Here is a 57,671-nt window from a genome sequence, read left to right on the forward strand (position 1 = left end):
CAAGATACGCATCAAGGGATCTCCGGTCATGTCTTTCGGTGCATCCATTCTACGAGAATTCCGACAGCAAGTTCAACAGCGATGGCAGTCGCGCCGGAAAAGGCGGCCCTTTGTTCGGGGCCGGCCGGCCCCAGTCCGGCCGCGACGTTACGTTCTTCCGAACTCATCGACGATGCGGATGATGTCGTCCTCGCCGAGATAGGAGCCCGTCTGCACCTCGATCAGTTCGAGGACGATCTTGCCGGGATTGGCGAGGCGATGGACTTCGCCGAGCGGAATATAGACGCTTTCGTTCTCGCGCAGCATCCGCACGGTCTCACCGACCGTCACCTCGGCCGTTCCCTTGACGACGACCCAGTGTTCGGAGCGATGGTGGTGTTTCTGCAGCGAAAGCTTCTTGCCGGGGGTCACGAAGATGCGCTTCACCTGGAAACGGTCGCCGTTGAAGATCGAGGTGTAACCACCCCAGGGACGGTAGGATGTCGGATGGGTTTCGGTGAATTTCGCCGTCGCCGAAGAAGAGGCCAGCATCTTGACCAATTGCCCGACATTCTGGCTGTCCTTGAGCGGCCCGACATAGACGGCGTCTTCGCTGGCGATGACGGCGACATCCTCCATGCCCTGAACGGCAAGATGCACGCCATGGGTCATGACCAGCGAGTTGCGGGTATTGACGACGGTCGTGTTTGCGGCGGCGACATTGCCGTTGTCGTCGCGGGCGCCTGATTTCCAGACAGAGTCCCAGCTTCCCATATCAGACCATCTGAACGGCGAGGGGACGACGGCGGCCTTGGAGGTCTTTTCCATGATCGCGTAGTCGATGGAGATATCGGGGCTCTTGGCGAAATGGTCGGCGTCGAGGCGGGTAAAGTCGAGGTCCCGGCTTGCCTTGGAAACGGCCTTGCTCGCCGCCTTCAGCACATCCGGCGCATATTCCTGCAGTTCGGCTATGAGCTCCGCCACCGGGAACATGAAGATGCCGGAGTTCCAGTAGAAGCCGCCGTCGGCGAGCATTTTCTCGGCCTTTTCCAATGCCGGCTTTTCCACAAAACGGCTGACCTTATGGGCGCCGCTTTCGAGCGCATCGCCGATTTCGATATAGCCGTAACCGGTTGCCGGCTCGGTGGGGCTGATGCCGAAAGTGACGAGCTTGCCGTCAGCTGCGGCATTCCGGGCGATGCGGATGCAATCGAAATAGCTCGTGTCGGCGAGGATCTCGTGATCCGAGGCAAGCATCTGGATGATGGTGTCCTTGCCGAAAAGCTCGGAAGCAAGCGTGGCGGCGGCGGCCACTGCAGCGGCGGTGTTGCGGGCGACCGGCTCGAGCAGTACGGCGGCGAGCGGGACGGCCAGCGCGCGGGCCTGCTCGGCGACCAGGAAGCGAAATTCCTCATTGGTGACGACGATCGGGGCTTCATAGAGCTCCGGGTTGGAAACGCGTTCGAGCGTCTCCTGAAACAGCGTCTTGTTGCCGACGAACTGGATGAACTGTTTCGGGGCGGTGGCGCGGGAAAGCGGCCAGAGCCGCGTGCCTTTGCCGCCGGCCATGATCACGGGAACGATTTTCTGCGTCATAGGCGGGTTCCTTGAAAAAAGCTTGTTCGTGGCATGGTTAGCGGGCATCGGCCCAGTTTGTTATTCGGGTGAGCCCTGTCTTCAGCAGATCGAGGGCCGCGGTTTCGCTTCCGGCTTCGACGTAGCAACGCATCTCCGGCGCATTGCCGGAGGGGCGGAAATGAATGATTCTGCCGTCTTTCAGCGTTACGCGAAGTCCGTCGATGTCGGATTTCGCCGCCACTTCGCCGACCGGCTGCAGGAAAGCGGCAAGATTTTCATCGGAGGCGCGCAGATGCTCCATCAGCCCGGCACTCGTCTCCACCGGAAAATTTTCCAGGCGATCGGCGGCGGCAAAGGGCAGATGATAGGAGGTGGCAACGGCCGAAAGCGGCTGCCTGCGAATGGCGGCCAGCGACAGGATCGCAAGCATCGGGAGAAAACAATCGCGCGTCGGCAAGGCGCGCACGGATCCGCCGTTGATATCGAAAGGGGTTGCCGTCAGCAGCCCGCCATTGGCCTCAAAGCCCATGACGTGATCCTTGCCGGCCGCCACCGCCTCTTCCATGGCTGCGATGACGAAGGGCGAGCCGACGCGGGTGCGCTTGACGGCGAAAGAGCCTGCGGCCTCGATGCCGGAATTGGAGGTAACCGGTGTCACCACCGTGCCGGCGCCGAGAAAATTGGCTGCGACCAGGCCAAGAAGGTCGCCGCGCAGCGGCGTGCCGGTTTCGTCCGCGACCAGCGGGCGGTCGCCGTCGCCATCGGTCGAGACGATCGCATCGAATTTGTGCTCGGACACCCAGCGCTTCATCAGCGCGACCGTCTCGTCGGAAACGGCTTCGGTGTCGACGGGAATGAAACTCTCCGAACGGCCGAGAGCGGTGATCTCGGCGCCATAATGGGCGAGAACGTCAACCAGCAGGTCGCGGGCGACGGTGCTGTGCTGGTAGACGCCGATCTTGAGGCCGGATAGCGCGCCCTGCGGCAGCAGAGCGGCATTGCGTTGGAAAAAGAGCTGACGGCAGATCGCCTCATGATCTTCGGTCTGGGCCGGAGCCTCTGCAACAGGCTCGCCCGTTCGCTCGATCTCGGCCGCCAATGCGGTGATCTCAGCCTCGTCCGATTTGTCGATCTCGCCATCCGGGCGATAGAACTTGATGCCGTTGCGGTCTGCCGGAATATGCGAGCCCGTCACCATCAGGCATGCCGCGTTGCTCTCCAGGCCATAAAGGGCAAGGGCGGGCGTCGGGACATTGCCGCAGTCCAATACCCGGAAGCCGAGCGCAGCGAGCGCGCCGGCGCAATTTCCCGAGATATCGGGGCTCGAATCGCGAAAATCGCGGCCGATCAGAATGGCATCGCCGAGCTGTGCCTTGCCGGTCCGCAGCAGATATTTGCCGAACGCCGTCGCATAAAGCGCAGAGGCGCGTCCCCTGAGATCCACTGAAAGTCCGCGAAGGCCGCTCGTGCCGAATTTCATCTGAAGACATGTCCCCGGTTTATCATCAAGGTTCTACTCAGGCCGCCTGCCGGCGTAAATACCGAAGCCGTCATATAGTTAAACACGGACGACTGTGCCTCGGAAGCCTCTCGCAATCCTCTCTCGCCTATCTCAAAGGCGTAGACCCATTGCCGAGCCGGCAGGCATTGCAGCGTGGATCGATTTTGTTAGAACCATGTGTCCGTTGTTTCGTCATATGCGAAGGGTTTGCTCGATGAACGATACATCAATCAGTCTCGAGGAGAGCTGGAAGGCCGCCTTGGCGGCGGAGTTCTCAAGCCCCTATATGCAGCAGCTTAAATCCTTTCTGGTTGCGCAGAAGCAGATCGGCAAGCGGATTTTCCCCCGGGGCAGCGAATATTTCCGTGCCCTCGACCTGACGCCGATCTCCAGCGTCAAGGTCGTCATTCTCGGTCAGGACCCCTATCACGGGCTGGGACAGGCCCACGGGCTGTGCTTCAGCGTACGGCCGGGCGTGCGGATCCCGCCCTCCCTCGTCAATATCTACAAGGAGATGCAGACGGATCTCGGCATAGCGCCGGCGCGTCACGGTTTTCTCGAACATTGGGCAAGACAGGGCGTGCTGCTGCTGAATAGCGTGCTGACCGTCGAGGAAGGGCAGGCGGCTGCGCATCAGGGCAAGGGGTGGGAGCGCTTCACCGACGCGGTCATCCGCAACGTCAACGACGAGTGCGAATCCGTCGTCTTCATGCTCTGGGGCTCCTATGCCCAGCGCAAGGCGGCCTTTGTCGATGCGACACGGCATCTCGTGCTCAAGGCGCCGCATCCCTCGCCGCTTTCGGCCCATAACGGATTTTTCGGCTGCGGGCATTTTTCCAAGGCGAATGATTTCCTGCAGTCGCGCGGGCGCGCGCCGATCGACTGGCAATTGCCGGCCGATCCCGAAGACGTCAAGGTGTGAACGCCAGCTGGTGTTCGTTCACTAAAAGAAGACAATGCGTTTTGGTCTGGGGGTCTGTTCCCATGGAGTTTCAGCGCGCATCTTAGCCCCATCGAAAGCCTGCGAATTGCGGGCAAGAAAGGGGTCTCACATGCTCGATCAGATCAAGGGTCTGCACCACGTCACGTCGATGGCGGAGGACGCCCGAACCAACAATCAGTTCTTCACCAATGCGCTTGGCCTGCGCCGCGTCAAGAAGACGGTGAACTTCGACGCGCCCGATGTCTATCACCTCTATTATGGTGACGAGACCGGTGCGCCCGGCACGGTCATGACCTATTTCCCGTTCCCGAAGATGGCGCAGGGCCGTCCCGGCACCGGGGAGGTCGGCACGACGGTGTTCTCGGTTCCGCAAGGCTCGCTCGGCTTCTGGAGCGATCGTTTCAGCGCGTTGAATATCGGCGGGTTGAAGGCCGAGGAAAGTTTCGGCGAGAAGCGCCTGAATTTTTCCGGCCCCGACGGTGACGGCTTTGCGCTCGTCGAGGTCAAGGACGATGCCCGCCAGGCCTGGACGCATGGTGGCATCCGCGAGGACCACGCCATTCGCGGCTTCCATTCCGTCGCCATGCGCCTGCGGGATGAAGGCGCTACCGCCGAACTCCTGAAGTTCATGGGCTACGAGGTCGCCGAAGAACGGGACGGCGTCAAGCGGCTGATCAAGCCTGACGGCAACGGCGCGCATCTCATCGATCTCGAGACCATGCCGAACATTGCCCGCGCGCTTCCCGGCGCCGGCTCCGTCCATCACGTCGCCTTTGCAGTCGAAAACCGCGAGAAGCAGCTCGAAGTGCGCAAGGCGCTGATGGACACCGGCTATCAGGTGACGCCGGTGATCGACCGCGATTATTTCTGGGCGATCTATTTCCGCACGCCGGGCGGCGTGCTGTTCGAGGTCGCGACCAATGAGCCGGGCTTCAACCGCGACGAGGACACGGCCCATCTCGGTGAAGCCCTGAAGCTGCCGCAGCAGCACGCTCATCTTCGCGCACTGCTCGAGCAGCACCTGCAGCCGCTTGAAGCGTAAGGAGAGGCGATATGACCGAAGCTGGATATGTGCACCGGCTGCATGCCGGTGCACCCGATAAACCCATCCTGCTGGTGCTGCACGGGACCGGCGGCGACGAGAACCAGTTCTTCGATTTCGGCCGGCGCCTGCTGCCCGAAGCGACGGTCCTCTCGCCGCGCGGCGACGTTTCCGAACGTGGCGCGGCGCGGTTCTTCCGGCGCACCGGGGAGGGGGTCTACGACATGACCGATCTTTCACGGGCGACGGAGAAGATGGCCGCCTATGTCAAGGCATTGGCTGACGAGCACGAGGCTTCCCAGGTTCTCGGCCTGGGTTTTTCAAATGGCGCAAACATTCTTGCCAATGTGCTGATCGAGAAGGGGATCTTCGATGCCGCTGTTTTGATGCACCCGCTCATTCCGTTTCAGCCTGAAGCCCAGGCCACTCTGGCGGGGAGAAAGGTGCTGGTGACGGCCGGGCAGCGGGACCCCATCGCTCCCGTCCCGGTGACCGAGGCGCTGGCGGAGCATCTGAAAGATCGCGGCGCTGATGTCAGGACGGTCTGGCATCCCGGCGGCCATGAGATTGCGCCGCTCGAGATCAATGCAGTTCGCGATTTCTTCAGTGGCTATTGATGGAACGTGACGTCGGTCGATGGTGCCGATTTGCGGGCCGGTGAATGCCGGTCCCGCATTTTGGCTGAAATAGCAGATCATCAGGGGCGGGGAGGATATTTGCCTCTGATTGCCGTCATGTAAAAATTCCCCGGGGATTCCGCCATCGTCAAGCCGACAACGACGCCCTTGGGGACGCCCTCATATTCTCGCCGCTGACCGTTTGTCAGATAGACCCGTAGATAGCGGCTGTCTTCGTCGTAGGTGATCGCCTCGATAAGTTTCGAATCAACCGCAGTTTCCACTTTGCACCCCGCAGTTTTGGATCTGAGATTTCCGGTGAAGAATGTCATTCACGCTCGCAATGCGCCATCATCATGCGCCGCCGCAGTAGCGTCAAGCATGATAATCTTAAGCGTTTATTTTTTTCTCTTGGCTCTCTCTATAGTTGATATTTACAGCTTTTTCGGATGTGTCGCCTGTGGAAATTCGATGGCCGCAAATTCTCCAGCCCGCAGAACTGGCGGCTGACACAGCCGCTGATCGAACGAATAATACGGCTTAACGCTGAATTAACCCTCATCTACCAAAATACAGCGCAATATTATCCGTGATGCGCTTCCGAAATGACCGAATACAAATTGCCGTTTCTAGCAATCGTAATTTGGCCGTCGCGGGTACGTTGCATTGAAAACTCCTTGCACGCGATGAGGATCAGGTGATTCGATGCCGAGCTGCAACGTCCCGTGGGAGGAGACCGTTCCGGCAGCTATCGACGACGCCGGAAACGGGCTGTCGGTTCACAGCGACGCCTGTACAGGCTCTTCACGCCGGGGGCCGGTTACAATTTCGATAAGGCCGTGATCAGGCCAACTTCTTTTTGAACACTGCGGCTCATGCCCATGCAGGGATGGGCAGGAAATGGAGCTTTTCCGACAACCTCGCGTGCTGTCGGATCTCATAAATGGGTTACATGTTTAACTATCTCGGGTCGTGGCGACAACAGATACCGATACTGGCCGGTAACCGCAAAGGACGCGCTCGGCTGACGTTTGCCGAAGGCGAATTTGCTGCGGTCTATGCAATGAGCGATGTTCACGGATGTTACAATGAGCTTGTCGAGGCGCATCGCCGCATCGAGGAGGATGCCGCGCGCATTCCGGGGCCGAAACTTATCGTCATGCTCGGCGACTATGTCGACCGCGGGCCCGATTCGAGCGCGGTGCTGGAGTTCCTGAGCAAGAGCCCGCCGCCGGGATTTCAGCGTTTCGCCCTCTGCGGCAATCACGACGCGGAATTGGTGAAGCTCTACCGCAAACCGGCGCACATTCTTGAATGGCTCGGCTTTGCCGGGACGGAGACGCTGCACTCATACGGTATCGATATCGAGCATCTGCTGCAGTCTGCGGCTGGAAGTGAAATGATTGCCCGCGTCATTCGCAACATGATCCCCGAGCGGCATATCCAATTCCTGGAATCGCTGCCGATCATGCTGCGGATGGGTAGGGTGGTCTTTGTCCATGCCGGCATCAAACCGGGCATCGACCTCAAGAAGCAGAAGGACAGCGACCTGATGTGGATCCGCCAACCCTTCCTGGATGAAGGGCCGCAGCTTCCCGTCCTCGTGATCCACGGACATACCCCGGCGCGGACCCCGACATTCGGCCCGCAACGGATCGGCATCGATACCGCGGTTTCGGCGACGGGCCGGCTGACCGTGCTAACGATAAAAGGAACGCGCGTCGGGCTCCTCAATTAAATCTGAAGGCGTAATGCCGCCCGAAACCGTTCAGGCTTTTCGGCGCGGTGCGCCAAAAACAAAACGCCGCGGAATTTTGCTCCGCGGCGTCAGGACGATTACCGGCTCACCGGAACCTATCAGGCGTTTGTCGATTCATGATAGAGATTGGTGCCGATGCCGGTATAGGCAAAGCCGTGTTTGCGGACCTCGTCGCTGCGGTAAATATTGCGCAGGTCGACCAGGACCGGGGCGCGCATCGACTGCTTCAGGCGATTGAAATCGAGCGCGCGGAACTGATTCCATTCGGTGACGATGACAAGCGCATCCGCACCGGCGGCCGCTTCATAGGGGCCGCTCGCATATTCGATATTCTCGATCACCTTGCGGGCATTCTCCATGCCTTCGGGATCGTAGCCGACCACCAGGGCGCCGGCGTCCTGCAGGGTCTGGATGACGGCAATCGCCGGGCTGTCGCGCATGTCGTCGGTGTTCGGCTTGAAGGTCAGGCCGAGAATCGCGATCTTCTTGCCGCGAATGTCGCCACCGACGGCCGAGATGACTTTGCGTCCCATCGCCCGCTTGCGGTTGTCGTTGATCGAGATCGTCGTCTCGATAAGCCGGACCGGCGCGTCGTAATCCTGCGCCGTCTTGGCAAGGGCAAGCGTATCCTTGGGGAAGCACGAGCCGCCGTAACCCGGACCGGCATGCAGGAACTTGGCGCCGATACGGCCATCGAGACCGATGCCGCGCGAAACGTCCTGGACGTTTGCGTCGACCCGCTCGCAGAGATCGGCGATCTCGTTGATGAAGGTGATCTTCATCGCGAGGAATGCATTGGCAGCATATTTGATCAGTTCCGAGGTGCGGCGGGTGGTGAAGACCAGGGGTGCCTGGTTGAGGTAAAGCGGGCGGTAGACCTCGGTCATGGCTTCGCGCGCCCGGTCGTCATTCAACCCGACGACGATACGGTCGGGACGCTTGAAATCTTCGATCGCCGCACCTTCGCGCAGGAATTCCGGATTGGAAACGACGGCGACATCCGCAGCAGGATTGGTTTCGCGCATGATGCGCTCGACTTCGTCGCCGGTGCCGACCGGTACCGTCGACTTGGTGACGATCACGGTGAAGCCTTCCACATAGGTGGCAATCTCGCGCGCCGCCGCATAGACATAGGAGAGGTCTGCGTGGCCATCGCCGCGCCGGGATGGCGTGCCGACCGCGATGAACACGACGTCGGCGCTACGGACGCTTTCGCCGACATCGGTCGAAAACGACAGCCGGCCGGTGCTGGTATTTTCGGCGACCAGTTGCTCCAGACCCGGCTCGTAGATCGGAATACGGCCTTCGCGAAGGGCTTCGATCTTACTCAGATCCTTGTCGACGCAGATGACGTCGTGGCCGAAATCCGCGAAGCAAACGCCTGAAACGAGGCCGACATAGCCTGATCCAATCATCGTGATGCGCATATTTCCCTCAAATCATTGGAGTAGAACGTCATGCTGCGTCGCAGCATGGCGTTGGTCATACTGAATCTGGGCGAAAAGACAATATCGAAGATCGCTTGATACCCACATCGAAAATCGAACGAGGGGCACGACAATTCGTTGCCGGCACCCCTTCGACAGCAAGAAACATAGGTTTGTGTGGGCAATGTGACAAGTCGAGCCGCTCGTCAGAGGCGGCTCGACTTTCATTTCCAGACGGTTCTTCCGCAGCCCGAACTTCTACAGCCGGTACCAGACATAGGGGTCTGTCCCCGATTGAATCTTGTCCCAGCGCAGATCGGTGTCCCGCCAGTTCTTGATGCTGCTTTTCCTGTTGTCGAGCACGAGGTCGCCCTTATCAGTCCTGACCACCAGGACGGCATGTCCTTCACCGGAAGGTGTATATGCCGTTGCGATTCGTAAAGCGCGCGACGACCAGCCCATCGCGATCAGCCGGCTGCGCTTGGTCAAGGCGAAATCTTCGCAGTCGCCGCTGCGAACATTCACCTTCCAGACATCGCCGTTCAATTCGTTGCGGGAATCGTTCCGGCCGATCATCGTGCGATTGACGGTGTTGTTCACGTTTTTCAGCTGCAGCATTTGCTCATCGGTGAGCGCAACGACCGAGAGACCGTTGTTGTCACGGCATTCGGCCGGGTTCTGGGCGCAGAACAATACCTGCGCGAAGGGCGGAATGATCTTGTCTTTTTCAGAGATATAGCTGACCGCCGAACTGCCGTTCAGGCCGCGGGCAAAACCTGCGGGACCGGCGGCAAATGCCGAGCAGGCATTCCCTGCTGTAAAGGCCAGCGCCAGAAGTGTAACGAATGTTTTCTTCATCTGTTAAATCCCCGTTCAGGGCAACCGATTGAGATCAGGCTTGCCTTTTTTCTCGGTCAATGGCATGGCGATTTAGTGATCTGCCAAGTATTGGCCGCAGAACGTCTGTCCCGTTCCTGCTGCTTGACGGAGCATAGCCGGGGCTTGTCTCGATTGGCTTAAGTCTTTCGCGACAATTTTAAACGATGTGAAATTCTGTTGCACTTTAACACGCAAGCCATTGATATGCAACTTATGTTAGTGCGTGCATATTAACCGCTCGGGTTGTAATTCTGCCATTGCCGCTCGCTGGCGAAGAGATCGAATGTTATCCAACCTCATCAACAGGCAGGCCTTGCGCGAGGCTCTTCTCTTTGCCTTTACCGGCCTCGTTATACTGACGCTTCTTCCGTTCGGGAGCGTCACGCCCTTTCCCTTCGCCTTTGCAGCGATCGGAATGTTTACCCTCGGCGCCATTTCGGCACTGCTGTTCGGAGAGCCGAGGCAAAGCAGAGGGGTTTTCAGTATCGCTCTGTTGATGCTCATCGTGGTGACGGGCTGGACGTTCATCCAGACCATCGAACTGCCTTCCAACTGGCTGGCAAACCCGGCCTGGCGTGCCGCGCGTGACCTGGCAGGTGTCGACTACGCGGCAATCTCGGTCGAACCGGCCGACACGCTGGCGTCGATCCTCTCGGTGGGGCTGCCCTTCGTCACGTTCCTGACCGGGCTTCTCTTATGCGATACCGATCAGCGCGCGAGGAAAGTGCTGACCCTCCTCGGGCTTTCGGCGGGCATCATCGCTGTGTTCGGCCTGCTGCAGTTTTCACTGTTTCCCAACATCCTGATCGTCGTGGAGAAGCGCGCCTACCTCGACAGCCTGACCGCAGTCTTCGTCAATCGCAATACCGCGGCGACCTTCCTCGGGCTTGGAACGCTGCTGATGCTGACCCTCGTCAGAGATATCGCCCGTTCCCATTCGAACCATCCGCCCGGCGAGCCGGGCCGAAACACGCTTCTGTTGAAATCGTGGATTTACATCCTGCTCTTGTGCGCATGCTTCACCGCGCTGATGCTGACCCGCTCGCGCGCAGGCATATTCGCGACCTTTATTGGCGCTCTCATTTATTTCCCTTGGCTGGTCATGAATTGGAACGGCTCGCGGCGTTATCTGAAACCGGCGCCGGGATGGCGCCCGATGCTGAAGCTCTTCTCGGCGATCGTATTCGTCGTCGGGTTGCTGGCGGCGTTTGCCGGTCAGGCGATTTTGCGCGCGCAAGAGCGGCGGCTCGAGGATGATGACCGGTTCTGCATCCTGCCGGGCATATGGCGTGCCATTTCGGATCACTGGTTGACCGGGACCGGTCTCGGGACCTTCCGGACCGTGTTTCCTGCCTACCGCGATCCGGCCTGCGGGATTTTCGGGATCTTCGACCGGGCGCATAATTTCTATCTCGAAGGATTTCTGGGTCTCGGGATATTGTTCCCGGTCACGGCAATCCTTGCCTTCGCGGTCCTTGCAAGAGTGTTTCGGCAGGGGTTCGCCCAAAGGCGGCGTCTCAGGCATTTTGTGCTGCTTGGCTTGGCGGCAACGGTTCTGGTCGCCCTTCATGCGGCCGTCGATTTCTCGCTGCAAATACCGGGTTTTGCCGTGTTTTATTCCGCCTTCCTCAGTGCGGTCGTGGCGGTAAGCCTTGGGCGCGGCAACGGAGAAGCGGACGTGGCATATGAGCGGCCGCTCAGCCGCTAAAATTTAAACAGATGGTTTATGAAGGTTTTTGAAAAATAGCGATTGTGCAGGTGCGAACTGTTGACTCTGAAACGCAAGAAATTTTATAGCGGGTCTAGCCCTCGGGTTTTTTACGGCGCCAGAAAAGTTGGATTGGGCCGTTTTCGCTTCCTCAAGGGCTTGGCGTTGCCAGCCTGCCACAGTTAGGGGAATGTTAATCGGCTTTCAGTGTTATTGATCGGGGATTGTCTTGTATTTTGTCAGATTGCGGGGCAGTAGCTTCAAGGGCGTCAACACAGGTTATTCTATGGGTTGTTCTCGTATCGGTAGTACACGCGTCGCCATTGTTGTAGCGCTAACGACTATATTGGCAAGCTGCACATCGCTTCCCAGATCCGGTCCCGATCACAAAGATGTTGATCGAGATGCGGCAGTGAAAGTGACAACGAAGGAGCGTCGCGTCGGCATCGACTACGCTCTGATTGATCTCAGCAAAAACGTTCTTCCCTATTTTACTTCTGCCCAGCCGACGTCCTTCAAGGGATTTGGCGGTGGTCGCGGCGGGGCGCCTGAAATTCCGCTTGGTTATGGCGACGTCGTCCAGGTTGCTATCTTCGAAGCTCAGTCCGGTGGGTTGTTCATTCCCTCGGACGCCGGAAGCCGACCCGGCAATTACATCAATCTGCCGGAGCAGACCATCGATCGAAACGGAACGATCACGATCCCCTATGCCGGTCGCGTACCGGCCGCCGGTCGCCTGAAGGAGACCGTGGAGCAGGACGTCGAAGATCGGCTGGCGAGCCGCGCGATCGAGCCGCAGGTGGTTATTACGACAACGAACAGCCGCTCCAGTCAGGTGGCCGTGCTCGGTGACGTCAACAATCCTCAGCGCGTCACGATCAGCCCGGCCGGTGAGCGTGTTCTCGATGTCATTTCCGCTGCGGGCGGTTTGACGACCAACAATATCGAAACGAATGTGACGCTGCAGCGTCGCGGCAAGACGGCAACCGTCGCCTACAATACGCTGTTGAAGAACCCGGCGGAAAATATCTACGTTGCGCCGAATGACACGGTCTCGATCGATCATGAGCGCCGCACCTATCTTGCGCTCGGCGCCGCGGGTGTCAGCGGCCGCTTCGATTTCGAAGAATCCAACCTGACCCTCGGAGAGGCGATCGCCAAGGCGGGCGGTTTGCGCGACGACCGCGCCGATCCGGCTCAGGTCCTGCTCTATCGCCTGGTCCCGAAGAAAACGGTTCAGTCGATGAACGTCGACACGACGCGATTTGCGGGTGAGACGGTTCCAGTGATCGTCCGCGCGAATCTGCGCGATCCGGCGACCTTGTTTGCGGTTCAGCAATTCAAGATGGAAGACAAGGATATTATCTATATTTCCAATTCGGACTCGGTTGAACTGGTCAAGTTCCTTGACATCGTAAACTCGGTATCGTCCACTGTGGCAGGCGTGACCGACGATGCGAACGATACTCGCAACGCGGTCCAGGATCTCGGAAATTGATTGAAATATAGGCGGCGTTGCTCGCAGATGACCAACGCCGCGTGGTATTTTCCATAGCGGATTTGATGAAGGAACCACCGATATGGCAAGGTTTGGTGTTTATCGTAAGCTTGCATATAGTGGACTTGCCGTTGCGATGTTTGCCGGCATGAATTCAAGCGCCTTGGCGGCCGCTTGCGTGCGCCTCGCAAATCTCACTACCGTCGATGTCAACGCGTTTACGGCTAATCCGGCCATTCTGCTCGACATGTCTGATCCGCTGGTTCTATCGTCACTCGTTCGTGCGCTGGTCGGCAGTAGCGGCGAGGCTCTATTACCGGTAATCGAGCAGGCCAAGACAGCCAATGCCGCACAGATGGCGGCCATCGGCTCGGGTCTTGGTCGGGCTGCAAACAGCTGTCAGGTGACGGACCCGCTATCCAAGCTGGCGATCGAAAAGGCGGTCGCCGAGGCTGCGAGCGCCGATCCCAATCTTGCCCCGCTACTCGCCGCCTTTGCAAAGGTCCTTGCCGAAGGCGGGACCGCGGCGCTCGGTCCAGGTGCAAGCTCCGCCGCTGCCGCATCTGGCATCGGCAATGACGGGCAGGTTGGCCAAACTGGCCCCGGCGCTGACGATGGCACGCCTTTTGACGGCGCCGCGACGACTGCGGGTACGCTGAAAGTTTCGAATGCCGGCGACGACTCGTCTTCGAGCACTATTACGATTGTCAGCACAAATGGGGGAGGCCAATCCTCCTCCGACACGACCCAGTCGACGAGTCCGAGCGTCGCGGTCATACAATAGCTGGAATTGCCCTTAGATCTTAGCGCTTGATTTGTTGGAGATCGAAATTGCTATCGCCAGATAAACTTACCCCGCGTATCGACCCCTCCCGCGATGCAGGAAACGACGCTGATTTCATCGATTTCGACAAGCTCATCGCGATTGCCCGCCGACAGTGGCGGATGGTTGCGGCATGCGCGTTCGCCTTCGCCATTCTCGGCGTTGTGTATGTGCTGACGTCGGTGCCGGTGTACACCGCCGATACAAGCGTGCTGATCGACCGCAGCGATAACCAGGTGATCAACCAACTGGCGGCTTTCGGCCAGATGGACGATGACGAAGGGACCGTACTCAGCCAGGTCGAGCTGTTGAAGTCCGACACGATCGCCTATGCCGTGGTCGATAAGTTGAAACTGGTCGACGATCCGGTGTTCAACGCCCAGCGGAATTCGCTGTTTTCAGTCGCGACGCTGAAGTCGATGGTGAATTTCAAATCATGGTTTGCCGACGCCGCAGCAGTCGCGCCCGATCGGGAAATGCTGCGGCGGTACGCTGCGGAAACTGTAGCCGGTAATATCGATGTCGAACGTGTCGGCAAATCCTACGTTCTCGATGTCAGTTATACCTCGCAGTCGCCCGATATGGCGCGTCAGATCGCCGCGGCCATTGCCGACGTCTACCTGGTCGACAAACTCAATTCGAAATACGAGGCGACACGCCGGGCCGGCGAATGGCTTCAGGAGCGTATCGAAGAGCTGCGGCAGCAGGCGCTTGATGCCGACCTTGCGGTTCAGAAATTCCGCAGCGAGCATGGGCTTGTCGAGGCCGGATCCGGTACCCTGATCAGCGAGCAGCAGCTTTCCGAGATCAACACGCAGTTGATCAATGCCCAGGCCGAGACGGCGAAGGCCGAGGCAAAGTATGCGCGCGTCAAATCGATCATCGACGCCAAGCAAACCGACGCGATCGTCACCGATGTGCTCGACAGCTCCATTTCCAACGACCTGCGCAAGAAATATCTCGAGGCTTCCAAGCTCGAGACCGAAATCGAGGCGCGGCTTGGTCCTGATCACGTCCAGGCAGTTCGGCTTCGTGCGGAAATGGAAGAATATAAGAGACTCATGTTCGATGAGTTGAACCGCATCGCCGAGAGTTACCAAAGCGAGCTGCAGGTTGCGCAGTCACGGGAAAATTCTTTGCGTGACAGTGTCACGAAGGCGACCGGTGTTGCCGCGACGGCCGGCGAAACGCAGGTGCAGGTTCGCGAACTCGAGCGCACCCGCGATACCTACAAGAATCTTTATCAGAGTTTCCTGACGCGTTACCAGGAAGCCATTCAGCAGCAGAGCTTCCCGATTACCGCTGCGCGCATCATCACGATGGCGGAGACCCCGACGAAGCCGAGTGCTCCGAAGAGAGCCCTTGTCGTCGCTTTTGCGATGTTCCTCGGATGTGCGGTCGGAAGCGGTATCGGTGCTTTCCGAGAATTCCGGGATCGGTTCTTCCGCACCGGCGACGACGTCAAGGAAGTGCTCGATGTCGAATCGCTTGGTGTCATGCCGCTGGTTGACGATAACGTCGATGATCCGACCCTCGTCGATCCCAGCAATCCGCGAAGCATCGCCAGGGGCAGCAAGACCACGACCTATGTCGAGGAGCATCCGCTCTCGGCATTTGCCGAGACGCTTCGAAGCGCCAAGATTGCGATCGACCTCAGTGCGGCCGATCAGCGCTGCAAGGTCATCGGCGTGGTGTCGAGCTTGCCCGGCGAGGGGAAGTCGACGACATCAATCAATTTTGCCAAGCTTCTGGCAATGCAAGGCGCCCGCTGCCTGCTGATCGACGGCGATATGCGAAATCCCGGTGCGACCCGGGCAATCGGCCGCCATGCCGAGGCCGGCTTGCTCGAGGCGATCGTCGATGGCCGTCCGCTCAAGGATCTGATCCTTCTCGATCCCAAGACCAAGCTTGCATTTCTGCCGACGGTTGCACGATATCGTGTCCCGCATTCGTCGGAGCTGCTCGCGTCACGCGGCATGGACCAGCTTCTTGAAATTGCGCGTCAAAGCTTCGATTACATTATCGTCGACTTGCCGCCCCTGGCGCCGGTCGTGGATGCGCGCGCTATCAACTCGAAGCTCGATGCAGTGGTTTTCGTTATCGAGTGGGGAAAGACATCGCGCAAGGTCGTGCAGTCGACGCTGCTGTCCGAGCCGGAACTCTATGGGAAATGCGTCGGCGCTATATTGACCAAGGTCGATCCGTCGCAGATGAAGCTTTACCGGACATTCGGCTCCAGCGAATATTATTACAAGCGTTATTCGCGCTACTACACCGAAAGCTGATGTTCCGAAGCCAGGTCGTTTCGGTCACCAGGATCGCTTTCGTTATCGTCACCGTCGTCTTTGTGGTGCTGGCCGGGCGAGAGCTCTATGCTTCGATCAGAACGGCCAGCATCTCGATCGTCGCCGAGAGGATCGAGCGTGGCGAGACGGTGGCCGATGATGTGGTGACCAGATATGCGTCGCGCAGTGTCGACGTGGTCGGTGGACATTATTGCCGATCCGATATTGTCGCCGCCGGTGTGACACTCGTTCTGGCGCAACTCGATCGGCAGAATGTCAATGTTAACTACGATGCCTGGGCTGCTGCCGCATCGAGCGCCCGCGGTTATCTGCAATATGCGCTCTCCTGCATGCCGACGAACAGCAATTTTTGGCTTCGTCTCGCCGCTGTTCAGTCGGTCATCGCGGAAGAACCGTTTTCGATTGCGGGAATGATGAAGCGTTCGGTCGCTTTCGCGCCCCATGACGAGTCGATGATTTTGACCCGGTTCTATTTCTGGAACGATTTCACCGATGCAACGCTTTCGGCGGCAAAGACTGCGCTCGACAGCGATCTCACGACGATGCTGAAACTTGGCGACCGTTGCAGGGTCAATGCCGCCATTAAAGAGATCAGCCCACAACTCCGCCCCATCTTCGATCGAAGCTGGGCAGGCGCTGGGGACGGCACGACGGCGCGATTCCGGCAACGCTGCCGCAAGTAGCCGTCGGCAGATTTCTGAGGACGATTCGAGACTCAAGACGGCTGTATGCAGGGCTTGAAGGGCGACAACGCCCGCTGCTTGCGCGGCGGGCGTTGTCGATTGATCGGCTATTGGACGATCAGACGCTGGCGCCCGAAACAAAATCCGTGCCCGTGATATTGAGCGTCAGAACGCCGGCGTCGGTGTGACCTTCGCCGTCGGAGATTTTGTAGAACTGGACGGTTTCCGTAACATGGTCGCCCGGAGCGATATCTGCTGCCAGATCATAGGTGAATGAGCCGTCGGCCTTGACATGGAACGTGCCGTAGGTCCCGGCGACGTCGGTCGTTGCGCTGGGGTTGCCGTTCACGTTCGTACCGGCGAACTGACGGAGGAAGAGATGTCCGTTGTCGCCGGGAATGTCGTTGTCGAGAGCATTGCCGGCGATGGGGCTGCCTTCGGTGAAGCTGTAGTGGTCGTCGACAGCGATCGGCTTGACCTGGGTTACGCCCTGAATGTTCAGGGTGAACAGGCCGACATCGGTATGACCGCTGCCGTCGGAGATTTTGTACGAGACCTTTTCCTGGAGCAATTCACCATTGGTGAAGTTGACCTTGGCAGCATCGCTCAGGACATAGGTGTAGCTGCCGTCCGGTTTGACGAAGAAGGTGCCGTAGTCGCCCTGGATCTCGGTGATCTGGCTGTTGCCTTGCTTGGCGCCAACGCTCTGCTGGTCGAATGCGCGAAGGAATAGGTGGCCGTTGTCAGATGAATCGTTGCTCAGCAGGTTTCCCGAGATGACGTCGGTTTCCAGGAATGTTGCACTATCGTCGGTTGCGTGAATAGCCATTGTTGTCTCTCCATGAATTGATCTTCGCTGGCCAATTTTAACCTTAGCGACGGGTGCGATTAAGGATATATTAATACAGGGAGTCAAGGCTGAGATTAACAGAAGCTAAACATAAGAGTGTACCGCGTGCAATAATGACACACATTCTTTCGGCGCTAGAGGATGAAGCACTTGTTTATTGGTGCATTAATAATAAGTGAATACGACGGATGATGGGCGATTGAGCATATTTCTTCGGAAGCTAAGAAATTTTATTCGGAAGCAATCAATAAGAATACAGACATTCACTTCGATGAAGATGAAATTGTCAAATAATCACATTGGGCTAGCAATCTGCTTTGGCGATTTTGTCATGCCGCCCCGGTATCCCGATCTCGCGTCATTTTAAGGTCATCACCGTCATTTCCATTGCCGGATACGTTTGAGGAAGAAACCTTCTCGTTGTAGCGACGTGATCGCGGCAACCTCGCGGATAGGGAAAATGGACTGCTATCAAATTGATGTTCTAGTAAAAATACATTTCCTTCGCGCGACGCAACTTATGCGCCATTAAAAATACATCGGAGAAGAAGAAAATGTGCCTGACGATGAAGAATATCGGCAGATAGAAAGAATTTTAGTGTTTCATTTTAGCCGCCGGAGAGAGGTTCGCGCTTAGAAGATTTCCATCACCTGGGGGAGATCGAAGGCATGACCGTCTACTACGTGAATTCAGCGACAGGATCCGATCATAACAGCGGAACCGCGGAGAGCTCGGCTTTCGCGACCTTGTCAGCGGTCGAAGCCTTGAGATTGAACCCCGGCGACAGTGTGCTGCTTGCCGCAGGCAGTGTGTTCAATGAACAATTCGACTTGAAATACTCCGGAAGCGTCACGGCGCCGATCACCATTGGCAGCTACGGTCTTGGCGACGCCCCGGTCATTCACAGCAGCAATGACGGCATCCATGGTTCGAAGGCCTCGAATATCGTTATCGAGAATATCAAGATCGCCGATACCGGAGCGAACGCGATATATGCAGGGAACGTCTCCAACTGGGTCGTGCGGAATGTCGAGGTGACGAATACGGGTCTTGCCGGAAAGCCCGGATCCGTCAGCTTCCAAAGCAGTCAGAACATCACCATCGAAAACAGCACGCTGACCGGTGTCCATTCCGACGGGATCTGGATGGACAAGGTCAACGGCGTCACCCTGATCAACAACACCGTCACCAATAGCCAGGGAAGTGCCGCAGACGCCATTCAGCTCAACGACAGCCGCAACATTCTCGTCAAGGACAATTATCTGGAGCAAACGCAAACCAACAGCGCCAAAGGCGTCCTGGTGCTGGTCAGAGCTCAAGATGCTTTGGTCGAGGGCAACACGCTCGTCGGCGGCGGCTTCGGGTTGAGTGCACAGGCAGGCACCAATATCGCCATCCACGACAACGATATCTCGGGATATGGCGGCTACAGCTGGTCCTACGGCATCGGCCTTGGCGATCAGGGCGATGCGAAGAACTATGATATTAGCGGGAATTATATTCATGATGGGGTGTACGGGGTTCTGGTCAGCGCCGCCGGCAATCCGCTTTATGTTCGCGAGAATATCGATGTTCATGACAATGTCTTCGACGACCTGTCCTCGTCGGCGCTCAAGGTCGACCGGCCTGCATCGGGCACCTTCTATGATAATATCATCGACAGCGATGTATCGACGCTGACGATGCCGGCCTCAATCGCTGCGCAAAACACGTTCTTTGTCGGCGACAACAAGACATTCGAGCAAGCGCAGGCCGAACTCGACAGCGCCGCCAGTACGAATGGCGATACGTCGCCGAGCCAGGAGCAGACGCCTGCCGTACCGGTCATCGAACATCCCGCGGAGATCCCGGCGCAGCCGCAGATATCCGCCCCGGCGCCAGTGACCGAAACGCCGGTGGCGACCGTGCCCACAGTCGCCGCGCCGAAAATTGTCGCTGTCCGTGACAACTTGAAGATTTCGGCCGATACCGGCAGCGCATATCATGGAAACCTTCTCGAAAATGACAGTGCTGCCAACGGGCATGTGCTGCTGCGCCGATTTGGCGAGAGTGCTGTGGATAAATATGGGCTGACGGTAACAGGGAAATACGGTGTGATCCATATCGAGAGTGATGGCGATTACACCTACACCGTGGACGCGGCGAAACTTGCCGGCCTGAGCGGGAACGTCAGCGAATCCTTCCAGTACAAAATTTCCGACGGCGCTTCGCACATCGATACGGACTCGCTGGGTATCTACATCAATGTCGATGCATTTCATTCCAGCCAAGCCTCGCACTTGTTGGTCTGAAGTGCTCAACGCGGAGACTGCGTTAATCGATCATCTTCTTCAGGTTGAAGTTTTCCGACCTCAATGCGGATGAATTACTGCAGGCTGTAGAAAGAGAGAGGTGGCAGATGACAAAATATGTCCGCCGGTCATAATCAGAACAAACTATAGACTGAATTTATAGTTAATGCCTCAGTAAATCTCGCGTCTACGCGCGCGGCATGTTCATCCCTTTGAGCCGTTATTGGGCGGTTTGCGGTTTTCACTTGCTTAGGCCGGTATAATTAGCGTAGCGTTAAGCTAGGGCCCCTGAAATCGTTCGCTATAAATAGGATTTTTCGGTCATTTTTCAGTGGGATTCATGTAATAGGATTTGGACTTGTCAGTGGGTTTCGGCACCGGTGCCGAGGATCCGAAGCAAGCTATGTCATTGTTCGGGCTTGATAGGCTCGTAGCTGCGCGGTACGCAGGCTGATTGGCCTGCATGCGATGCGGTAGGAGAGGATTTAATTCGTGTTTCAGAGTTCAGCGACTGATGCCAGTGAGCCGTCCAAAGCCTTGCGGAAGTGCAAGGGGGGACTTGTCTTCATCGGCATAGCAAGCGCGCTTATCAATATTCTCTATCTTACCAGCTCGTTTTTCATGCTTGAGGTGTATGACCGGGTCATTCCGAGCAAAAGCATCCCGACGCTGGCTGCCCTGGCAATTCTTGCGCTGGCTCTTTACGCTTTCCAGGGCGCGTTCGAGGTTCTCCGGAGCAGAATGCTCGTGCGCGTTGCCGGTGCTCTCGACGAGATGGTGAACGGGCGCGTATTCCGGGCGCTGATCAAGGCGCCGCTGAAGGTCAAAATCGGCGGGGACGGGCTTCAGCCGTTGCGCGACTTCGACCAGATCAGAACCTTCCTGTCCGGCATGGGGCCGACGGCGATGTTCGATCTGCCCTGGCTTCCCTTCTACATCGTGATCTGTTTCCTGTTTCATCCGGCGATCGGATATATCGCGATCGGTGGATCGCTGGTTCTCGCCATACTGACGTTCCTGACCAACCAGGGAACGCGGACGCTGTCAAAACAGCAATCCGAAGCCGCCAATATGCGCAATGCCTTTGCGCAGACCTCGATCCGCAACTCCGAGGTCATTCACGCAATGGGCATGGCCGGCACCATGGCTGAAATCTGGGACCGCAAGAATGGGGAGTACCGGCTCATCACCCGGCAGGCGTCGGATGTCGGGAACGGCTATGCCACCCTGTCGAAGATTTTCCGTATCGCCCTGCAATCGGGAACGCTTGCGACCGGCGCGATCCTGGTCATTCAAGGGCAGGCCTCCTCAGGCATTATCATCGCGGGCTCCATTCTGACGTCTCGCGCCCTGGCGCCCGTGGAAGCAGCGATCGGAAATTGGCGCGGTTTCGTTTCCGCCCAGCAAAGCTGGGCGCGGCTTGCGAACCTGTTGAAAACCATTCCGGAAATTCCCGCCCCGCTCGCGCTTGCAGCGCCTTCCAAGCAGGTTACGGTCGAGGGGCTGGCAAGCGGGCCGCCGGCGGGCCAGCGCCTGGTCATTTCCGATGTCAGCTTCGGGCTGAGAGCAGGAAGCGCCCTCGGGGTCATCGGTTACAGCGCCTCGGGCAAGTCGTCGCTGGCGCGGGCGATGATGGGCATCTGGCCGACCGTCAGGGGATCCATTCGCCTCGATGGCGCAGCACTCGACCAGTGGGATGGCGACGCGCTTGGCCGGCATATCGGCTATCTCCCGCAGGACGTGGAACTGTTCTCGGGAACCGTCGCGCAGAATATCTGCCGTTTCGCCAAAGACATGTCGCCTGAGGCGGTGGTTGCCGCGGCACGGGCGGCGCGTGTTCACGATCTCATTCTTCGGCTGCCGAACGGTTACGAAACCGAAATCGGTGAAGGGGGGGCCGCGCTTTCGGCCGGCCAGAGACAGCGTATCGCGCTTGCAAGAGCGCTCTACGGCGAACCCTTCCTCGTCGTGCTCGACGAACCGAACTCCAATCTCGATGAAGAAGGCGAGCGGGCGTTGAGTGCCGCGATCATGAGCGTGCGTGCACGCGGCGGCATCGTCGTCGTCATCGCACATCGCTCCGGCGTTCTGGCGGTCTGCGACTTCGTGCTGATGATGCAGGACGGCCGGATGATCGCATTCGGTCCGAAGGAGGAAGTTCTGGCGCGGGTCAGCCGGCCGGAAGCAGCGGCGGCGCGTACGCCGATTGCCGAGCGCGTGGCTCAGCTCAAAGTCGTCGTCGACGGCATGGCCGCCGAATAGGCCGGAAGGAAGATTGTGAGTAAGGTCATCAGTGAATCGAAACGCTCCCTCAATCGTCATGTCGCCCTTGTCGGCGCGTTGTCGATAGCTCTCGTTTGCGGCATTGGCGGTTGGGCGGCGACGACGGAGCTTTCGAGCGCCGTCATCGGCGAAGGCGTGGTCGTCGTTAACGGCGATGTCAAGAAGATCCAGCACCTGACCGGCGGCATCGTGTCGAAACTGCTGGTCTCCGAAAATGACCATGTGACGGCGGGACAGGTTCTGATACAGCTCGATGGCACGACGACAAAAGCACAGCTTTCGATCGTCGAGAGCACACTCGCTCAGCTTTATGCGCGCCGTGCCCGCCTGAAGGCCGAAAGAATCGACGCCGCGACATTCGATGTCGAGGAAAACATCAGCGATCTGACGTCCAGCACCGCGGCGCGGGATCTGCTCGACGGCGAGACAAAGCTGTTCGACAGCCGCAGATCGGCGCTGATCGGAATGAAAAGCCAGCTGGCGTCGCGCAAGGATCAGCTGGCCGAGCAGATCAAGGGTCTGGTCGTTCAAATCGACGCGACCCATGATTCCCTAAGCCTGATCGAACAGGAGCTCGAGGGCGTCGATACGCTCTACAAGAAGGGGCTGGTGACGCTGCAGCGTTTGAATGCGCTGAAGCGTGCCCGCGCCGACCTTCAGGGCAACAGCGGCCAGGAAATCGCTGCAAAGGCGGAGGCCGAAGGCAAGGCAATCGAAATCGATCGCCAGACGATCCAGCTGGACGAGGATCGCCGTTCGGAGATCGCCAAGGAACTGACCGACGTGGAGGCGAAGATCGCCGAAAATGAAGAGCGCCGAGGAACCGCGCTCGATCAACTCCGCCGTCTCGACATTGTCGCGCCGCTCAGCGGGCGCGTTCACGAGCTTTCCATTCACACGGTCAATGGCGTCGTCAATCCGGGTGAGACGCTGATGCTCGTCGTTCCCGAAAATGAAGATCTGACGGTTGAGGCGAGAGTCGCCACGCGCGATATCGACCAGCTTCACGTCAGCCAGTCCGTCGATGTGCGTTTCAGCGCCTTCGATCAGCGCACGACGCCAGATGTGCGCGGCGAGATCACGTCGATTGCGCCTGATATCGTCAAGGATGAACGGACGGGCATCAGCTATTATCCCGTTCGCGTCAAGCCGGAGGCTGAAAGCATCGCCAAGCTGAAGTCGATAAAGCTCTATCCCGGCATGCCGGCCGAAGTCTTTATCAAGATCGCCGACAGAACCGTTATCTCCTATCTGACGAAGCCGCTGACCGATCAGATGCAGCACGTATTTCGTGAGGAGTGATGGCGCGGCTGTGCCGCGTCACAACCGGCATGAGCGGTCATCTTCATAAAATTGTCTCGAGCCTGCTGCAGCTTGGGTCAGGAAGGGCATGGCTGCCCTTCCAGCCGGGTTTCTGACGCGTGACCTATCGGTTCCGCCGAGATATGATTTCTCCATGATAAGTGTGCGACTTCGGCGAACAGTGCCGATTGAGAGACGATCGCTCTATGGATGGCTTCTGCTTTTGGCGTGTCTGGTGATGCTGGGGGGCCCCACAAGCGGTCATGCCGGGAATGCCCCGCCGTTGAAAATAGTCGCGTTCGGAACATCTTTGACGGCCCGGGGAGGGTGGCAGCCCGCTCTCGAAACAGGGCTTGCAGCCTGCCTGCAGAGGCCGGTGAAAATCGAGAGCGTTGCAAAGAGTGGCGAGACGTCGCTATGGGCTCTTGCCCAGCTTGATCGCGTCGTCGCCGAGCAGCCGGATATCGTTCTGATCGAGTTTTACGCTAACGACGCAGCATTGCAGCGGTTCGTGTCGCTTGCGCAAAGCCGAAAGGATATCGGTGACATCCTCGATCAGCTTCGGCAGCGCCTGCCGCAGGCGCGGATCATCGTCATGGCGATGAACCCGTTTTCAGGGCTGCGCGGCCTGATCCGCCCCTTTGTCGGCAGTTATATCTCGGCCCATCGGGCGGAGGCGGAAAAACGCGGTCTGGAGTTTGTCGACCACCGGCCGAACTGGCAGCGCCTGACGCCGGCGGCTCTGGCCGCGGCCATTCCTGATGGCGCCCATCCTCTGCCTGAGATTGCCGCTAAGATCATCGTGCCGGAACTTGTCAAACATATTGCCGGCGGCAATTGCAAAGAGTGAAGGAATTCTGCTTTGCCGATGGCCTCCGCTGGGCGCTTCAACCTGCCGCGAGATAACCTTTCAGATAATTGACCAGCGACGCCCGACCGACCTCGGAGGCGTCTTCATGGGATGGACTGTCCAGGTCCTGGAGAAGATAATCCTTGAGCTCGTCATCGGTATTCGCGACATAGATGCCCGGCCGGCCGACGAGCTGGCTCACCGTCGCAAGCTGATGATCGTTTCGGTGCTCGCCGAGGGCTGCCTTGCGTGGCACGAGGATGATCGGTTTCCCGAAACGCTTTGCCGTCAGTACCGTGCCTATCCCCGCATGAGAGACGATGACAGTCGCATCGCGAAAGACCCTGTCGAAGTCCGCCGGTTCGATATTCTTGATCCATTTCATGTTCTGTGGCGTGTAGGTACCCTTGCCGATCTGCGCCAGAACCGGCTTGCTCAGATCCTTTGCGAAGGTGTCGATGGCCTTGACGAGGCGATCAAACGGCAGCTGCGTTCCGACGGTGACAAGGATCAAAGGACAGCTCCTGCATAATGGGGGCCATCCGGCCGCGACAGATGTTGCCATTGCGTGAGCCAGAGCGATGCGATGCGGCCGGCCAATTTTCCCGATAGGGACAGCTTTTCGACATTGGCGACGCTGTCGATCCAGATCGTCCGCTTGCCCGTCAATTTACCGGCAAGCAGGCAGAACAGTCCGGGTGCGGCACCGGTTGAGATGATGACGTCGGGCCTGTGTCTAAGAACGATGGCGAAGGCGCTGAAAAAGCATCGGATCGACATGGTAATCGAGTCGCGGCTGCAATCGGGAAGGACCAACCCGTCGCGGATGTCGTATTTGGCAAGCAGGCCGGGGATGGTCGTTGCAAAAATGATATCGCAGCCCTCGAACGCGCCGCGCATGGCCATCAGCTGCTCCCAGTGGCCGCCTCCTGACGAGGCAGCGAGAACCTTTAATTTTTTCTCAGTCATAGACAGGCATCTCCTATATTTGACCGATGACGAGAGTGAAAAACCGTTCTGTCCGAACAGCGGCGGTGTCAAGATAGTTCCGTCGAACCGTACCATTTTTGGCCGGGTGGGTCGAAGCTTTGATGTTCATGGACGGCCCCATCACATATGATGTGTTCGTTTGGAACATAGGAAGCGTCAAAGCTCATCTGAACACTCCCGCACATAACATCAGTGGGCGGCATTGGGCTTGTATTCCTGATAGGCATGTCCGAGGATCCCGTTAACCATGCCGGCGCCGCGCAGAACATGGGTGAGCGCTCGCATGCCCCAGTAGGGTGAAATCAAGATTGCCGGCAGCATGACCAGTCCGAGCACGACTCTCGTGGCGCCATAGGCCGCGCGGTAGACCCGGCGTTTGAGGTTGCCATGCAGAACCTCGCTGACTGCGAAGGTATTGCCCAGACGGTACTGTCTTTGCAGCACCCATTTCCAGGTCATCCGGTTCGCGGGAACGATGTCATAGACGAGCGCCTTGTCGGCCCAGAAAATCTGCATGCCGCGGCGGACGGCCTGATTGAAGAAAAGATAGTCCGTGCCGCCGGTGAAGCGCATCTTCTCCTCAAAACGAAGATTCCATGAGCGGATCAGGGGATAATCGAACATGACGTTGTTCGAAGCCGCATAACCGATACGCTGGCCGTCGACGTTCTTCTTGCGCTCGAATACCCTGGCCTTGATGAAATATTCCGGCGGATTTTCGGGATAGACCGGCTGGACGGGGCCGTAGACGCAATCGGCGCGGTTTTTCTGCCGGGTCTCCAGCATGGCGTCCAGCCAGCCGTCGACCGGCCATTCGTCATCGTCGAGAAAGCAGAAGAGCTCGGTGCCGGGAGGTGCCGAATCCAGCGCGCGGTTGCGCGCAAAAGGGATGCCCTGGTTTTGCTCGACGACGTAGATCAGGTCGTAGGCGCCTGTCTGGCCAAAGCCCTCAACCGTTGCCTTCGCGCTGCCGGCTGCATCATTGTCCACGATCACCATGGTGAGATGATAGGGGCGGGCCGGGTGCCTGATCTGCCGCGTCATGACGTCAAGCAGCTTGGCGATCCCGTCCAGCCGCCGATAGGTCAGCACGCCGACGGCGATCTTCAATGGCGCAGCGCCGGCCTGATCGGTGCCGAGGGATGAGTGCGGGAAAGTTTCCTGCTGGTTCATGACTGTCCTCTCCGCAGCAGATTTCCCAAACGCTTGCGCGCCGCCATCAGGGCCACCTCGGTTGCGGCAGCATCGCCGAAGGGGCCGCCGGTCACCGTGTTGCGCGCTTCTCTCCTGAGCTTCAGCAGCGATGTCGTTTCGGCAATGCCGCCGGCCACCAGGCTCTTGCCGAGCGCCTGCAGCCCATCATATCGGCGCGCCAGTTCCAGTCCTGTCGCGATCATGATCCGCGGGCGCAGCGTCTTTGCCCTGCTTGTGCCGGTATAGCGGTTCGACGCATGAATGCGCTGGAAGGTCAGCGGGGTTTCGATGATGGCGCCGCGGCCAAGAAAGGCTGCGGCAAACTTGATGTAATTGTCGCTGAGGACGACGTCCGTTGCGACGGACATCGGCAATATCTGGCACAGCAGGCTGCGGCGGAAGCTCAGGCCGGAAGTCGGAACCGGGAGCGAGGGAAAGCCCCCCTTGCGAAGTGTGTCCCGCTTGTCGAACAGCGTTATCTGCAACTCTGCAGGAGGCTGGTCGCTTTCCTCGGTCGTCACCCGGTCGAAGCACCAGTCGATCTCGTTGCGATCGTAGATCTCGGCAATCCGCGCGAGTTTGCCGGGCAAAAACGCATCGTCGGCGTCAAGGAGAAAGAGGATATCGCCGCTTGCGGCCGCAAAGCCCGCATTGAAGCTCGAGGCCTGACCACCGTTTTCTTTCAATACAGCCCCAATCCGATCCCCGTAGGAGGCAAGAATCTCCCGGGAATCGTCCGTCGATCCGTCGTCGACCACCACCACTTCGAAGTCAGGGTAGTCCTGCGACAGAACGCTATCGATGCATGGGCGGAGATAGCGGCCATAATTGAAATTATTGATGAGCACCGAGAGCTTCAAATTATCGCCTCCTACAGCGCCGCGCGTCTTTTCAGACGCGCAAAGGACGCTGTAATATTTCGAATTGCTAAGGCCAATCGATCACCGCGCCAGCGTCTGAGGCGCGTATCGGCGAATTCCCGCACGATAGCCCCGCATGTAGTAATATTTCCAGATAGCCCAGAACCGCTTCTTGGATTGCGGCAGGAGATAAAGCGTGGCTGCCCGGAATGCCCATTGTGCGCTTTCGATCCAGGTCGGAAGCGGAACGCCGCTTAACCTCACGCCGCCAGGCACCTCGTCGGGAAAGAGCGCCGGCATGCCATAACCAAGGCGCTCGCCGCGCTTCTGGACCCAGTGCTCGGTGACGCTCGATGCCGGGATCCAGTGGTGAACCACGGCCTCGGCGCATCGATAGGATTTGGCGCCGCTGGCTGCCAGGCGGATGATAATTTCAGCATCCTCGCCCATTGCGAACATCGGTCCCGGAAGAGGGCCGATGTCTTCCCGATAGCGGACACTCGCCCCCAGCAACTCGCGCCGAACGATCGTGTTCGGACCCCAAACCTTTGTCGGGTCGCATGGTCCGCTTTGTGTCTCGTCAACGATCGCAAATGTCGATCCCATGGGAATCCAGTCGATAAAGCGATCCTTCGGCTCCTTTTCCCAATCGGGGACGATTCTGCCGCCGAAGACGCCATAGCTGGGATGGGCAGCGGCGCAGTCGACGATTGCCGTCAGCCAATTCGGTTCGGCGCGAATGTCGTCGTCGGTCAGGACAACGAGATCGCCCTTTACCCGATCCAAGCCCATGTTCAACGCACCGGACTTTCCCGGCGTGCGCTGCTGCAGGATGGTGATCGGAAGCTTGTCACTGTAGGACTTCAAAAGATCGAACGTGTCGTCATTGCTGTTGTTGTCGACAGCAATCAGTTCCCAACGATCATGGGGAAGTTCCTGGCGCACCAAGGAATCCAACATATGGCGCATCCGTCGGCTGGCGCCATTATAAGATGCAAAGAGCACGCTGACGAATAGATCCGACATCAGTGACCAACCCTCTTGGTGAAGTCGAAAGAGAAAAGCCTCATATTTTGACTGCCTGTGCGATGTTCGAACAAACGGTTTACGCGGGGTTCGACCGTGTCTTGCCGAAAAACTCGCGCCTGTGATTTTCGCCGAGTACCCTCAGCTTGCGAAGATTGCGCAACCAGCGCCGCGGTTTGGTGAGCACGCCGCGGTTCAGGAAGTACTGCCGCAGCAGGCTCGGCGCCTGACTGTGCGATCCGCCATGGGCAACCCGATAGACCGCCCCGCGAAAGGGAAGTTTCGTCAGCGGGGCTCCACGTTGGGACAGGATGTTCGCAATGCGGACATGGCTGCCCAGCATCGACTTGATCCAGTCGAGCGAAGCATCCTCGAAGCGGCCGGGGAGTTCGTAGAGATCGGCACGAATGATCAGCGACGTGCCGCAGAGATGGCTGAAATCATCATGGCCGAACAGGAAATTGCCGCCGTCGTCCCAGATATAACCATGGTCGATCGTCCAGCCGTTGGCGTCCCGATTTTCGGATGCGTGCTGCACAATCCGGGAGCTGACGAAGTCATCGTCATCGACAATCATGAAAAAGCGGCTGTCGGCGGCGGTCAACATGCCGCTCAGGACACGCCGGCCCTTGTCTGCCCGGAAGGCGTCCAGGAAGTCTTCCTTGCTGCCCTTTCCGAGTTCATGCAGGTCGTTCGGCGGAAAAGTCACGCGCACGGCGGAAAACTTTTCCGGCAGATCAGGCAGGTCGGCGCCTTCGTTCGCCACGATGATGCCGCGCCAATCTCCATTGGTCTGGTTGGAAATGGAGGCCACGGTCTGGCTGAGATTCGCCTTCAGCTTGCTCCAGTCGCGGGCATTGTCCTGATGTCGGACCGGGATAATGAAGGTGACAAGTGGCATCGAATAACCCCCTTAAGCCCGCAAGCTCACAGCTTCTTTGACGCGCCCTTGAGCCGCCTGGTGACGCGCCCACTCGATCCCGTCTTCGAGCGAGGTTGCCTTGTATGAAAGATTCGTTCCGCCGGAGAACGCATTCATGAAGCGGCGGATCTTTCCGTAGCTGTTGTCCAGCACGGCATGCGGACGGCCGAGCAGCAGCGAGCAGATATGGACGTGCAGGCGGTCGGTGACGATCGCGCGGGCACGCGAGATCTGGCTGATGCCGCGTTCGAAGCGGTTATGCGCAGCCGCGTCCAGCCTGCGCAAGGCGATTTCGCTGGGCTTCAATGCGAGATAGGCGGACGCGACGCCAAGCTTCTTGGCGATATTCACCTTGCGTTTCGACTCGGTGATCCAGTCTTCCACAGGAATGTCGGACGGGATGCTGCGATCGGTGCCGCCGACCCGTTCCGCATCCTCCCGCAGCATGGCGAGGACGGGAATCTGCGTCGCCCTTTCCGGAAGCGCACCGATGGCGAAAGCCATATCGGGGCATAGCCGCACCGTGCAGTCGAAATGTTTTTCGGAAAATTCCTTCGATTCTTCATCGCGCACTAGCAGCACGAAATTCTTGTGGCGCCCGATTGCCCGTTTGGACTGTTCGATGCGCTCGGGCGAGCTGTAGTGGATCGACTGCGGGAACTGGACGATCTGCCGATCGGGGAAGCGCTCCATGATCGCTTCACGGAAATCCTGATGGGCAACCCAGATATCGCCGAAATTGCCGCCGCCGTGGATGAAGATCGGGCCTGTGGGAACGCGCCGTTTCAGCTCTTCCGCGGAGAAGTCGTACAGCCTGGAAACATAGTCCGGACGCTTGCCGAAACGATTCTTGAGATAGGCCATCTCACCCAGCCAGATCGCCGAGTCGCCACAATTGCGGATGTCGGGGAAGTCGAGAATCGCGAGCGGTTCGTCGCGCGAGACATAGTCCTTCAGGCAATCATGGATCATGCCGTTGAGTTTTGCGATCAGCTCAGATCTGGATAGGCTGGTCATTCTGCCTCACTTGTTAAGGTTCGTTTTAGCGTTAAGCCGACTTGGGAACGGCAATACGTTTAGCTTTTGACAGGAACTTGACGGCGATACGCTGAACTTCGGTTTCCGGGCCATTTGGCTTCTTCATTGCGAGCCAAAGGACAAAGCTGGAACCGATATAGAGTATACCACCGGTGACGACGAGGATGGCGAGGTGCAGGGCCAGCGCCAGCTTGTCGGTAGGGGCGTTCAGGACATGCGACAATCCCCAGACGCCGGCGGCCATCAGGGCGACGCTGGCAAGCGCGCGGAAATTTGCCGCGAGCTGCTGGAAGAACGGCAGATTGATCAGGCGCTTGACGAGAAGCATGTTGACCACGGTGGAAATCAGACCCGTCAGCACGCGCGCATATACGACGCCCGGAAGCCCGGCCATCATCAGGCCGGCGATGATGATGGGAATGCGAACCACCAGCATCTGCGTGTCGCGGATGAACAGCATCTTGGTATGGCCCTTCGCCATGCCGAGCGGCTGGACGAGCGAGCCGAGCGTCTGCAGGGCGAAGACCGATGCCAGCGCCTGGACGATGAAGATCGCAGGAGCCCACTTCTCGCCCAGGGCAAGCCGCATCATCGGATCCGCCACGACAGCCATGCCGATCCCCGCCGGAAGCGCCACCGCCGCCAGCAGCGCCTGCGCGCGCTGATAGGCTGCGACCAGCCGGACCGGATCGTTGCGGACCTTGGAAAAGCCCGGATAAATCGTCTGGTTCAACGGTGCCGTCGCCTCACGGGTCGGCAGCGTCGAAAGCGTGTTGCCGACGGTATAGTGACCAAGCTGCGTGGCGCCGAGCATCTTGCCGATCAGCAGATACTCGATCCGCCAGTTCAGCGTATTGACGATCTGGCCGGCCGTCAGCCACACCGAGAAGGAAAACAATTCCCGGGCATGGCGGAAGGTTATGCGCGGCCAGAACGGCAGGACGGTGTAGGACACGATGATATTGGTCACCTGGTAGGCAAGCGTGCCGATCACCAGCGCCCAATAGCTCTGGTAGATGGCGGCAATTGCCACCGTCACGATGAAGCCGACCAGCTTTTGCGAGACGTTGAGGACGAATTCCTGCCAGAAGATCAGATCGCGCTGGAGCATGACGCGGCGCGGATTGGCGAGACCGCTCAGCAGCAGGCTGAAACTCAGGGCAAGCATCACGCTCGTCAAACGAGGTTCATTGTAAAACTCGGCGATCGGATAGGACGCGGCGGCAAACAGCAGCGCCAAAATGGCGCTTCTCGTTACGCTCAATGTCCAAACCGCGCTGAAGTGCGTTTCGCTCGGAGATTCGTGGCGGATGAGCGCCTGATTGAGCGACAGCTCGGTGACAGAACTCAAGATGACCTGGATCGTCGTTGCAATGGCGACGAGACCAAAATCAGCCGGCACGAGATACCAGGCCAGAACAAAGGTGCTGAGCGCCGAAAGCCCGTTGACGATGGCGCGGGACAGACTCAACCACATGCTGCCCTGAATCAGTCGGTCGGTCACACTGCTCATGGGCGAACCGCTCCCGAGGTGGAGAACATCGACCGCTTGAGCGGGCCGCATGCCCATCCAAGGTGCCTCTGCTCCTTGCGGGTGCAGAGGGTATCGATGAAGTTGGAAAGCATCATGCCTTATTGCCTCGTCACGAAACCGGTTTGCGACCTCAAAGGGCGCTTGCCGTTTTCTTGGAAAAATCTTGCTTCAGCCGGTTCAGTTCGACCAGCATTCTTTCGTGTGCTCTGACGATCGACTCATCTGTGCTGAGCTGGCCGGGCTTCTCCGCCACCCGCTGCAATGTCTTGACCGTCGATCCGAAGACGTAATTTCCGGTCAGCTGCCGGATGCGGCGGTGACGGAACGTTATGTTCTTCAACAGGGTGGTGTTTTTCCGCACCAGCGACGCTCCGACCTCGACCAGGTTCGACGGGCCGATCGGATCGAAATCGATTTCCAGATCGAGTGCACTCGCCCAATCGTACCACTTGGCCCGATTGCCCGGCGCGATCGGCCGGATCGCCCGCCATGGAACGCGCAACGCGTCCGATATGATGCAGCCATGCATTGCCTCGGAGACGACCTTATGCGACGCGCTGATTTCGGTCAGAACCTTTTCCACTGACCAGCGCGGATCGATATAGTGGATGCCGGCGAGATCACAGACCTTATCCCAGCTACCGTACATGGCGCTTTCATAGTGTGGCATGAAGGAGACCGGGTAACGCTTCTCGATTTTCGACGCATCCCAGCAACTGCGCGTCAATATGCCCGAATCGCCGATGGCGTAGCTCGGATCGATGCCGAGGACCTCGGCGGTCTTCTTTCCGCGCACGAAATAGAAGGTCCAGTTGCCGTCGACCTTCGGCGGGTTGGTGTAGCCGCCATAACCCGAGCCGAAGACGATCTTCTGCATGTTCGGGTCGAAATTGTCGTAGAGAATCGAACCGATGCCGAGAAAGAGCTGGCCTTCGTCATCGTCGAAGAAGCCGGGCAGCAGACGCTCCCAGAGCCAATGGTTCAGTTCGTCGCCAAAATTCTCGTGTTTCCCACGATAGGCAAACATCTTCATCGTGCTTCTCCAGTCGGCAAGTGCGTGACGATCTGCGTGACCGTTTCGTCCTCGCGGGCCATGCGTCCGTAACGTGAAATGATCTTGATGTCGCTGCGGATGATCTTTGCCGGATTGCCGGCCACCAGCGAACGCGGCGGAACGCTCTTGGTCACCACCGAGCCCGAGCCGATGACACATTCGTCACCGATCTCGACACCGGGCAAAATGATGCTGCGGGCGCCGATGAAGCAGCGTTTGCCGATTCTCGTATGAAGGTAGAGCCCGCGGGTGAGATCGTGGGTGAGGATCGCCGCCTCAAAGGCGACATAGGTCTCCGCGCCGATATGAAGGCCCTTCGGATTGGTCTTGTCGAACCGGACGCTTAGGGAAAAGCTTGCCGTCCGGTCGATGTCCATTCCCCAGAATTTCGTATAATAAAGCCACTTGGCCGTCACTATACCGTTCCGCAGCGGCCGAAATACATTCAGTCCCCACTTCGGCTTTTTTCCCTTATGCACCATCAAGTCCGACCCCGGCTGGAAAATTCGTCTAGCACGGAACTGTAATAGTCCTCGAGCATCCCCGTCTGACGACGTAAGTCGAAGCGCTCGGCCACCAGAAGCGGTGCCCGCGCGCTGAAGGCTGTCCACAGGGACTGGTCGTTGAGCAGCCTTCCGACCGCGTCCGCCATTCCCGCGACATCCCGCTCCTCCACGAGATAACCAGTTTTCCCCTCTTCGATCGCTTCGCCCACGCCTCCCGAGCGAAATGCGACGACCGGAGTCCCGACGGCTTCGGCCTCCAGATTGGCGAGGCCGAACGCTTCGGCGTGACCATTGTCGAGTGTCACGCTGCCATGAAGATAAAGCTCCGCACTGGCGAGCAGATCCCTTATCTCAGTCTGCGACAGATTTTCATGGATCGTGACGCTTGGCAAGGAACGACGCGCCAACGCCTCGATTTCCTGTTTCAGCGGTCCCTGACCCACCATGACGAATTCGACCGGCGTGCCGGTCGCCGCCACGCGCGACAGCGCGTCGATCATGAAGCGGTGGCCCTTATAGTCGACGAAACGGGCAATGGAAACCACCAGGCCTTTTTTTCGAGGGCGCGGCTCCATTTTGAAGAGATCGAGATCGATGCCGATATGGTGGCGATAGACGCGGTCGGCGCGAAAGCCGAGCGCCAGCAGCCGGTCGCGGATGAAGTCGGAGACGGCGATGTTCCAGCTGTTCCAGCCGGCCATCTCGCTGCGGCCCTTGGCGAAGAAGCGCACCTGATTGAAGCCGCCCGGCTTTTTCGGATCGCCGCCATAGGTGGCGTCGAAGCCGTGGAATGTCGTGACCAGCGGCTTGCCGGCGGCGCGTGCCAGGGGCCCGATGACATAACCGTTCTTGCCGAAATGGGCGTGAACGAGATCGGCATTGCCGATCGCCGGAAACAGAAAGGGAAGACCGATCTGCGGGATTTTCAGAAGCAGTTCACCGGCCCGCGCAACGGGAGACCGACGGATGTCATGAACCGGAACAGTGGATTTTTTGGTATGGGCGGAAGAAATTCGCGAACCGGCAAGAATTTCAGCTTCGAAAGAACGAAATGCCACCGCCTGGTTGAGAACAAATGCCTGGCTGGCAGGCAAAAATTTTTCCACGTAAATAACGGCTTTTCTCATGAATCTGTCGACGTCTCCGTTGTCTTGCGCATCACATCGCCTCTATTGCCCGTCGGATGCCGTCAACCGCACTTCTCGGCGCGTTGTTTTCGTCGTAGAGATTAACGCGCTTCGTGCACGCCGCCTCGGGACCGGCCGCCTTCTCGTCGGGCTCGCCGTATCTCTCCGACATGCCCCATACCGTCACGCCTTTCAAGTCGCCACGTTCGGCCGCCACGGTGATGACGTCACTGAAAATATCGGCGTATGACGCCGGCGTGAAGCTTTTGTCACGGTTCAGGAAGTGGCAGGAGGCGTCGAGTTCGGTGATGAAAACGCCGATACCCATGTCCTTCAGCGCCGCGCAGAAGCGCCCCATTGCTTCCGGGTCGATGCGGTCGAGGCCGGGGCGGAAATGTGCCTGCAGCCCCACCGCGTTGATCGGCGTTTTCCTGGCGACGAGGTCCTCGACGATTTTCAGGATGCGCGTGCGCTTCTGTTCGAAGACGTCGGATTTTTTCTCCAGATGCGTTTCGTTGAGCACCAGCGTTGCGCCGGGATTGGCCTGATGCGCCATGTCGAAGCTCATACGGATATAGTCGTCGCCAAGAAGGCGTCGGAAAACACAATCCCGCAGATCCGGCGCATCATATTCCAACGGCTCGTTCACCACATCCCAAGCGTCGATCGAGTTCTTATAGCGAGTGACAACCTGTTTTATATGACGGTTCATCGCCGCCTGAATCGTCTTGGCGTCGGTGATATCAGACACCCATTCCGGGACGCGATACCAGATCAGCGTATGGCCATAAACTCTCATGTTGTTTTTGCGCGCAAATGCAACCATAAGGTCGGCACTCTTGAAGCTGAAAACACCCGGTCTCTTTTCCGTCGCATTCCATTTCAGCTCGTTTCGCGGCGTTATCGAATTGACGTTGTCGATATAGATCCCGGAAGCGATCGGGTCGTCGATGTTCTGCAGGTCGATTGCCGATCCGAATCGGAACGACTTGCTGTCGGCAAGGGCGCGCAACCCTCTCGCCGGAGACACCTGTGCCAGGACGTGGCCTGCATTGGCGTACAACAGAGCAAGCGGAATCGAGGCGAGGAAACGTCTTCTATTCATTCTTATCTCTCACTGTTGGCTTTTTTCATGTCCGCGGCGGAATTTAAACGGTCGGGCTGGCCGGCAGCGATCCATCGCGGGGTTTGCGTTCAATTCAGTAGAGTAATGCAACCTCAAATATACTTTCGCACTAGGGGATATGGTCAGTATCTGCTAGACTTTCCAGCTTGCTCCAAGATATAAGCCCTCCTGGAGGGCGCTCGCGATGGAAGATTGGTTTAGCTATCTGATGAGCTGTTTTCATATGGCATTTCAAAATGCCGTTTTTTTTATGGCGGCTGTCCAAAAGGATCTATCCCTTCTCGACGTCAGGCAGTTCACAACCGTTGTCCTCGGTATCGGCGGCGTCATTGTCATCCTGTTTGCAGCGCTGATCAGGACATCCTTGCGGTTGCGTCGCTCGGCAGTCGCCATCAGCTCTCTGAACGATGATCTTGCCCAGGTCACGCAGGACCTCAATGTCGAGCGTGTCTGGCGCCTGGCGGGCGGAGACGGCACCGAACGGCCGAGTGCGGACAGTTTGAAAGAGCTTTACAGGATCCTGGCCAGGCATCACGACGATGCAAGCTACATGGTGTGATCAGCTTATTGGAACCGCTGCACACTTCCGGGCGACATGCATCATTGCGGATGTTCCGCATTTTCTGCCGGTGCCGGTTCCATGCCGGCCTCGGCCGTGGGGTCCGGTGACGGAAGCCATGTTCTGTCGGAAAAATAGCGTCTTGTTCTTTTCTGCGGTCCCGAGGTCGCATCCAGCGATAGCGTGAAATTATAGCGCCCTGCGTTGAGCACCTCACGGGCGAAGTTGATACTGGCTCCGAAGCCGTCTTCCTTGATGTCCTTCAGATTCTTGATTGCGGTCAACGTCTCGTGAAAATCGAGCCATTGCGGTTGCCGCAACATGGTTTCGAAGATTCGCAGAATGCCGGGATCGAGCTGGCCGTTTGGGTCCGTCTCGGGATTGATGATTTTCACACGCATATTGTTGATCGCGCCGGCGGCGTCGCCGCGAACGATGACGAAGATGGAGTTCGGAAGCTGATCCTTCTCCCGCTTGCCGCCCTGTTCGAAAAAGCATTCGAACGTATCGGCGTTAAAGCTCGCCGCCGCCCAATCGCTGGTTTCGATGCCGGCATCACGCAGCGCCGCACACATTGCAGGCCCGGATATTCGCCATGTGCGTAGAAAAGTCGACGCGGTCTGTGCCGACGGCGGTTCGATGATATGCAAGGGAAGCGTGAAGGTGGCTGGCGGCGTCGGGCGGGGAAGGGCTTTGGGGGGAGGCGGCCTGACGTCAGGGGCAGAGAGATCGAAGCCAAAGTAATGGCTCACCGTCTTCAAGTGTTTCATATCGTTGGAAAGAAGCACCGTCCCCATGACCAGCGAGAGGGAGATCGTCAGCAGCAACCAGAAGACCGCGGGAATCTTCGGTTTTCCCAATGGCTGTTTCGCATTTGCGGACGATGAATTATCGGGCAAGCTTGTCTTCTCCGGTGCGAGAAGGGTTTCGATCGGGCTGTCTAAATCCAGCACTATACATTTATCCGTTAAATATCTTTGGCTTCGTGTCGGCAATTGGGCGCCTTTGTGCCTCACCGGATGGGCGCGGCAGCTTCGGCAAAGACGTAGCACCATTCGATCGGGAACCGCTCATGCAGCTGCGCAATATCGCAGCGACGGATCGCGGACGATGTCATTATTCGTTCTGTGAACAGTCCCGGCTGGTCTCGTAATTTCGAGATATTGCTCTGTTCTGGTCGAAAACACTCTGAGCACGCTGCTGCTGGATGCCGGCTTCGACAAGGTCCGTTTTGAATTTGTCGGAAGAATTCCCGTTTTGGCCAAGTCGATGATCGCCGTCGCTCAGAAATCTCTTTAGAGCCCAAAATCTCTTTAAACGGTATCGGGGCGGCCCGCGTTTGGAACAGCATTGCTCTGTGGAATTGCGCGCGCGAGTGCGATGCGCGTCCATTCCAAGGGCGGCCGCTGCTGCAATAATCCATAGGTTGTTTTTGCTATGCGCGGCGCGGAAAAAAATCCTTAAGAAATATTTACTTTTAGTTGCATTCTTGCTTAAACTCTCCATTATACGGCTCGGCATGCTGATGAAGTGGGAGACTTGTTCACATGAAGGCTAAATCCCCGAATTCAATCGACGTCTATGTTGGCAACCGCGTCAGGGTCCGGCGAAAGACGCTCGGGATGACCCAGCACGGTCTGGCCGAACTTCTGGGCATCACCTTCCAGCAGATCCAGAAATACGAAAAGGGGACGAACCGCATAGGCGCCAGCCGTCTTCAGCGCATATCCGAGATTCTTCGCGTGCCCATCGGCTTCTTCTTCGAGAACGGTGGTTCCGGACCGATCGAAGGCGAGACGAGCGAGTTGAACAGGTTTTTGTCCTCGAAAGAGGGGCTGGCGCTCAACAAGGCATTCATCGCCATCGAGGATCCGAATATCAGGCAAAAACTGGTGGCATTGGCCAAAAGTCTGGCAGTTGCGGGGTTGTCCGACATCGACGGTGAGTTGCAAGATCCGGTTATCAACGGCTGAGGACGGAGCGTGCTTCACCTGCAGAGATACGGCGATCTGCGGTTGATCGAGACGAATGGCGACCCGGTCCGCTCTCCGATCAAGGGGCTGTTGACGATGGCCCATATCTATGCCCGAGCTGTGAACTCAGCCATTATGGGTTGGCTCAGTTTCTGCGGAGCGACGTCAAAGCTGAGGGCGGTATATTCAATGGCGAAAATTGGCATCGTGGGGATAGCTGGCGGGGCGGAGGCGGTCGTTGCCGCCTGGTCGGCGTCGCTGCGCCTTGCGGCCGCCACGTCGACAGCCGAGGCGTCATTCTGACGCGCCGGGTCCACTATTCCGACAGGATCATATCGCCGGGGGAAACTCTTTCCCGCGTCGAACCATTCTTGGCCAGGTTCGGCATCACCAGGGTTGCGCGACATACCGGATTGGACGACATCGGAATCCCTGTCTGGTGCGCCTATGCCCCGAATTCGCGGTCGATCGTGATTGCTCAGGGAAAGGGCCTGACCGATCTGGACGCCAAGGTATCCACAATCATGGAGGCGCTCGAACGAGCCGTCGCCGGCGAACCCTTCGTCAAGCGCATCCACGGTTCCTCTGCCCGCCTGCAGGCAATGGGCTGCCAGGCCGACAGATTGAGCTGCCTGACCGCCGTCCATAAACCCGATCTCGGGCCGGATGACGAGACCGAATGGGTTGCCGGCGTCAATATCCTCAGCGGCGAAGAGATCCACATTCCCTTCGAAGCGGTGGTGCTCGACCGGACGCGTGACGCGCGATACTGGATGTCGTCGGATGGCCTGGCTTCGGGAAACAGTGCCGAGGAAGCAATCTTTCATGGCGTGCTGGAGCGTATCGAGCGTGACGCTCATGTGCTGTGGCAGGTGGGCGGAGAAGCCGATCGTTATGCCGGCTGCGTCGATCCCCGCGGCTTTGCGGACGATGCCCTCAACGGGCTGATCGACAAAATCGAAGCATCGGGATTGGCGCTCAGGCTGTTCGATATCACCAGCGACATCGCAATCCCCTGTTTCACCGCCATGCTGGGGCCTGGGGAGCTAAATCAGGGCGCCAGGCATCCTAATGCCGACAGGGACATTCGCCTCGTCGAGGTAACCGGCGGCACCGGGGCGCATCCGTCCCCCGTCCGCGCGGCCATTCGGGCGGTGACGGAAGCCGTGCAATCCCGGCTGACCTATATCAGCGGCGCCAGGGACGATATTTCTCCTGCAACTTTCTTGAGATCCCTCCCGCCGATGATGCGGCGGGCCTTCGATGCGGTTGCCGCACCGCCTGCCGCCCTGCACGGTGACGGCGCGGCAGGATATCGGCCACAGGATCTGACGCAGCAGTTGCAGCATGTGCTTGACGCTCTCAGCAACCGAGGGATCGCCTCGGTCATCTGGGTTCACCTCAGCGACGACACGCTTCCCTTCAGCGTCGTCAAGGTGGTTATTCCCGAGCTCGAAAATCCCGAGGGGGAGCGCGCCCGGCGATTTGGAACAAGGGCTCTGGCCAAGGCGATGGGGTTTTGAAGATCATTTTCGCAGGTCCCAGTCTTTCCGATGCGGCATCGCTTGCCGGCGAGGCGGTATGCGTCCTGCCGCCTGCGATGCAGGGCGATGTCCTGGCTCAGGTGGAGCAGGGCGCCAATGTCATCGGCCTGATCGACGGCGGCTTCGAATATGCCGCACCGGTCTGGCACAAGGAAATTCTCCATGCTCTCTCGCTGGGCGTGGCCGTTTTCGGGGCCGCAAGCATGGGCGCCTTGCGGGCAGCGGAATGTCATCCGTTCGGGATGATCGGGCTCGGCCGCATTTTCGAGGACTATCGCACCGGCCGGCTGGTCGACGATGCCGCCGTCGCACTCATGCATGCGCCGAGCGCGCTGGGCAGCAAGCCGCTGACGATACCGCTCGTCAATGTCAGCGCCACGCTCGATGCGATGGAGGACAGGGGGCTGCTGGCAGGTGGATTGCGCCAGGCGCTCGAAGATGCGGCAAACGCGATCTTTTTCAAGAAGCGGACGTGGCGGGCGATCGTCGGGCAATGTGCTGACATAGCCGAGCCGGATCGTCCGCAGCTGCTGGCGGCGCTTTTTTCGAATTCCGTCGATCAAAAACGCCTCGATGCCCTGGAATTGCTGAAAGCCGTACAGGACGCACGCGACATCCGCTCGAACGCCGATCTGCCCTGGAAACTGCACGCAACCGCGTTCCATACCCGTCCTGCATTGTAAATCGAAGACGGCGATTTTCACCAAGGGTTGTGTCACGCTTTTTTCACGGGCTCGCCCCCCTCTGCGCGCGTATCATGCCTTCAATTCGTTGGAGAAATGGTCATGGGCGTGACATCGATTGCCAAGGTAAGTGCAGAGCAAGGAGCGGAAGACGGCCTGAACGAACTCATCGCGCTGGCGCGGATGATCGCCTACGCGCGACAGGTCGCTCAGGATGTCAAATTGCAGTTCGCGACGAATTGCCTCGATCTGGCGCTCGAGGCCGTGAAGCAGGAGATAGGGGAAGGTTTGACCAGTGAACTGGCCGAATTGGGCTCGCCGGTTCCGCAAGTAAGCGTCAGCCGTCACTAGAGACGCACGAAGCGCTTTTCCCCGGCAAAGGGCGAAGCGCTTTGCCGAGAGTTGCGTAAAAACAAAAGACTAGAGCGGTTCTGCGCTTCCGTGAAAAGTTGAACCGCTCTGATGCATGCCGCCCGGAAGTGTGCAGCGTTCCGGGCGACATGCAAAAACAAGGGACTATAACGCGCGCGCTCGGCACAATGCGTGTCTTGTTATGGACGTGGGCACTCGCGGGACCGTTCGATCCCATTGGGGGAGACAACGGGCTGAAGCCGATGCCTGAGCGTTGGCAAATCCATCTCGATTGCGGCTTGGAGAAGCCCGGCTCGTTGCGGGCCGCGGATGGTCGGCGCGCCTTATTTCAGGGTCTGCCGAAAACGACTGAATGGTTTCAGACGAAAGGTAAACGGTCTCCCCGACGTTGCTTCCGGAAAGGGAAGCGGCGCGATTTCGCGTTCACATATATTCCGCGCGATCGGCCGATCGACGGCCGATCCCTGATCTCAGTGGGTCAAATTGCGCTTCTGCGCCAGCAGTAAAATGTAATCGTCGGCAATGTCTGCGATGGCCATTGCGACTTCCGCCGGATCGCACCCTTCGACCTTCGTATTTGCAATGAACTGATAAACCGCCTTCTCGATCTGCTTGCGGCAGATCATGACGCGTTCATCGTAACCAAATTCCGGAATATGCGATGCTATATCACTCATCAGGTCGGCTCCCTCACTACTTACAGTGACCATGACACAAATTATAAGTTGAGCAAGCAAATGCTTTATCAAGGGTTAATTCCCTGTCGAGGTGCGACCATTTCGACACAGGTGTGGCATATCATAAGACGCCTTTGGCGTGTTGAACGGGATGGGCTCGACGAGGGCCGGCCGTTTGGTGTCGACAGGATCGCGAACGAGGCTGACGCTACGACTTGGCGTCGGGATCTCGATCGTATATGCCGGAACCCATGCGCCGGGCTGAAACGGACGCACCGGCTGCTGGCGACAGAAGCGGCGGAACTGCGCCGTTCTTGCGGCCTAACCATTTGATTTAGCAATATATCGCATCATCGTACTTCTCCGCTGCCGTCATTCGGCGGTCCTAAGCTGCATCGGCAACGCTCGGGCACGCGGTCATTTCCATGGCTGTCGGGCCATCGCTGGTGATCCCCTCGTCGGGATGCCCGGCAAATTAGCGGGCGGCTGAAACCCAAGGTGAGAAGCGGTTTCAACCGATTTTTTGCTCTCCTGAAAAACTGGAACCGAGGTCGGCGGCAATTGAAGACAGAATAAACTGCGGCCGACAATCATGGTGATCAAGAAAATTTTTATCAAAAGGTTAAATTATAAGTTTCAGATGGAGGTTGTATTTAAATATCAATTAAAAGATGACTTAAATCTTATATGTATATAATCACAGGATGTACTGTATTGTTGTTGGTTCGGATTTATTAAGTGTCTATCATGTCCATATATCGGCTGCGTGACGTTGACTGTTGGTAAAATTACATCGTGTCATTCATAAATGGCGGCCCGCAATTGAGATATAGCTTCTGATGTTGCTGGCGCGAGCGGCGGAGCTCCTATCCGTCGGAAAATGTGAGCTTGTCTCGTCAGGCTGATCTCTGCCGGGCGATATCACTATTCCAAGCAATATTTTCTATACGAGACAAAGACGACAGCAATCGCATTTGTGGCGAGCCGCAGGGAAGCAAAGCAGAGGACCCGCCGGGGTGGGTGACGGGTCCTCCAGTATAAATGCTTGCACAGTGCGTAGATATAATTGCAGTTAAATCGTGTATTGTCACACATCATTATTGGGCTGATGGTTTTTTCACGAGTTTCATCGATTTTTACTTGTTGCTATTCTGGCGAAATATCACATTTTGCAGTGTGATGGCGAGATGTTGACTGGTCAGCCGCCAGGCATCGCTTTTGCCGTGACGAGGTCGCAGCAGAGCATTGCCGATCGATTTCCGACAAGCGCCGCAGCAATGTTTTTGTCCTGAAGCGCGACCAACCGCCCACCAAGGAGGAAAGTGGATCTATCTCGTCGAATTTCTTGACATTCTTTTCCTCACTTTCCCTGACCGGCCAAGCTTTGGCCAATGTCCTGCGTGCCGCTCGGTTGGCCTTTGTGAAGATCAACCTGGCCAGCACGGCGGAAGCGAGCATGGGGCTATGATGATAGATGTGCTTCAGCGAGGTCCTGGCGCTGTGCCAATCTTTCAAGATCGCAAATTTCGAAAATGCATAAAGATGCGCCGAAGCGCGGGCGCAGCTGATGACAAAAGCCGGCAGGTCCGAGTTGCGGGCAATACATTGCTCGGTCACCGCCAGAAGGGATCTAGCCATCCGTGATTTATCTGCAGACATGGCCTCGGAGTGAATGCGATATCCCACCAGGCCCAGCGGCACCGTCTCGATTTTGAAATGCTCGGCCGTACGGAGTTCGAAATCGAAATCCTCGCATCCGCCAATCCCCTGCCTGGCATAGCGCGGATCGTAGCCGCCGATCTTGTCGACGACGGCGCGGCGAACCATGAAGCCGCTGCCATTGCCGACGAAGCGGAAGACGAGATGACGCGCTAAAATGCAGCCCCGGGCGTTCAGCGACGAGCCGGATTTCGTGCAATATCCCTCGGAATCGATAAAGCGGTGAAGAGCATAAACCGCCCCCCAGGCGTCCGGCAGAGGATGGAGAGCCGAAAGCATGCGCTCGACATAGGTCGGATGCCATAGATCGTCGGCATCGAGGAAGGCGATATAGCCTGAGGTCGATGCCTCAATTCCGATATTGCGGGCGGCAGCGACGCCGCGGTTGGCTGTCGACAAAAGCTTGAACCTTGGATCTCCGGCTGCGAAGCGGCGACAGATGGACGCCGTCTCGTCGGTCGAGCCGTCGTCGACGATGATGATTTCCAGTGCCTTGTGGGTCTGATCGACAACCGATTGGAGTGTCTGGGCAAGGTAGGGGCTGGCATTATAGGCGGGGATCACGACCGCCACCTCAATCCCTGATATGGCCGAAAGTTCCATCGCCGTCACCCGAGCCTGGAGGTGGATGTGGGCGGGCTAAGATCGATGCGGTTTTTCATCAGCCGGGCGACAGCCGGCCGATGGCTGACGACGATCAGCGTTCTGCCGGCGTCTTCCTTCATCGCCGCAAACACTCGCATCTCGGTATCCTCGTCGAGCGCGCTCGTGGCTTCGTCCAGCAGCAGGATCCGAGGCCGGCCGGCGAGCGCGCGCGCCAGGCCGATGCGCTGCCTTTGGCCGCCCGAAAGCCGGATCGCTTCGTCGCCCAGCCATTCATCGAAGCCATAAGGCAGATCTTCGATGAACTCCGTGGCGCAAGCCAGATCGGCGGCCCACCGGATATCCTCCTCCGAGATATCGCGCCGAAACCTTATGTTGTCGAGTACCGTGCCCTCCATCAGCTCGACGTCCTGGCCCGACACGGAGAGCAGTTGCAGCCAGCTGGAGCGGTCGACCGTTGCGAGATCCCTGCCGTCGACCGTGATCCTGCCTTGGGTCGGCCGGCTGAGGTCGAGGATCATGTTGAGGATCGTCGTTTTGCCGGAGCCGCTTGGCCCCGTCAGAGCGGTCGTCTCGCCTGCTGGGATCGAAAAGCTGAGATTGCTGACAGCCGGGGCATTCGCACGCTCATAAGCGAATGAGACATCATGGAAGACGATCGCCTCTGCGAGGCGCGTTACCGGCTGGCCTTTCGAGGCGTGTTTGATGTCGTCTTTTTCGGAAAGCAGCGCCAGAACGTTCTGCAGCGACGCTTCCATCTCGTAAAGGCTGAGGATCTGGGAGTCGAATCCTTTGATATGCGGCTGGAGCCTGTAAAGAAGGATGGTGGCCGAGAGTGCCGCCTTGAAATCCACCGGCAGGAACTCCGAGGACAGAATGATCGTCAGGATGACCCCGAAGGTCAGGATCTCGCTCAGAAGCGAGGTCATCGCCCCCATCCAGTCCGACCGGCGCCAGGTCTGGCCGACATCGCTGGAAAGCGCCTCGAAGAGGTGCTGATGACGTTTTTCCAAGCCGAAGCTTTTGACGGCTTTTAAAGTCTGCAAAGTTGTCCAGCTCAACTGCGTCAAGGCTTCCACCGCCGACAGCGCCGAAGCGCCGAGCCGGCGGTAGGCACCGGCAAACAGACCCAGCGCGAAATTGTGGATGAAGCCGAAAGCGAGCCCAAGCAAGGCGATCGGCCAGGCCATGACCAGCATGCCGACGCCGAAGATCACGATCGTGCCGAAATTCACCCCCAGACGCACCAGGCTGGCATGCGCCGACGATACCGCGTAGGATTCGGTCGCGATGACGTTGATCAGGTCGCTCCGCTCATAATCCTGAAAGCGCTGGAACGGGATGGTCAGGACCTTGGCGTAGAGGCGGTCGCGCATGCGATCGCTGATGCGGTGGTTGACGGTGCTTGATATGAGCGCATTGGCACATCCCAGAAAGATCCGGAACAGGATGGAGCCGATGAGGATGCCGATCAGGACAGGCTTTGAAAGACTGAGGTCGATGCCGCCGAAAAACGCCGGAAGCCATGCAACGGCGGAGCCGGAAACCGGGCCTTGCTGCCCGAGAAGAAAGACGAGGCTGACCAGAAAGGTGATGCCGACCATTTCCGAGAAGCCGGTGAGAATTCCGAGGATGATCATCACGGTCATCTTCAGCCGCAGCCCCGGCACTAGCCGCTGAAGCTCGCGGAACCGCGCGGCGACGATCAGATTGTAGGCTCTGGCGGGCTTGGGGGAGGCGGGTTTCCGAAACCTGTTCATGGCCGGCCATCCCTGGTCAGGCTCATCGCCTCTCCGACAGGCGCGGTGGTGAAACGATCGCTGAATGCCGTTCCGGCTTGCGGAATGGTCGCCGCAAAGCGGGTTTTCGGTCGGGCCGGGGGTTTTCCGAGGGCGCGCCTTGCGATCTTGATGCCCTGGCGTTTGGCCTGCCGCCAGCTTTCCTGCACGCCATGGACGAGCAGCTGCGGCGTATATTGTCTCAGCATCATCGGCGTGAGCTTGTTGAGCTGGGCATAATCGCCGTCGAAAAAGGCCTTCTTGAAATACCAGCGCGCAGTGTTGAATTGGGCGGCGCGGATATCCCGCGCCAGGCGCGGATGGCGGGTGATGATCGGGGCCATCACCAGGGCGTGGGATTTCAGCATGCGATAGGCGTTGCTGGACATGTTTCCCCGGGTGAAGCGATAGCCGGTGAGGAAATCCGGGACCAGGGCGAAGGGCAGGGTCTCGGCGAGCGCCAGATAGAGTTTCAGATCCTCGCAACCTTCCGCACCGGCGTCGCGCAGCCCGGCGTCATAGCCGCCGCAGGCAAGGACCGCCGCACGCGGCATCAAAGGTGTGCTGCCATTGCCGATGAAGTTTTCCCTCAGCAGCGGTTCGAAGATGTCGCCTTGATGCAGGACCGGCCGCGAATGGCCGAAAATAATGCCGTTTTCGTCGATCGCCGCATACCAGTTGTAGGCCACCCCTTGTCCCTCGGGAAATTTCGCCAGCGCCTGCAGCTGGAGTTCGATTTTCTCGGGATGCCAGATGTCGTCGGCATCGACGGGTGCGATATAGAGGCCGCGCGCCTCTTGGATGCCGTGGTTGCGGGCGCGCGCCACGCCGCCATTTTCCTGGCGGAGAACCCGGACGCGGCCGTCGGTGAGGCCATAATCGCGGGCGAGATCGAAGGTGCCGTCCCGCGATCCGTCGTCGACCACCAAGATTTCAAGCTTGCCGTAGGACTGGTTGGTGATGCTTGTCAGCGTTTCCAAGAGCGTCTTCTCGGCGTTGTAGGCCGGTATGACAACGGTGATGAGGGGGCTCGCGGCGTTCATGACTTTGTCATCCGATAAAGGCGCCCGGCAGGCCCATGAGTTCAGGGAAGGTTTCGAGCGGGCGATCGCCGCGGACTTCGAGACGCGGCAGTGCGAAAAGATTGTCGGAGAGGGCGGCCTTGGCCGGCCGTGTCGTAAAGCCGATCCCGTAGCCCGCCAGCGCCAGAATGCCCGGGACCCGGAAGTCCGTCGCGCCATAGGGAAGGGCGATCGACACCACCGAGCCGCCCAGCCGGTTCTGCAACGCATGGCGCGAGCGCATGGCTTCGCTAAGCACGGCTTGGCTCTCCATGCCGCTCGCCGGCGTGTGGGATGCGAGATGCGAGCCGAAGCTGATGCCCTTTTTGCTGAGCTCCTGAATCTCCGGCCACGACATCAGGGGCGCCGGCTCGCCATAGGACGAATCCCAATCCGAGCGGCCGCCGACCTTGTCGGTGACGACGAACACCTCGGCGCTGAAGTCGTTCTCGGCAAGGATCGGGAAGGCGTCGGTGCGGAAATCGACATAGGCGTCGTCGAAAGTCAGCATGACGGGCCGGCCCTGGATCGGCTTGCCGCTGCGCAGGAGATCGGCGAGCGTCGGCGCCGTCACGGCGTAATAACCCTGCCGGCGCAGGAACTGCATCTGCTTGCGGAAGTGCTCCGGCGTGGTACGGAAGCGCCGCAGCGCGGCGGGGCCGTTCTCGGCGATCCGGTGATACATCAGGATGGGGACCGAGGCCGTCACTTCAGTCGTCCATGCCGCCCCGCGGTCGACGCCGGCAGGTCCCCAGATGACGTGTTTGGCGACATCGGCCTCCAACGGCGTTCCATGCGTCTCGAGCCGCAGGGCGGGACTGACGACGGTGCCTTTGCGGAACCGGTGGATGGCGTAGAGCTCGGTTTCGATCGTCTCTTCCAGCGCAAGCCCGGCCTGCTCGGCGAAGACCCGCCTGATCGTCCCGGCGCCGAAGGGGTTGCCCCAGTCGAAACCGGTTCTTGCCGGTTCGTCGCGGCGGATATGCGCATGGGCGGTGATCAGGCAGCCGCCCGGCTTTAAGGCCGCCGCCATCTTCCGGCAGACGGCCGCAAGCATCGCCTCGTCCTTCATGTAATAAAGCACTTCGGAGCAGACGACGAGATCCTGTTGCGGCGGAAGATCTTCTCTTGCGAAGTCGAGAACGCGGAGCTCGACATTTTCACGATCGCGGCAGCGCTCGATCGCCCTGTCGATCGCCCGCTGGGAAATATCCGTGGCCGTTACGCGAGCAACCTCTTGCGCCAGCTTCTCGGTGAAGATCCCTTCGGCGCAGGCAAGCTCCAGGGCCGTCTCCACCCCTTCCGGGATCAGGCTCAGCGTCTGCGCATATTTGACCTGCTCATAGACCGAGACGTAATTCCAGGGATCCGGGCGTTCGAAAATATGCTCCCAGTATTCTTCCTCGGTTTGAATGCCAGGCGTCTCTTTTGCCTCGTCCGGCCGCGGGCCGGCGGGTTCGCCACATTGCGGGCTCAGACCGCGCCCTGCAGTGCGAAGCATGTCGGCCAGCTGCGCGTCGTTGTCCTGTTTGTCGCCTGGTGCCCGGGCAAGGATGGCGTTGCGGCCGATCCGCACCAGCAGCCGTTGGAGACGGCCCCGCCGCCGGCCGCTGCGGATGATGAGACCGCCGAAGCTTCTGTAGCCGCGCAGCGCCTCCCTCGTCCACGAACCGGCATAGGCCAGCGTCGGCGGCGGCCGAAGATGCTCGTCGGCCCGCATTTCCTCCATGATCAGCCGGATCTGCGCCCGGATCGACAGATCGCCCCAGAACGGCCCGACGAAGGTGCCGATATGCGCGTCGCCCGAAAAAGCGTGCATGACCAGTGTATCGGACTGCTCGGCCTTGGAGATTCTGGAAAGCGCGCCGATCTCGACGCTGACCACCTGGATATTGCCGAGCGTGAAGGATCGCCGAAGGTTCCCGGACGATAGCTGCCAGGCGGCGGCCTCGAGGATCTTGCGGCCGGTGCCGGGGAAGGAATGACGCTGGATCAGCTCGACGAGCAGACGGAACGTCGGCCACCATCGGTCGGGCGCATCGAGGAGATCGTCGGCCCGATCGGGGAGGAGGCCCGTCTGCAGGCCGTGCAGAATCACGCCGGCAAAAAAGCTCTCGTAACCCGCGGCATCCGGCATCTCAGGCAGCAATGCGGCAAGGGCTGCGATATCCACGGCCGGATCGCGCTTCGCCGCGGCGACCCAGACAAGCATGCGCAATTGGCTGATGGCGGGCGTGATCCAGCCCGTCTCCGGCCCCTCGTCCGGCACGCCCTGCTGCATGCGCAGCACGTCCGCCTTCGTCGTCACGCGAATGGCGTCCCGCACCATTTTGACCGGATCGCCGGAAAGCGAGCCCGCCTTCATGCGATAGAAGGAGAGGCAGGCGTCGACACGGCGAAATTCCGCGCCCGCAAAGGCCATGCGCATCCAGAGATCCCAGTCCTCGCAGGTCCGCAGGGTCTCATCCATGCCGCCGACATGCTCGAACAGGCTTTTGGGAAAGACGACCGTATGAATGGCGAGCGCACAGAAGGACGAGAATTCGCGCCTGGCGACATCGCCGGCGAGGGTGGGGGCCTGCTCGACCGGCATCAGCCGGCCGTCCGGGGCGACACGGCGGTAAGAGCAATAGGCGATGTCGGGCGCAGATCTATCCTCTGCCACCGGCAGCATGGTTTCGATGAAGGCGGGATCCAGCCAGTCGTCGGCATCCAGCATGCAGAGCAGCGGCGCGGCAGCCAGTCTTGCTGCATGGTTTCGCGCCGCCGCGGCGCCGGCGTTCGGCTGGCGGGCGGGGAGAATGCGGCTATCCTCTCCGGCGATCTGCTCGAGAAGCTCCCAGCTATTGTCGGTCGAGCCGTCATCGATCACCACGGCCTGCCAGTTCGATCGGCTCTGCCGCTGCAGGCTCTCAAGACATTCGGCCAGCGTCTCGCCCGCATTATAGGCGGGGATGAGGAAGCAGATTTCGGGCGCGGCCACTGTCACCATGCGCGCATCTTCCAGCGGCGCAGCACATAGAGAGCGCCATTGACGCTGCCGAGCATCTCCTGCTTCAGGAAAAAGTCGTTCGACGTCGCGCCCTTGCGGAACCGTCGGCGCAGCCTGCCGATATAATATTTCGGGAAGGAGACGAGGACGCGCCGGAGATTGCCGCCATTGCCGGTATGCTGATACTGCACCAGCAGGGCGGCGATATGGCCGCTCATATATTGGTAGATCTGTTTGGCGAGCCCCTTCATATCCTTGCGGTGAAAGTGCCAGGAGACCGCCGTCGGCTCGTAGCGGCAGACATGGCCGTGATGCAGCAGCCGGTTCCAATATTCGGAATCGCCCGAGCAGCCGGCCGCACCCATATCCAGGCGGACATCGAACAGGCCGATCGCGTCGAACACCTCGCGGCGGAAGGCCTGGCTGGCGCCGGCGCCAATCGTCCAGACCGGGGCGCCGTAACGCCGATGCAGGCGGTAGAAATCCTGGTCGAAATCCTGCCTGAGATAACCCCGGCCGAAACTCCAATGTTTTTCGAAGATGAACTGCGCCGGCGTTGCCAGTTCGCCGGGCAGCACCAGCCCGGTGACGCAGGCGATCTCGGGCCGGTCGAAGGCCTTCATCAGGTTCTCCAGCCATTGCCGATGGAGGACCACATCATCGTCGGTAAAGGCGACGAACTCGGTTTTCGCCGCCCGAACCGCCGCATTGCGGGCAAAATCCAGCCCGACCCGGTCCTCGCGGACATAGGTGGCGCCGGCTTCTTCGGCCACGCGACGGGTCTGATCGCCTGAGGAGGCATTGTCGACGACGATGATGGCGACGGGACGGAGCGATTGTTCGGGGATCGAGGCGAGGCACCGGCGCAGTTCCTCCGGCCGGTCCTTGGTGCAGATCAGAATGCTGACGTCGCGATTGCGCAGCGGCGTTTGCGCGACCCGGGCGATATGCTCGAGCGTATCCGGCCGCACGGCACGCTCGGCCAGTGCCGCCGCGGCCTCCGGCTTTTCGACATAGGCCTGCCCGACCGGAAGACCATCCGACAGAAACACCACCAGCCCGTCGGAGAGCGGCGGCGACACGGCGTCGATATGGCCGGATGCCAGATCGAGATAGTGAATCGGTACGGGGAAGTTCACATCCTTCAAATCGGACGGTATTGATTCACGCATTACCATTCTCTCAAATCGTACCGTGAGCATACGCCGCGCCGTCAAGGACGCGAAGCCCGAAAGCCGTGATGATTATTCCGCCGCGCCGAGGTTTACTTTTGCCCGGAACCAGTCGAGCGTCATGGCGACGCCCTGCTCGTAGCTGATCTTGCACGACCATTCCGGCATGACGTAGTTGGCATTGGTCAGGTCGGGCCGCCTGTTGGTGGGGTCCTGCGGCGGTGACGGCTCGAAGACGATCGGCACGCCGCCGACCAGCTTGGACACATATTGGGCGACTTCGAGAACCGAAATCTCGCGATCGTTGCCGACGTTCAGGGGTCCCTTGTAGTCGGTTTCGTTGATCCAGAAATAGCGTGCGAAACCATCGACGACGTCGTCGACATAGCCCCAGCTGCGCGACTGTTTGCCATCGCCGAACACGGTGATCGGCCGGCCCGCCAGCGCCTGGGTGATGAAGTTGGAGACGGCGCGGCCGTCATCGGGGCGTGTGCGCGGACCGTAAATGTTGAAGGGACGCACGACCTTGAGGTCGAGCCCCTGGGTGCGCTGCATTTCGAACAGCAGCGATTCCGTGCAGCGCTTGCTCTCGTCGTAGGACGAGCGCGGTCCGGTGCAATCCACCTGGCCTTTGTAGGTCTCCGGCTGCGGCGACACCAGCGGGTCGCCATAGACTTCGGAGGTCGAGGTGAAGCCGAAACGCCCGCCCTTCTTCAAGAGCTCCAGCAGCCGGAATGCCCCGAGAAGATTGGCGGAAATCGTCCGCTTCGGTTCCTTCATATACCATGGCGGCGATGCCGGGGACGCCAGATGGTAGATCTCATCGAATTTTTCGGAGCTGCGCAGCGTCTCGACGTCCGATTTCACGAAGTGAAAACGCGGATCCCTGATGTGGGCGATATTGTCGAAAAGTCCGGTCCAGAGGTTGTCAACAACGACCAGCTTCTGGACGTCTGTTCTAAGTAAAAGCCGATCGCACAAATGCGACCCGATAAATCCAGCCCCGCCAGAAATCAATACGCTTTTCATTGCATTGCGCCTTGTGACGTTTGAGAGGTGGGTGTTTATTAGCATCACCTTTAAGGCGTGGCAATTCATTAGAAATGTTCTAGAAAATACTCGCTTATTAATCTTAATTATTGATATGTTTTACTTATGGTAGTACCGGCGGATGAGGCGTCGAGCAACCGCGCTCGAGCCCGCCCGCCGATCGCGACGGTTTTGTATCACGAGGGCGCCGGCGGGCGCATCGGGCTAAAGTCTGACTCGATCTTCGCAGTCACGATGCAGAGTTCAGGCGATGCACCACGCCGGCGCGTCGGCTCAGTCGGCCGAAAGCGCCGTCAGGATCTGATAGGCCGCGGCGACGCGATCCTCGTTGGGATAGTTCTTATTGGCCAGGATGACGATGCCGAGCCGCTGTTTCGGGATGAAGGCGACATAGGCGCCGAAGCCGTTGGTCGAGCCGGTCTTGTTGATCCAGACATCGTCGCGCGGCTGCATCGGCGGCCGCAGTTCCGAGACCGGCATGGTCTTCAGCATCGCCGGCGAATTGCCCTCCAGCAAATCGTTCAAGGCGGCGGGATAGGCATATTGCTCCCAGATGAGATCCTGGGTCATCGCCCCTGCTTTGAAATATCCGATATGGGTGTCGGCGATGGCCCGCTGCAGTTTTTCGCCGAGCTTGACCGTGCCCATATTGGCGCCGACGAAACGGATCAAATCGCCTGCGGTGGATTTGACGCCATAGGCTTCGGCCGAAAGCATGGCCGGCGTCATCCGGGCCGGCTCGCCGCCGCGCTTATACCCTTGCGCATAGTCGGCCTGCCGCGCTTTCGGCACATCGATATAGGTGTTTTTCAAGCCCAGCGCGGCAAACAGCCTGCCTTCCATCAAACCGGCAAAATCCCCGTGCATGGCTTTCGCGACGATACGGCCGAGCATGCCGATGCTGGGATTGGCGTAACTTCTCTGCGTCCCCGCCGCATAGGAAGGCTGCCAGGCCTCGAAATAGCCGAGCAGCTGTTTTTCTGTCTTGACCTCGTCGGGAAGCTGCAGCGGAAATCCGCCTGCCGTATGGGTGGCCAGATTCATCAGGGCGACATCGCCGAACGGCTTTCCCGCCATTCCCGGCAGATATTTGCCGACCTTGTGCGACAGCGAGAGCTGTCCGCTCGTTTGCGCATAGGATGCCAGCGTCACCGTAAAGGTCTTGCTGATCGATCCGAGTTCGAACAGCGTGGTCGGCGCCACCGGCTTGCCGGTGTCCTTGGATTCGACGCCATAAGTGAAGATGTGGTCCCGGCCGTCGGCGCTGATGGCGACCGCAATGCCGGGGATGGCGTATTTCGCCATGATCGGCTCGATCGCGGCATCCGCGATCGCCTTCACCGCCGTTTCGTCGGCGGCAAAAGCGCTTGTGGAGGCGCAGGCCGAAAGCAAAACGGCCGATAAAATTCTTATCCCAATACTGTTCATAACCATCATCCTCCAAATCCACGGGGCAGCCAAACCAGCGCAAAGCGCATGGGGAGGAGGTTTATCGGCGCTGTTTTGCAATCACAAATGATGATATCTCGCAGCAGCCACAAGAAAATCTAATGCCTGTCATCTCGAAGTGCGCGGCGGTTCCGGAGAACGACATGCATCAAAACAAAGGGCTCGGATGGTTCGGCAATTTCTCCCCTTGAACGGCCTGCGCGCCTTCGAAGCCTCGGCACGGCATCTGAGCTTCACCCGTGCCGCGATCGAGCTCTGCGTCACCCAGGCGGCGGTCAGCCAGCAGGTCAAAGGCCTGGAGACGCGATTGGGCGTGGCGCTGTTCCAGCGTCTTCCCCGCGGCTTGAAAATCACCGCCGAAGGCGAAGCGCTGCTGCCGACGGTGACGGCCTCCTTCGACCAGATGGCGACGACGCTGGACAGGATCGAAGCCGGGCAGGTGCGGGAACTGCTGTTCCTCGGTGTGGTCGGGACATTCGCCGTCGGCTGGCTGTTGCCGAGGCTTGCGGATTTCCAGCGCCGGCATCCCTTTATCGATCTGCGCATCTCGACCAACAACAACCGCGTCGATCCGGCCGCCGAAGGGCTGGATTTCGCCATCCGCTTCGGCAGCGGCTCGTGGCACGGCACCGAGGCGCAACGCCTGTTCGAAGCGCCGCTCTCGGTCCTCTGCATCCCCAAGCTGGCGGAGCATCTGCAATCGCCTGAAGATCTTGCCGGGGCCACGCTGCTGCGCAGCTACCGGACGGATGAATGGAGCACCTGGTTTCAGGCGGCAGGCGTTGCCCCCACGGCGCAGCTCAATGGCGGCATCGTCTTCGATTCCTCCGTCGCCATGATGGAAGCCGCCCTCCTGGGGCTCGGCGTCGCACTGGCGCCGCCGTCGATGTTCACACGGCATCTGTCGTCAGGTGCGATCGTGCAGCCTTTTCCCACCGCCATTTCGCTCGGCAGCTACTGGCTGACGCGCCTGCAATCGCGGCCGGTCACGGCGGCGATGCAGGCGTTTTCGGATTGGATCGGTGCGCAGGTCTGATGGCCGGAGCGCCGGCTGAGCGTATCGCGAGCTGCCCCTCATCCGCCTGCCGGCACCGAACGGGGTCGAGCCACGGGTCTCGACCCGTCCTTCGGACCCCCGCTTGCGGGGCGAAGGGGATATGCCGCGCCGCCTTCTTCAACCTCAACGCCGCGTTTGACACGTCCCCTCTCCCCGTTTTTACGGGGAGAGGGTTAGGGTGAGGGGCAGCCACAGGCGCAAACCCGCAGCCATTGGCGCAAGCCGACACCCAGGATCACTTCTGAATGCAGGTATCCACCGTATCCTTGGTGCATTCGTCCAGCCCGGTAAACACCGGATCCTCGACCGCCTTCCCGGCGATCAGGTCCATCATCACCGAAGGCGCCTTGTAGCCCATTTCGAACGGCCGTTGGCCGACCAGCGCGGTGACCAGGCCTTCCTTGGCGATCGCCACTTCGTCGCCGATCGTGTCGGCGGCGCCGATGACGAATTCGTTCTTGGCGATCTTGTCGGCCATCGGCTTGAACAGGTCGCGATAGGGCTGCGGGGCGCCGAACAGCGGCCAGCCGCCCATGATGCCGAAGGCATCGAGGTCGGCATTGGCGGCGAGGATATCGGTCATCGCCTGCACGCCCTTGGCGCCGTCGTCATTGGTGAAGACAGGGCAGCCGGCGACCTCCGTCCAGCCGCCTTCGCCCTTCAGCGCCGCCAGCCCCTTCTGGCCGCTCAGCGTATCGCGCATGCCCTGGGCGCGGCGCAGAATGTTGTCGGCGCCGGGATTGCCTTCGATGGTGCAGATCTTGCCGCCGTTCGGCTTGGCCTTCTTGATATATTCGCCGATCTTGGCGCCCATCAGATAGTTGTCGGTGCCGAGATAGGTCTTGCGCAGCGCCGCATCGTCAGCGGCGAGATCGGCATCGAGCGTCATCACCGGAACGCTCGGATTGGCGGTCTTCAGCGTCTGGGCGATCAGCTTGGCGTTCGACGGCGAGATGGCGATGGCCGCGGTGTCGGCTTTCCCCAGCATATCCTGGACGATCTGCGCCTCGCCGGCTTCATCGGAGGTCGATGCCGGGCCGGTGTAGAAGCATTCATATTCGGCGGATGCGTTTTCCTTGTTCCACTTCTGGCAACCCTGGTTGATCGCCTCGAAGAACGGGTTGTCGAGGCCTTTGACGACGATGACCAGCTGCTTCTTGGCGGCGAGCGCCTGTCCGGCCGTCAGCGCCAGGACTGCAGCTGTAAGCAATAATGCCTTCCTCATAGCTTCCTCCCATTGAAAAAGACGAGCGCTTCTGCACCCGCCGCGTCATCAACCTGGATACCAGACGACCCGAGGCTCCTCCTTCGAACGCTGGTAGTCCCAAGCCGAATTGATCAGCTTTTCCAGATCGTAGACCGGCTTCCAGTCCAAGAGATATCTGGCCTTGCTGTTGTCCATCCAGTTCGAGTGGAACTGGCTTGCGATGTCGACCGAGCCGAGCCCGCGCGTGCGGGCGAGGTGTGCTGCGACCTCGCCATAATCGACCGGCCGATCCATCGAGATGTTGAAAAGCTCCCCCTTGGCGCGCGGATTGTCGATTGCCGCCAGGATCGCCGAAACGAGGTCGTCGACATGGACGAAATTGCGCTTCAGCGGCCGCCCGTCGGCATCGTGCAGCAGCGGCACCGTGCCATCCCGCGCGTAACGCTCGGCATCATCAGCCGGCACCAGCGTCTTCCAGTCCGGCCCGCCGAACACATCGTCGCCGAAGGACAGCGTGAACCTGAAATCGTCCTTCTCCATGATCCAGGGCGCCCTGAGGCAGCAGGTGTTGATGCCGTACTGGATGGCGAACTGCTCGAGCATCACCTCCTCCAGCACCTTGGAGAGCGCATAGCAGCCGGGATAGGCGCGATGCGGCGTCTTTTCGGTCACCGGCCCGTCATGGCGATAAAAGAAATGGCCGATGCCGGCATCGCCGCCGATCAGGATGAACTGCTTGGCCGTGGGGCTGGCGCGGAATGCCTCGAGCAGCCAGAACAGGCCCTTGACGGTGATATCCATCACATCTTCAGGGATTTCCTTGCAGGTGGCGAGATGCACGACATGGGTGACGCCGTCCATTGCCGCTGCCACGACATTGCTGTCGGCGATCGAGCCCTTCACCACACTGATGCGGTCGGTCTCCTCGAGCACGCGATTATGGCAAAGCGCGCGAATGCGTGCTTTGGAAAATCGCGGCTCGTCAAGCAGCCCAGTAATGAAGCGCCGCCCGACCTTGCCCGTAGCCCCGGTGACAAGGATCAGCATACCTCTCTCCCCAGTAACAGCTAATATGCCCGCGTTTCCGGCGTCAATCTGTATTTGTCGTACAAAATAGATTTTTGTGATGAGGGGCTGATTTAGCGGACATTTGATTGACGATTCCTGGCGCTTTTGCATTAATGCTCACAATCGCTTTTCCGGGAGGAGATCGGCCGAGCGAGATCGCAGGCGACTGATTGGCAACCGGGTAACCGGCGGCGAAAGCAGGCCTGCAGGTTCCGGGGAGGGTAGTCGGCTGGTCGCGGTTCTCGAACTCACCAATATCTCAAAACATTTCGGCGCCATCCAGGCGGTCAACGACGTGTCGTTTACGCTCGAAGCCGGCCAGGTCGTCGGCCTGATGGGCGATAACGGCGCCGGCAAAAGCACGCTGGTCAAGATGATCGCCGGCAACTTCCGGCCGAGCGAAGGCACGATGCGGCTGGAGGGCAAGGAGATCGTCATGCACCGCCCGGTCGAGGCGCGCCAGCACGGCATCGAGATCGTCCACCAGGATCTGGCGCTCTGCAACAATCTGACGGCGGCGGCGAACGTCTTCCTCGGGCGGGAACTGCGCCGCGGCATCGGCCCGTTCCGCATCCTCGATTACAAGACGATGTACCGGCGCGCTGGCGAGATCTTCAAGGAACTGAAATCGGAAACCCGCCCGCGCGATCTCGTCAAGCAGATGTCGGGCGGCCAGCGGCAGGCGGTGGCGATCGGGCGCACCATGCTGTCGGAAGCCAAGATCGTGCTGATGGACGAGCCGACGGCGGCCATTTCGGTTCGCCAGGTGGCCGAAGTCCTCAACCTGATCCGCGAGCTGCGCGACCGCGGCATCGCGGTCGTGCTGATCAGTCATCGCATGCCCGATGTTTTCACCGTCGCCGACCGGGTGATCGTCATGCGCCGCGGCCGCAAGGTCGCCGACAAGGCGATCGCGGCGAGTTCGCCCGAGGAAGTCACGGGACTGATAACAGGGGCCATCGAACAGGTCTGAGCGGCAGTGCTTAGTCCTGCGGAAGAAACACCGCTGA

Annotated in this window: 51 protein-coding genes (1 of these 51 cut by a window edge); 21 read left to right on the forward strand and 30 right to left on the reverse strand. The window is 59.1% G+C overall.

Annotated features, from left to right (window positions below):
• The 3 genes from QMO80_RS18195 to QMO80_RS18205 all read right to left on the reverse strand — a co-directional run.
• On the reverse strand, window positions 1-12 hold the start of the coding sequence (locus QMO80_RS18195) for a hypothetical protein (protein WP_283197767.1). It extends 294 nt beyond the left edge of the window; only the first 12 of its 306 coding nucleotides appear in the window; its start codon is at window positions 10-12; its stop codon lies off the left edge, out of view.
• Window positions 13-147: 135 nt separating this feature from the next.
• Window positions 148-1,575 (reverse strand): mannose-1-phosphate guanylyltransferase/mannose-6-phosphate isomerase, encoded by a 1,428-nt coding sequence (locus QMO80_RS18200; protein ID WP_283197768.1) that lies wholly within the window; start codon window positions 1,573-1,575, stop codon window positions 148-150.
• Window positions 1,576-1,612: 37 nt separating this feature from the next.
• A complete protein-coding gene (locus QMO80_RS18205; protein ID WP_283197769.1) occupies window positions 1,613-3,037 on the reverse strand; it encodes a phosphomannomutase in 1,425 nt (474 codons plus the stop codon).
• 235 nt (window positions 3,038-3,272) lie between these two features.
• Between QMO80_RS18205 and ung the strand changes: the two genes are divergently transcribed.
• The 3 genes from ung (at window position 3,273) to QMO80_RS18220 (ending at window position 5,660) form a co-directional block, all read left to right on the forward strand.
• Window positions 3,273-3,980, forward strand: coding sequence for a uracil-DNA glycosylase (gene ung, locus QMO80_RS18210; RefSeq protein WP_283197770.1), 708 nt, complete (start codon window positions 3,273-3,275; stop codon window positions 3,978-3,980).
• Window positions 3,981-4,110: 130 nt separating this feature from the next.
• Entirely contained in the window at window positions 4,111-5,043 is a 933-nt protein-coding gene (locus QMO80_RS18215; protein WP_283197771.1) for a VOC family protein, read from the forward strand.
• An 11-nt stretch (window positions 5,044-5,054) separates the two neighbouring features.
• The gene (locus tag QMO80_RS18220; RefSeq protein WP_283197772.1) at window positions 5,055-5,660 is read left to right on the forward strand and encodes an alpha/beta hydrolase; all 606 of its coding nucleotides are present in this window, start codon (window positions 5,055-5,057) and stop codon (window positions 5,658-5,660) included.
• A gap of 80 nt (window positions 5,661-5,740) precedes the next feature.
• Here the strand turns inward: QMO80_RS18220 and QMO80_RS18225 are convergent, their stop codons facing one another.
• Window positions 5,741-5,992, reverse strand: coding sequence for a KTSC domain-containing protein (locus QMO80_RS18225; protein ID WP_283197773.1), 252 nt, complete (start codon window positions 5,990-5,992; stop codon window positions 5,741-5,743).
• Between the two features lie 611 nt (window positions 5,993-6,603).
• On the opposite strand from QMO80_RS18225, the gene QMO80_RS18230 reads away from it, so the two are divergent.
• Window positions 6,604-7,398 carry a metallophosphoesterase gene (locus QMO80_RS18230; RefSeq protein ID WP_283197774.1) on the forward strand — a complete coding sequence of 265 codons (795 nt, stop codon included), beginning with the start codon at window positions 6,604-6,606 and terminating at the stop codon, window positions 7,396-7,398.
• Between the two features lie 119 nt (window positions 7,399-7,517).
• Here QMO80_RS18230 and QMO80_RS18235 read toward each other — a convergent pair whose 3' ends face one another.
• Both QMO80_RS18235 and QMO80_RS18240 read right to left on the reverse strand, forming a co-directional pair.
• The gene (locus QMO80_RS18235) at window positions 7,518-8,846 is read right to left on the reverse strand and encodes a UDP-glucose/GDP-mannose dehydrogenase family protein (RefSeq protein ID WP_283197775.1); all 1,329 of its coding nucleotides are present in this window, start codon (window positions 8,844-8,846) and stop codon (window positions 7,518-7,520) included.
• 258 nt (window positions 8,847-9,104) lie between these two features.
• Window positions 9,105-9,704, reverse strand: a complete 600-nt coding sequence (locus QMO80_RS18240) for a transglutaminase-like cysteine peptidase (RefSeq protein ID WP_283197776.1) — start codon at window positions 9,702-9,704, stop codon at window positions 9,105-9,107.
• A 304-nt stretch (window positions 9,705-10,008) separates the two neighbouring features.
• Here QMO80_RS18240 and QMO80_RS18245 point away from each other — a divergent pair, with 304 nt between their 5' ends.
• From QMO80_RS18245 to QMO80_RS18265, 5 genes are all read left to right on the forward strand, one after another.
• A complete protein-coding gene (locus tag QMO80_RS18245) occupies window positions 10,009-11,433 on the forward strand; it encodes an O-antigen ligase (RefSeq protein WP_283197777.1) in 1,425 nt (474 codons plus the stop codon).
• A 286-nt stretch (window positions 11,434-11,719) separates the two neighbouring features.
• Entirely contained in the window at window positions 11,720-12,931 is a 1,212-nt protein-coding gene (locus QMO80_RS18250) for a polysaccharide biosynthesis/export family protein (RefSeq protein ID WP_369685943.1), read from the forward strand.
• Between the two features lie 82 nt (window positions 12,932-13,013).
• Window positions 13,014-13,715, forward strand: coding sequence for a sugar transporter (locus QMO80_RS18255; RefSeq protein ID WP_097626378.1), 702 nt, complete (start codon window positions 13,014-13,016; stop codon window positions 13,713-13,715).
• Between the two features lie 47 nt (window positions 13,716-13,762).
• On the forward strand, window positions 13,763-16,039 hold the full coding sequence (locus QMO80_RS18260; RefSeq protein WP_283197779.1) for a polysaccharide biosynthesis tyrosine autokinase: 2,277 nt from the start codon (window positions 13,763-13,765) through the stop codon (window positions 16,037-16,039).
• The gene (locus tag QMO80_RS18265) at window positions 16,039-16,743 is read left to right on the forward strand and encodes a hypothetical protein (protein WP_283197780.1); all 705 of its coding nucleotides are present in this window, start codon (window positions 16,039-16,041) and stop codon (window positions 16,741-16,743) included. The genes QMO80_RS18260 and QMO80_RS18265 overlap by 1 nt, the downstream gene beginning before the upstream one ends.
• Window positions 16,744-16,861: 118 nt before the next feature.
• Here the strand turns inward: QMO80_RS18265 and QMO80_RS18270 are convergent, their stop codons facing one another.
• Entirely contained in the window at window positions 16,862-17,572 is a 711-nt protein-coding gene (locus tag QMO80_RS18270) for an Ig-like domain-containing protein (RefSeq protein WP_283197781.1), read from the reverse strand.
• A 690-nt stretch (window positions 17,573-18,262) separates the two neighbouring features.
• On the opposite strand from QMO80_RS18270, the gene QMO80_RS18275 reads away from it, so the two are divergent.
• The 4 genes from QMO80_RS18275 to QMO80_RS18290 all read left to right on the forward strand — a co-directional run bounded on the left by QMO80_RS18275 (window position 18,263) and on the right by QMO80_RS18290 (window position 24,320).
• Window positions 18,263-19,885, forward strand: coding sequence for a right-handed parallel beta-helix repeat-containing protein (locus QMO80_RS18275; RefSeq protein ID WP_283197782.1), 1,623 nt, complete (start codon window positions 18,263-18,265; stop codon window positions 19,883-19,885).
• 492 nt (window positions 19,886-20,377) lie between these two features.
• Window positions 20,378-22,147, forward strand: a complete 1,770-nt coding sequence (locus QMO80_RS18280; RefSeq protein ID WP_283197783.1) for a type I secretion system permease/ATPase — start codon at window positions 20,378-20,380, stop codon at window positions 22,145-22,147.
• Window positions 22,148-22,162: 15 nt separating this feature from the next.
• A complete protein-coding gene (locus QMO80_RS18285) occupies window positions 22,163-23,470 on the forward strand; it encodes an HlyD family type I secretion periplasmic adaptor subunit (protein WP_283197784.1) in 1,308 nt (435 codons plus the stop codon).
• 154 nt (window positions 23,471-23,624) lie between these two features.
• Window positions 23,625-24,320 carry an SGNH/GDSL hydrolase family protein gene (locus tag QMO80_RS18290; RefSeq protein WP_283197785.1) on the forward strand — a complete coding sequence of 232 codons (696 nt, stop codon included), beginning with the start codon at window positions 23,625-23,627 and terminating at the stop codon, window positions 24,318-24,320.
• 37 nt (window positions 24,321-24,357) lie between these two features.
• On the opposite strand, the gene QMO80_RS18295 is transcribed toward QMO80_RS18290, so the two are convergent.
• The 12 genes from QMO80_RS18295 to QMO80_RS18350 form a co-directional block, all read right to left on the reverse strand.
• On the reverse strand, window positions 24,358-24,834 hold the full coding sequence (locus tag QMO80_RS18295) for a glycosyltransferase (RefSeq protein ID WP_283197786.1): 477 nt from the start codon (window positions 24,832-24,834) through the stop codon (window positions 24,358-24,360).
• Window positions 24,831-25,289 carry a glucuronosyltransferase gene (locus tag QMO80_RS18300; RefSeq protein WP_283200220.1) on the reverse strand — a complete coding sequence of 153 codons (459 nt, stop codon included), beginning with the start codon at window positions 25,287-25,289 and terminating at the stop codon, window positions 24,831-24,833. Before QMO80_RS18300 ends, QMO80_RS18295 begins: the two co-directional genes overlap by 4 nt.
• A 210-nt stretch (window positions 25,290-25,499) precedes the next feature.
• A complete protein-coding gene (locus QMO80_RS18305) occupies window positions 25,500-26,483 on the reverse strand; it encodes a glycosyltransferase family 2 protein (protein ID WP_283197787.1) in 984 nt (327 codons plus the stop codon).
• On the reverse strand, window positions 26,480-27,364 hold the full coding sequence (locus QMO80_RS18310) for a glycosyltransferase family 2 protein (RefSeq protein WP_283197788.1): 885 nt from the start codon (window positions 27,362-27,364) through the stop codon (window positions 26,480-26,482). Before QMO80_RS18310 ends, QMO80_RS18305 begins: the two co-directional genes overlap by 4 nt.
• Before the next feature lie 81 nt (window positions 27,365-27,445).
• Complete coding sequence (locus tag QMO80_RS18315; RefSeq protein WP_283197789.1) at window positions 27,446-28,390, reverse strand: glycosyltransferase family 2 protein; 945 nt, start codon at window positions 28,388-28,390, stop codon at window positions 27,446-27,448.
• Between the two features lie 79 nt (window positions 28,391-28,469).
• Window positions 28,470-29,291, reverse strand: coding sequence for a galactosyl transferase (locus QMO80_RS18320; protein ID WP_283197790.1), 822 nt, complete (start codon window positions 29,289-29,291; stop codon window positions 28,470-28,472).
• 12 nt (window positions 29,292-29,303) lie between these two features.
• Window positions 29,304-30,329 (reverse strand): polysaccharide pyruvyl transferase family protein, encoded by a 1,026-nt coding sequence (locus QMO80_RS18325; RefSeq protein ID WP_283197791.1) that lies wholly within the window; start codon window positions 30,327-30,329, stop codon window positions 29,304-29,306.
• A gap of 31 nt (window positions 30,330-30,360) precedes the next feature.
• Window positions 30,361-31,863 (reverse strand): lipopolysaccharide biosynthesis protein, encoded by a 1,503-nt coding sequence (locus tag QMO80_RS18330; RefSeq protein WP_283197792.1) that lies wholly within the window; start codon window positions 31,861-31,863, stop codon window positions 30,361-30,363.
• A 151-nt stretch (window positions 31,864-32,014) separates the two neighbouring features.
• A complete protein-coding gene (gene pssM / locus QMO80_RS18335) occupies window positions 32,015-32,917 on the reverse strand; it encodes an exopolysaccharide glucosyl ketal-pyruvate-transferase (protein WP_283197793.1) in 903 nt (300 codons plus the stop codon).
• Window positions 32,914-33,420, reverse strand: a complete 507-nt coding sequence (locus QMO80_RS18340; protein WP_283200221.1) for a DapH/DapD/GlmU-related protein — start codon at window positions 33,418-33,420, stop codon at window positions 32,914-32,916. The genes pssM and QMO80_RS18340 overlap by 4 nt, the downstream gene beginning before the upstream one ends.
• Entirely contained in the window at window positions 33,420-34,571 is a 1,152-nt protein-coding gene (locus QMO80_RS18345; protein WP_283197794.1) for a glycosyltransferase, read from the reverse strand. The genes QMO80_RS18340 and QMO80_RS18345 overlap by 1 nt, the downstream gene beginning before the upstream one ends.
• Window positions 34,572-34,602: 31 nt before the next feature.
• On the reverse strand, window positions 34,603-35,676 hold the full coding sequence (locus QMO80_RS18350; protein WP_283197795.1) for an endo-1,4-beta-xylanase: 1,074 nt from the start codon (window positions 35,674-35,676) through the stop codon (window positions 34,603-34,605).
• Between the two features lie 205 nt (window positions 35,677-35,881).
• Here QMO80_RS18350 and QMO80_RS18355 point away from each other — a divergent pair, with 205 nt between their 5' ends.
• Complete coding sequence (locus tag QMO80_RS18355) at window positions 35,882-36,256, forward strand: hypothetical protein (RefSeq protein ID WP_283197796.1); 375 nt, start codon at window positions 35,882-35,884, stop codon at window positions 36,254-36,256.
• A gap of 41 nt (window positions 36,257-36,297) precedes the next feature.
• Here the strand turns inward: QMO80_RS18355 and QMO80_RS18360 are convergent, their stop codons facing one another.
• Window positions 36,298-37,155, reverse strand: a complete 858-nt coding sequence (locus QMO80_RS18360) for a DUF6030 family protein (RefSeq protein ID WP_283200222.1) — start codon at window positions 37,153-37,155, stop codon at window positions 36,298-36,300.
• Between the two features lie 648 nt (window positions 37,156-37,803).
• On the opposite strand from QMO80_RS18360, the gene QMO80_RS18365 reads away from it, so the two are divergent.
• The 4 genes from QMO80_RS18365 (at window position 37,804) to QMO80_RS18380 (ending at window position 40,807) form a co-directional block, all read left to right on the forward strand.
• The gene (locus tag QMO80_RS18365) at window positions 37,804-38,229 is read left to right on the forward strand and encodes a helix-turn-helix domain-containing protein (protein WP_049733764.1); all 426 of its coding nucleotides are present in this window, start codon (window positions 37,804-37,806) and stop codon (window positions 38,227-38,229) included.
• Window positions 38,230-38,561: 332 nt separating this feature from the next.
• Window positions 38,562-39,752, forward strand: a complete 1,191-nt coding sequence (locus QMO80_RS18370; protein WP_283200223.1) for a YcaO-like family protein — start codon at window positions 38,562-38,564, stop codon at window positions 39,750-39,752.
• Window positions 39,749-40,456, forward strand: coding sequence for a TfuA-like protein (locus QMO80_RS18375; protein WP_283197797.1), 708 nt, complete (start codon window positions 39,749-39,751; stop codon window positions 40,454-40,456). The genes QMO80_RS18370 and QMO80_RS18375 overlap by 4 nt, the downstream gene beginning before the upstream one ends.
• Window positions 40,457-40,558: 102 nt before the next feature.
• Entirely contained in the window at window positions 40,559-40,807 is a 249-nt protein-coding gene (locus QMO80_RS18380; protein WP_283197798.1) for a hypothetical protein, read from the forward strand.
• A gap of 491 nt (window positions 40,808-41,298) precedes the next feature.
• On the opposite strand, the gene QMO80_RS18385 is transcribed toward QMO80_RS18380, so the two are convergent.
• The 8 genes from QMO80_RS18385 to ampC all read right to left on the reverse strand — a co-directional run bounded on the left by QMO80_RS18385 (window position 41,299) and on the right by ampC (window position 53,272).
• The gene (locus tag QMO80_RS18385) at window positions 41,299-41,505 is read right to left on the reverse strand and encodes a hypothetical protein (protein WP_012558648.1); all 207 of its coding nucleotides are present in this window, start codon (window positions 41,503-41,505) and stop codon (window positions 41,299-41,301) included.
• 1,146 nt (window positions 41,506-42,651) lie between these two features.
• A complete protein-coding gene (locus tag QMO80_RS18390; RefSeq protein ID WP_283197799.1) occupies window positions 42,652-43,836 on the reverse strand; it encodes a glycosyltransferase family A protein in 1,185 nt (394 codons plus the stop codon).
• On the reverse strand, window positions 43,833-45,587 hold the full coding sequence (locus QMO80_RS18395) for an ABC transporter ATP-binding protein (protein ID WP_283197800.1): 1,755 nt from the start codon (window positions 45,585-45,587) through the stop codon (window positions 43,833-43,835). The genes QMO80_RS18390 and QMO80_RS18395 overlap by 4 nt, the downstream gene beginning before the upstream one ends.
• On the reverse strand, window positions 45,584-46,648 hold the full coding sequence (locus QMO80_RS18400) for a glycosyltransferase family 2 protein (RefSeq protein ID WP_283197801.1): 1,065 nt from the start codon (window positions 46,646-46,648) through the stop codon (window positions 45,584-45,586). The genes QMO80_RS18395 and QMO80_RS18400 overlap by 4 nt, the downstream gene beginning before the upstream one ends.
• A 7-nt stretch (window positions 46,649-46,655) precedes the next feature.
• Entirely contained in the window at window positions 46,656-49,658 is a 3,003-nt protein-coding gene (locus tag QMO80_RS18405) for a trifunctional glycosyltransferase/class I SAM-dependent methyltransferase/polysaccharide deacetylase (RefSeq protein WP_283197802.1), read from the reverse strand.
• Window positions 49,652-50,830: a glycosyltransferase family 2 protein gene (locus QMO80_RS18410; RefSeq protein WP_283197803.1), complete on the reverse strand. Its 1,179-nt coding sequence runs from the start codon at window positions 50,828-50,830 to the stop codon at window positions 49,652-49,654. The genes QMO80_RS18405 and QMO80_RS18410 overlap by 7 nt, the downstream gene beginning before the upstream one ends.
• A 72-nt stretch (window positions 50,831-50,902) precedes the next feature.
• Complete coding sequence (locus QMO80_RS18415; RefSeq protein WP_283197804.1) at window positions 50,903-51,859, reverse strand: NAD-dependent epimerase/dehydratase family protein; 957 nt, start codon at window positions 51,857-51,859, stop codon at window positions 50,903-50,905.
• A 294-nt stretch (window positions 51,860-52,153) separates the two neighbouring features.
• Entirely contained in the window at window positions 52,154-53,272 is a 1,119-nt protein-coding gene (gene ampC / locus QMO80_RS18420; RefSeq protein ID WP_283200224.1) for a class C beta-lactamase, read from the reverse strand.
• On the opposite strand from ampC, the gene QMO80_RS18425 reads away from it, so the two are divergent.
• Window positions 53,184-53,399 carry a hypothetical protein gene (locus QMO80_RS18425; RefSeq protein ID WP_283200258.1) on the forward strand — a complete coding sequence of 72 codons (216 nt, stop codon included), beginning with the start codon at window positions 53,184-53,186 and terminating at the stop codon, window positions 53,397-53,399. The genes ampC and QMO80_RS18425 overlap by 89 nt on opposite strands.
• 96 nt (window positions 53,400-53,495) lie before the next feature.
• Window positions 53,496-54,365, forward strand: a complete 870-nt coding sequence (locus QMO80_RS18430) for a LysR family transcriptional regulator (RefSeq protein ID WP_283197805.1) — start codon at window positions 53,496-53,498, stop codon at window positions 54,363-54,365.
• A gap of 256 nt (window positions 54,366-54,621) precedes the next feature.
• On the opposite strand, the gene QMO80_RS18435 is transcribed toward QMO80_RS18430, so the two are convergent.
• On the reverse strand, window positions 54,622-55,611 hold the full coding sequence (locus QMO80_RS18435; protein ID WP_283197806.1) for a substrate-binding domain-containing protein: 990 nt from the start codon (window positions 55,609-55,611) through the stop codon (window positions 54,622-54,624).
• A gap of 48 nt (window positions 55,612-55,659) precedes the next feature.
• Entirely contained in the window at window positions 55,660-56,640 is a 981-nt protein-coding gene (locus tag QMO80_RS18440; protein WP_283197807.1) for an NAD(P)-dependent oxidoreductase, read from the reverse strand.
• Between the two features lie 250 nt (window positions 56,641-56,890).
• On the opposite strand from QMO80_RS18440, the gene QMO80_RS18445 reads away from it, so the two are divergent.
• Window positions 56,891-57,634 (forward strand): ATP-binding cassette domain-containing protein, encoded by a 744-nt coding sequence (locus QMO80_RS18445; protein WP_116274252.1) that lies wholly within the window; start codon window positions 56,891-56,893, stop codon window positions 57,632-57,634.
• Window positions 57,635-57,671: the final 37 nt, after the last annotated feature.

Source organism: Rhizobium sp. BT03, from assembly GCF_030053155.1.
In the GTDB taxonomy this organism is placed as follows: domain Bacteria; phylum Pseudomonadota; class Alphaproteobacteria; order Rhizobiales; family Rhizobiaceae; genus Rhizobium.

Bases quoted from the DNA above. Each gene is read 5' to 3' on its own strand.
- QMO80_RS18200 (WP_283197768.1), bottom strand. From the start codon at position 1,575: ATGACGCAGAAAATCGTTCCCGTGATCATGGCCGGCGGCAAAGGCACG.
- QMO80_RS18205 (WP_283197769.1), bottom strand. From the start codon at position 3,037: ATGAAATTCGGCACGAGCGGCCTTCGCGGACTTTCAGTGGATCTCAGG.
- ung (WP_283197770.1), top strand. From the start codon at position 3,273: ATGAACGATACATCAATCAGTCTCGAGGAGAGCTGGAAGGCCGCCTTG.
- QMO80_RS18215 (WP_283197771.1), top strand. From the start codon at position 4,111: ATGCTCGATCAGATCAAGGGTCTGCACCACGTCACGTCGATGGCGGAG.
- QMO80_RS18220 (WP_283197772.1), top strand. From the start codon at position 5,055: ATGACCGAAGCTGGATATGTGCACCGGCTGCATGCCGGTGCACCCGAT.
- QMO80_RS18225 (WP_283197773.1), bottom strand. From the start codon at position 5,992: ATGACATTCTTCACCGGAAATCTCAGATCCAAAACTGCGGGGTGCAAA.
- QMO80_RS18230 (WP_283197774.1), top strand. From the start codon at position 6,604: ATGGGTTACATGTTTAACTATCTCGGGTCGTGGCGACAACAGATACCG.
- QMO80_RS18235 (WP_283197775.1), bottom strand. From the start codon at position 8,846: ATGCGCATCACGATGATTGGATCAGGCTATGTCGGCCTCGTTTCAGGC.
- QMO80_RS18240 (WP_283197776.1), bottom strand. From the start codon at position 9,704: ATGAAGAAAACATTCGTTACACTTCTGGCGCTGGCCTTTACAGCAGGG.
- QMO80_RS18245 (WP_283197777.1), top strand. From the start codon at position 10,009: ATGTTATCCAACCTCATCAACAGGCAGGCCTTGCGCGAGGCTCTTCTC.
- QMO80_RS18250 (WP_369685943.1), top strand. From the start codon at position 11,720: ATGGGTTGTTCTCGTATCGGTAGTACACGCGTCGCCATTGTTGTAGCG.
- QMO80_RS18255 (WP_097626378.1), top strand. From the start codon at position 13,014: ATGGCAAGGTTTGGTGTTTATCGTAAGCTTGCATATAGTGGACTTGCC.
- QMO80_RS18265 (WP_283197780.1), top strand. From the start codon at position 16,039: ATGTTCCGAAGCCAGGTCGTTTCGGTCACCAGGATCGCTTTCGTTATC.
- QMO80_RS18270 (WP_283197781.1), bottom strand. From the start codon at position 17,572: ATGGCTATTCACGCAACCGACGATAGTGCAACATTCCTGGAAACCGAC.
- QMO80_RS18275 (WP_283197782.1), top strand. From the start codon at position 18,263: ATGACCGTCTACTACGTGAATTCAGCGACAGGATCCGATCATAACAGC.
- QMO80_RS18290 (WP_283197785.1), top strand. From the start codon at position 23,625: ATGATAAGTGTGCGACTTCGGCGAACAGTGCCGATTGAGAGACGATCG.
- QMO80_RS18300 (WP_283200220.1), bottom strand. From the start codon at position 25,289: ATGACTGAGAAAAAATTAAAGGTTCTCGCTGCCTCGTCAGGAGGCGGC.
- QMO80_RS18305 (WP_283197787.1), bottom strand. From the start codon at position 26,483: ATGAACCAGCAGGAAACTTTCCCGCACTCATCCCTCGGCACCGATCAG.
- QMO80_RS18315 (WP_283197789.1), bottom strand. From the start codon at position 28,390: ATGTCGGATCTATTCGTCAGCGTGCTCTTTGCATCTTATAATGGCGCC.
- QMO80_RS18320 (WP_283197790.1), bottom strand. From the start codon at position 29,291: ATGCCACTTGTCACCTTCATTATCCCGGTCCGACATCAGGACAATGCC.
- QMO80_RS18325 (WP_283197791.1), bottom strand. From the start codon at position 30,329: ATGACCAGCCTATCCAGATCTGAGCTGATCGCAAAACTCAACGGCATG.
- QMO80_RS18330 (WP_283197792.1), bottom strand. From the start codon at position 31,863: ATGAGCAGTGTGACCGACCGACTGATTCAGGGCAGCATGTGGTTGAGT.
- pssM (WP_283197793.1), bottom strand. From the start codon at position 32,917: ATGAAGATGTTTGCCTATCGTGGGAAACACGAGAATTTTGGCGACGAA.
- QMO80_RS18340 (WP_283200221.1), bottom strand. From the start codon at position 33,420: ATGGTGCATAAGGGAAAAAAGCCGAAGTGGGGACTGAATGTATTTCGG.
- QMO80_RS18345 (WP_283197794.1), bottom strand. From the start codon at position 34,571: ATGAGAAAAGCCGTTATTTACGTGGAAAAATTTTTGCCTGCCAGCCAG.
- QMO80_RS18350 (WP_283197795.1), bottom strand. From the start codon at position 35,676: ATGAATAGAAGACGTTTCCTCGCCTCGATTCCGCTTGCTCTGTTGTAC.
- QMO80_RS18355 (WP_283197796.1), top strand. From the start codon at position 35,882: ATGGAAGATTGGTTTAGCTATCTGATGAGCTGTTTTCATATGGCATTT.
- QMO80_RS18365 (WP_049733764.1), top strand. From the start codon at position 37,804: ATGAAGGCTAAATCCCCGAATTCAATCGACGTCTATGTTGGCAACCGC.
- QMO80_RS18380 (WP_283197798.1), top strand. From the start codon at position 40,559: ATGGGCGTGACATCGATTGCCAAGGTAAGTGCAGAGCAAGGAGCGGAA.
- QMO80_RS18385 (WP_012558648.1), bottom strand. From the start codon at position 41,505: ATGAGTGATATAGCATCGCATATTCCGGAATTTGGTTACGATGAACGC.
- QMO80_RS18395 (WP_283197800.1), bottom strand. From the start codon at position 45,587: ATGAACAGGTTTCGGAAACCCGCCTCCCCCAAGCCCGCCAGAGCCTAC.
- QMO80_RS18400 (WP_283197801.1), bottom strand. From the start codon at position 46,648: ATGAACGCCGCGAGCCCCCTCATCACCGTTGTCATACCGGCCTACAAC.
- QMO80_RS18405 (WP_283197802.1), bottom strand. From the start codon at position 49,658: ATGGTGACAGTGGCCGCGCCCGAAATCTGCTTCCTCATCCCCGCCTAT.
- QMO80_RS18410 (WP_283197803.1), bottom strand. From the start codon at position 50,830: ATGCGTGAATCAATACCGTCCGATTTGAAGGATGTGAACTTCCCCGTA.
- QMO80_RS18415 (WP_283197804.1), bottom strand. From the start codon at position 51,859: ATGAAAAGCGTATTGATTTCTGGCGGGGCTGGATTTATCGGGTCGCAT.
- QMO80_RS18425 (WP_283200258.1), top strand. From the start codon at position 53,184: ATGATCGGCTCGATCGCGGCATCCGCGATCGCCTTCACCGCCGTTTCG.
- QMO80_RS18430 (WP_283197805.1), top strand. From the start codon at position 53,496: ATGGTTCGGCAATTTCTCCCCTTGAACGGCCTGCGCGCCTTCGAAGCC.
- QMO80_RS18435 (WP_283197806.1), bottom strand. From the start codon at position 55,611: ATGAGGAAGGCATTATTGCTTACAGCTGCAGTCCTGGCGCTGACGGCC.
- QMO80_RS18440 (WP_283197807.1), bottom strand. From the start codon at position 56,640: ATGCTGATCCTTGTCACCGGGGCTACGGGCAAGGTCGGGCGGCGCTTC.